Genomic DNA, 57,554 nt, shown 5'->3' on the forward strand with positions numbered 1-57,554 from the left:
GCCAGGTCCGGCTCCGTGTTCGCCTGCCACGCGAGGTCGGTGCCGTTGTCCAGGTTCGCCGTCCTGACCCTGACCTCCTGCGGCGCGGCCGGCGCCAGCGCGAGCGCGGCGAGCGACGCGGCGTTCACGCGCGCCACCTGCGCCACGTAGTCCGGATCGACGTACTCGGGCAGGTCGCCGATCTTCTTGCCGTTTTCCGTGCGCAGGTCCTGGTGCTGGTGATTGAAGTCTTCGTGCGGTTCCGTGAAGCGCACGGCCGCATAGCCGGCGTCCAGGAACGGGCTGTGGTCGCCGCCGCGCAGGTAGCGGTCGCGCCGGTAGATGATATTCACCTTGAAGCCGGGGACGTAGCGCTCGCCCGTTTCCTTGACGTGGCGCGCGAGCTGGCGCGTGATCGAGTCGTTTTCGCCGCCGGTCTGGAGCAACGTGCGCAGCGCCGGCGTCGTTTCCTTCACGGGCGGCACGCCTTCCGCGAACAGGCGCACCTCGGCGTTATCCAGCTTGCCGTGTTCGTCGTGCGAGCTGCCGATGATGTCGTTGTTCAGCATGCCGGCGATGTTCATCCCGGCCGCCCTGGCCTTGGCCGCATAGTCGCCGGAGCCGTACAGGCCCTGTTCCTCCGCCGCGACCGTCATGAACACGAGCGACGCGTCGAATGCGTGGCGCGCCATCACGCAGGCCATTTCGATGACGGCGGCCGTGCCCGACGCATCGTCGTTGGCGCCGGGCGCGTCGGCCGTGGCGTTCATCACGTCGGTCACGCGCGAATCGTAATGGCCGCTGACGACGTAGTAGCGGTCCTTCGACGCCGCCTGTGTGCCCGGCAGCGTGGCCACCACGTTGACGATCTCGGTCGGCCGCGTGATCCGCTTGTCGACTGGGTGCACGTGGCTCTGGAACTGCACGTCCAGCCGGCCGGCGCCGCAGCGTTCCAGCTCGGACTTGATCCAGCGCCGCGCCGCGCCGATGCCGCGCGTGTCGGACGCGGTCTCGGACATCGTGTGGCGCGTGCCGAACCCGACGAGTTTGTCGACGTAGGCGTGGATCCGCTGCGGGGAGATCTCGCGCACGATCGCGTCGATCTCGGCCTGGCGCGCGGGCAGGGCCGCGTCCGCGGGCGGCGCCGCCTGCGCGCCGGCGCCGGCCAGCAACAGGATGGGGAAAGTGGTCTTGAGTACGGGATGCATGGGACTCCTTGGGCTGACGAATCGGCGCCGCGGATCGCGCGGTCCGGCTGTTGTTGTGCATGCGGTGCGTGCGGGATGCGCCGCGGCCGCCGGGATGCACTGTACCGGACGGCGGCGGCGCGGGGAAGCTTTACGCCGCGCGCCGCCGCCCTGCTTGTGTCACAAGGTTCCGAGGAAGGTGCGGATCGCGGCGATGACGGCGTCGGGCTGGTCGAACATCGCGAAATGGCGGGCCGGCGCCACGATCGCGACCTGCAGCTTCGGCGTGCCGTCCATCAGCGCCCGGTAGTAGTCCGCCTTGCCGGCGGGCGTCAAGCCCTGCTGCGCGCTGTCCAGGTCCAGGTAAGGCACGATGGCCAGCACCGGCGCCTGGATGGCCTTCAGGCCGGGCCGCAGGTCCAGCGTCAGCACGTCCGCGGCCCAGGCGCCGACGGAGGCGGGATCGCTGCGCGCCGTCAGCTGCGCCAGCGCGTCTGCCCGGGACATGTCCAGCACGCCGATCGTCCGCATGTAGGCTTGCTGCTGCTGGGCGAACAGGGCCGGCGGCTGCTTGCCGATCTGGGCGCGCGTGCGCTCGGCGAACTGCGCGCGCTGTTCGGGCGGCAGGTCTTCCGTGCCGGGCATCACGGGCAGGCCGTCGATGCTGACGATGCCGCCCACGAGCGCGGGCTTGTCCTCGGCCACGGCGAGGGCCAGGATGCCGCCCAGGCTGTGGCCCACGATGACCGGTTTGTCGAGGCGGCGACGCGCGATCAGTTCCTCGACGGCGGTGCGCGCCGCCGCGAACGGCGCCGGTCCGGCCTTTGGCCTGCCGTCGAAGCCGGGCAAGGTCAGCACGTACACGGCGTGGTCGGAGGAGAAGGCGCGGATGGTGTCTTGCCACACCCAGCTGCCGCTCGCGAGGCCCGGGATCAGGATCAGCGGCCGGCCCTTGTCGCCATGGCGTTCGACGAGCACGCCGGCGACTTCGAAACGTTCGGCCGGCGCGAGGGCGGCGGCGTAGCGGTTCGGTTCCGGGGCCGCATCGGCGGCGCGGCTCGTGGGGAGGGCGCCGCCGACGAGGGCGGCGAAAATGGCGGCGAGTGCGGCTTTGTTGCGAAGGCGGGTCATGCGGTCTCCTGGTCGGGGAAGAAAATGGTTTCGATCGTTTGTCCGAACAGCCGCGCCAGCGCGAACGCCAGCGGCAGGCTCGGGTCGTAGCGGCCCGTCTCGATGGCGATGACGGTCTGGCGCGAGACGTCCAGCAGCTCGGCCAGGTGCGCCTGGCTCCAGCCGCGCGTCGCGCGCAGGTCGCGGATGGCGTTCTTCATGCTTCGACGGTGCGGCGGGCGACGAGGCTGCGCACGATGTTCACGAGGCCCCAGCTCGCGCCCATCAAGATCCACACGCTGAACATCGACAGGCGGGGGAAGCCGGCCGTCTCCAGGAAGCCGTAGCTGAACGTGACGGCGGCCGTGATGGCGAAGGCGAGGGCGACGCCTTCCAGCAGGCGCAGGCGCTGGTATTCGTCGATGCGCGCGACGTGGCGCGCGATGGCGCGGATCATCAGGCCGAAGCCGATCATGGGCAGCAGCAGGACGATGGTGCGCAGCGGCCCGTCGGCCAGCGGCCGGCCGTAGCGGATGGACCCGGCCAGCAGCACGACATACACGGCGATCGCCGTCCACAACTCGAACCGGTAAGCCCGGGCCACGCGTTTCTCGTGCATCGCACACCTCCTTTTGATAGAACATCATGTAAAGTATGCTTTACATCGTAGACGTGCTCCAGGCCGATGTCAAGCTTCCTTTACATCCTTTTTTGGCGCCCGTTCGACTACAATGCTCGCCTCCGTTTTCCTTGATGCCGCCATGTCCGAGTCCCGCACCGAAGCACGTTCCCGCCACGCCATCGTCATCGGCGGCGGCCCCGCCGGCCTGATGGCGGCCGAAGTGCTGGCCGCGGGCGGCGCGCGGGTCGACCTGTACGACGCGATGCCGTCCGTCGGCCGCAAATTCCTCCTGGCCGGCAAGGGCGGCATGAACATCACGCATGCGGAAGGCTACGATGCGTTCGTCGCCCGCTACGGTGCGCGCGCCGGCGCCGTGCAAGCCTGGCTGGACGCGTTCCCGCCCGGGCAGGTGCGGGCGTGGATCCACGGCCTCGGCATCGCCACGTTCGTCGGCACGTCCGGCCGCGTGTTCCCGGCCGACATGAAGGCGGCGCCGCTGCTGCGCGCATGGCTGCACCGGCTGCGCGAAACCGGCGTCGCGTTCCACATGCGGCACCGGTGGCTGGGCTGGCGCGATGGCGGACTCCTGTTCGCCACGCCCGAGGGCGAGTCGGTCGTTGACACGGCGGGCGCCGCGACCGTGCTGGCGCTGGGCGGCGCGAGCTGGGCGCGGCTCGGGTCCGATGGCGCCTGGGCGCCGCTGCTGACGCAACGCGGCGTCGAGGTGGCGCCGCTGGTGCCGTCCAACTGCGGCTTCGATGCCGACTGGAGCGCGCACTTCGCGGAGCGCCATGCGGGCAGTCCGCTGACCACCGTGGCGCTGGCGCTGGAGGGCGACGCGTTCCGCAAGGGACAGTTCGTCGTGACGAAGACGGGCATCGAAGGGAGCCTCGTGTACGCGCTGTCGGCACCGATCCGCGACCGCATCGCGCGCGACGGCCGCGCGACCGTCCTGCTGGACCTGTTGCCCGACCACGATCCGCGGCGCGTGCTCGACGAGGTCGCGCGCCCGCGCGGGACGCGCTCGATGGCCAGCCATCTGCAGAGCCGCCTGGGCATCAAGGGCGTGAAATCGGGCCTGCTGCACGAGTGCCTGAGCAAGGCCGACTACGCGGACCCGGCGAAGCTGGCGCGGGCGTTGAAGGCCTTGCCGCTCGTGCTGGCGCGCCCGCGTCCGATCGACGAGGCGATCAGCAGCGCGGGCGGTGTGCGCTTCGAGGCACTGGAGGGCGGGACCATGCTGCGCGGCGTGCCCGGCGTGTTCGTGGCCGGTGAGATGGTCGACTGGGAAGCGCCGACCGGGGGTTATCTGCTGACCGCGTGTTTCGGCAGCGGACGCGCGGCCGGGCGGGCGGCGCTGGCGTGGCTGGCGCAAGACGTCAATCGTCGAAACTGACCGACCCGCTCCCCTTCCGGCTGACCGAGCGTTCGTCCGGATTGCCGTACACGCGCGCTTCGCCGCTGCCGGACAATTCGACGTGCAGGCGCTTGCGGGCATACACGGCGCTGTCGCCGGAACCCTGTTGCAGCAGGTCGACCTCGTCGGCGCGCAGGTGGCGCGCGTCCAGGTCGCCCGAGCCGCGCGACTCGGCGTGCAGTTCGCGGCTCGAGCCCACGAGCGTGAGGCGGCCCGTGCCGATCACGGCGGCATCGACCGTGTCGCTCGTGCCGCCCGTCAGTTCGAGGTCGCCGCTGCCGCGCAGGGCGGCCATGATTTCGCGGTAGCGGCCGTTGAACCGCATATTGCCGGAACCGTCCAGCGCCACGTCCAGGTGGTCGCCGGCGAAGCCGCTGACGGTGTGCTCGCCGCTGCCGTTGACGCTCAGCGATTCCAGCGTCGGCAGCGTGACCGTCACCTCGATCGGCGTGCGGTGGCGCAGCAGGATGCCGCGCGGGCCGATGCGCAGCACGTCGCCGTCGATGCTCGTGTCGATGTTCGCCAGCAGCCGCTGTTCGCCGCGCACTTCGAGCGAAGGCGTCGCGCCCTGGCGCAGCGTGAGGTTGAGGGGGCCGGAGAGGTCGACCTTGGCGACGGCCTTGTCGAACGGGCGGCGTTCGGTGGCGACGAGGCGGCTGCCCGGGGGCGACGGGCCGTTCGTGCCGTGGGCGCGCAGCATGCTGTACGACACGCCGATCAGCAGGAACGCGAGGACCAGGAGGCTGAAACCGATCTTGAGCAAAGCGCGCATCGTGTCCTCAGCTGCCCTTGAGCAGGGATCGGTTCATCTGGACGTAGCGCTTCAGGCCGATGAAGGTATAGCGCGTGACGACGAGGGACAACAGGAACAGCGCGATCCCGCCCAGCACGAGGCCGCAGCCGAACAGGGTCTGCGTCGTGCGCGATTCCGCGTCCATGTCGGTGCTGATGCGCAGCGTGCTGTCCGCGAGCGCCTCGGCGCTGCGCAGGGCGCGCGAGTGCGCGCGCCCGTGGTCGGCGCCTGCATCGGCCGTGTCGTCGGGCGGCAGCGGGTCGGCGACCTGCGGGCGCTCCTCCTTGACGAGGATGCCGCGGTCGCCGATCTCGACGCGCATCTGGCGCCCGCGCCCGTCGTCGTCGATGGTGACGAAGCGGCTCGGCCAGTCCAGCACGAGTTCATTGGCGCCCGCGAGGCCGCTGGCGGTGGTGGCGATGCCAGCCAGGTAGAACGTCAGCGCGCATACGTACAGGCAAAGCAGCAGCGCCGAATAGACCAGCGCCGGCACGAGCATGAACAGGTTGAAGATGGCCAACCCGACGGCCGACACCATCAGGCGCAGCAGGTTGGCGGGGTTCTTCCTTGCGCTGAACGTGTCCAGGTGCGCGTTCGCGCGCAGGGTCATGGCGATCTTTTTCGGGTCGTCGAGCTCGCGCGCCACGTCCGGCTCGCCCTGTCCGGCGGCGACGCCGTCCACGAAGCGTTGTTCGTAATAGGCCAGCGTCCTGGCCTGCACGTCGGGCGGCAGGCCGAGCATGGCCCGCTTGAGCGCCTCGAGGTATTCCAGTTTGCCCATCAGGACTCCTTCCGGGGCGATATCAGCCGCGGCCGAACGACAGCATGGCGTTCAGCGCCGGACTGGCCGCCGCGCCGGGGTGGACCAGAATGATCGTCGCGGCCGCCACGACGGCCAGCAGGGCAAGGGTACGCAAGCCGAGATGGATGTTCATTTGCATTTCCGCCAACACTCGTTTCGATGATGCCACTGTACGGAGCGCGGACGGCGCGCGCCACCGCTGTGCGACAGGCTGCGGATTTCGCGGGGCAGGGCGCGCCCCGGCGCGACGATCGGCGCGCCGTCATCGCGGCGTCGTCCCCATCATGACGCCGGCCGCGGCGACGCCGCTGCGCACGGCCGCTTCCAGCGTGGCGGGGTAGTCGGATGCCGTGTAGTCGCCGGCCAGCGCCAGGCCTGGCAGGGCGGTCGCGTTGGCCGGACGGGCGAGGGCGGGCGAGCAGGCGAACGTGGCGCGTTTTTCCGTGATCGTGCGGCTCCACAGCGGCGCTGCGAGCGCCGGTTGCCCGAACGATGCGGCCAGCTGCGCCGCGACGGCGGCGGCCAGCGCCGCCTGGCCGATGGCGCCGGCGGGGTCCGCGCCGCTGATCACGACGGCCAGCAGGCCATCCTGGCCGGGATCGAGCTGGCCGCGGTCGAACACGAACTGGCCCCAGCGCTCGTCGAGCGGCGCATCGGCCAGCGCGCAAAAGGGCAAGGGCAGGCGCACGCCGGGCGCGTACTGCAGGTAGACGGTGGCGATGGGTTCGTAGGCCAGCGCATCCAGTTGCGCCACGACGCCGGCCGCGCCATCCAGGGGCCGCAGCAGCGCCGCCGCCTGCCACGGCGGGGCCGCGAGGACGACGCCGTCGAACGCATGGTGATCGGCGCCGGAACGCAGGCGCCATGCGCCGCCGTCCGGTTCCAGCGCGTCGATGCGGGCGCCCGTGCGCACGGCGGCGCCGCGGCCGTCGAGGTGGCGGCGGGCCGCTTCCGGGAACACGGCGTCGAGCAGCACGCGCGGGATCAGCATGTCGGACGCGGCGCGGTGCGCACCGAGGCTGTCGCGCAGCACCGCCAGGAACACTTGGGCGGATGCCCGCTCGGGCGGCGTGTTCAGCGCGGCCAGGCACAGGGGGCGCCACATCAGGCGCTCGAGGCGCGGCGTCTGGTCGAAGCGCGCCAGCAGTTCCGCCACGCTGCAGTCGGTGTACAGCTGCCAGCCCATCCAGCGGGCGCTGGTCGTGAAGCGGGCGAGGGCCAGCTTGTCGTGCCGGTCCAGGCCGCGTGCCCGCAGCAGCGCGACGAGCATGTGCAGCGGCGCCGGCAGGCGCGGGGCGACGAAGTCCATGCCGTCGTCCGCCGCGGGATAGCGCATCTGCAGCGGCAGCCGCAGCATGGCCTGGTCCGGGTCGACGCCGACGCGGCGCATCAGGCGCAGCGTGTCGGCGTAGGCGCCCAGCATGATGTGCTGGCCGTTGTCGAGCAGGCGCCCGTTCGTCTCGATGGCGCGCGCGCGGCCGCCCAGGGTGCGCGCGGCTTCGAACAGCGTGACGTCGCAGCCGGCGTCCAGCAGCGCGACGGCCGCCGCGCAGCCTGCCCAGCCGCCGCCGACGACGGCGATCCGCCGGCCGGCGGCCGGGCGACTTGCGTCCCGGCGGTTTTCAGCCGCGGACATACGTCTTCCAGGCCAGCCACAGCTTGCGCAGCGGCGTCAGGGAGATTTTCTGGTTGAGGACGTGGAAGCCGTCGCGCTCGATCTCGCCGAGCAGCGTGCGGTAGATGGCGGCCATCATGAGGCCCGGGCGCTGGGCGCGCCGGTCCGCCCTGGGCAGCAGCGCGAAGGCTTCGTCGTACAGGCCCTGGGCGCGGTCGGCCTGGAACTTCATCAGCGCCTCGAATTTTTCGCTGTGGCGCGCGTTCAGCAGGTCGGCCGCCGTCACGTTGAACTGCTGCAGTTCGCTGATCGGCAGGTAGATGCGGCCCTTGCGCGCGTCTTCGCCCACGTCGCGGATGATGTTCGTGAGCTGGAAGGCGAGGCCCAGCGTTTCCGCATATTGCAGGGTCTGCGGATTCGTCACGCCGAAGATGCTGGCCGACAGGATCCCGACGACGCCCGCCACGTGCCAGCAGTATTTCCTGAGGTTCGGATAGTCGAGGTAGCGCGACTGGTCGAGGTCCATCTCCATGCCGTCGATGATGGCTTGCAGGTGTTCCTGTTTCAGGTCGTACGGCTGCAGGTGCGGCTGCAGCGCGAGCATCACCGGGTGCGTGGGCGTGCCCGAATACGCCTGGGCGACTTCGTTGCGCCACCAGGCGAGCTTGATGCGCGCGACCGATTGGTCGGTCGTCTCGTCGACCGTGTCGTCGACTTCCCGGCAGAACGCGTACAGCGCCGTGATCGCGCGCCGGCGTTCCGGCGGCAGGAACAGGAAGCTGTAGTAGAAGCTGGAGCCGCTTTGTGCGGTCTTTTGTTGGCAGTATTCGTCGGGGGACATATAAAAAGTGTGATTGCGCGGAGCCAGTCCGCTATCTTATCCGATGCGGCGTCGGTCGCCGCATCACATGCATATCGCGCGCCAGCCGACCGCGAGCCAGTCGAGGCGTTTCAGGCGCGGGCGGCGCCGGAACACGTCGTAGTCCGCGCGCTCGATCGCTTCCAGGATGCGCAGGCCGCCCTGCACGACCATCCGCAATTCCCAGCCGATGCGCCCCGGCAGCCGCGTGGCCAGCGGCGCGCCTTCCAGCATCAGCGCGCGCGCCCGCTCCACTTCGAAGCGCATCAGCGCGCGCCACGCCGGTCCCGTGCGGCCCTGTTCGATGGCGTCGGCCGTCACGCCGAAGCGCGCCAGGTCGTCCTGCGGCAGGTAGATGCGGCCCTTGGCGACGTCGATGGCGACGTCCTGCCAGAAGTTGATGAGTTGCAGCGCCGTGCAGATCGCGTCCGACTCGCGCAGGCGCGCCGGGTCGTCGACGCGATACAGGCCCAGCATCAACCGTCCGACAGGATCGGCGGATCGTCGGCAATAATCGTGCAGTTGCGCGAAGTTTGCGTAGCGCGTCGTGACGACGTCCTGCCTGAAGGCGCTGAGCAGGTCGCGCAGCGGTTGCAGCGGCAGGCCGAATCCGTTCAGCACGTCGGCGAGGCGCTGGAACATGGGCTCGTGCTGCGGCGCGCCGGCCGCGATGGCGTCCAGCGCGGCGTCGTAGGCCTGCAGCGCGGCCAGGCGTTCGGCCGGGGCGGCGTCGCCTTCGTCGGCGAGGTCGTCGGCGCTGCGCGCGAAGGCATAGATCGCCTCCACCGCGGGCACGAGGCGGCGCGGCAGCAGGATCGAAGCGACAGGAAAATTTTCGTAATGGTCGACGGCCATGCGACTCGATAGATTGCTGACTCTAAAGTCATTTACTGGCGTTAATTGCATGATTATAATTGCTAGGTTAAATCCACGACAGTGCCTCGCCGTCCCGGCCGGGCCAGCATGAGGAAACCAATGCCTGCTTTTCTCTCGATGTCCCTGCGGCCGCGCGGCGCCGCACCGTTCGTCCTTTCCCTGACCCTCGCCGCGGCGCTGCTGGCCGGGTGTTCCCGCAACGACGCGCCGCCTGAGGACGTGCGCCCCGTGCGCGCGCTCACGCTGGCGACGGGCACGGTCGGCACGTCGGCGGAATTTTCCGGCGACGTGCGCCCGCGCTACGAGTCGCGGCTCGGCTTCCGTGTGGGCGGCAAGATCAGCGCGCGCAAGGTCGACGTGGGCACGGTCGTCAAGCGCGGCCAGGTGCTGATGCAGCTGGACCCGCAAGACCTGCGCCTCGGCCAGGCCCAGGCCCAGGCCAACCTGCGCGCGGCGCAGACGAATTACGACCTGGCGCGCGCGGACCTCAAGCGCTACCAGGACCTGCGCAGCCAGAACTTCGTCGCCCAGGCGGTGCTCGACCAGAAGCTGGCGGCCGCGCATTCGGCGCAGGCGACCGTGGAAGCGGCCCGCGCGGCGTTGCGCGAACAGGCCAACCAGACCGGTTACGCCAGCCTCGAATCGGACACGGACGGCGTCGTCACCGGCATCGACGCCGAGGTCGGCCAGGTCGTGCAGGCGGGTACGCCCGTCGTGCGCGTGGCGCGGACCGACGAAAAGGAAGTGGTGATCGGCGTGCCGGAAGACCAGGTCGACGAGCTGCGCCATGTGAGCACCGTGAAGGTCAGGCTGTGGGCCGATCCGAACCGCAGCATCGACGGCAAGATCCGTGAAGTGTCGCCGGTGGCCGATCCGGCCACGCGCACCTACACGGTGAAGGTGTCGATCCCGGCGCGCGACGACATCCGCCTCGGCATGACGGCCGTGGTCCGGCTGGCCCAGGCCGGCGGCGGCGGATCGGCGATCAAGGTGCCGTTGTCGGCGCTGTACCAGAACAAGGGCGCGACCTCCGTGTGGCTGATCGAGAACGGCGCGGTGCGCCTCGTGCCAGTGCAGGTGGGCGGCGTCGACGGCAACGACGTGCTGCTGGCCGGCGGCGTGAAGCCGGGCCAGACCATCGTCACCGCGGGCGTCAACCTGCTCAAGCCGGGCCAGAAGGTCAAGGTGCTGGCGGCCGACGTGGCCCGCCGCGGCGATGCGGAGGCCGAGGCGACGGGTGTCCGGGGGACACCCGTCGGGCAAGCCGCACCGGCCGGGCAAGCCGCCGCTGGGGCAGCGAAATGAAGGGTTTCAACCTGTCGCGCTGGGCGCTGGAACACATCCCGCTGACCCGCTACCTGATCGCCGCGCTGCTCATCGGCGGCATCATCAGCTACGGCAAGCTGGGCCAGGACGAGGACCCGCCGTTCACCTTCCGCGCGATGGTGATCACCGCGTACTGGCCCGGCGCCACGGCCGTGCAGATGGCCCAGCAGGTCGCGGATAAACTGGAGAGAAAGCTGCAGGAGACGCCGTACGTCGACAAGCTGCGCAGTTTTTCCAAGCCGGGCGAGACGACCATCATCCTCGAACTGCGCGAATCGTCGCCGCCGAAGGACGTCCCCGGCATCTGGTACCAGGTGCGCAAGAAGGTCGGCGACATCGCGGGGACGCTGCCGCCGGGCGTGGTCGGGCCGTTCTTCAACGACGAATTCGGCGACACGTACGGCTCGATCTTCGCGCTGTCCGGCGACGGCTTCACGTACGCCGAGATGCGCGACTACGCCGACTTCGTGCGCCAGCAGCTGCTCGCGGTGCCGCTGGTCGCGAAGGTGGAGCAGTTCGGCGTGCAGGAAGAGAAGGTCAACATCCTGTTCTCGCAGCAGAAATTCGCGCAGCTGGGCGTGCCGTTCGAGCAGATCGTGAACCAGATCGCGACGCAGAACGGCATCGAGTCGGCCGGTGTGCTCGTCACGCCGATGGAGAACCTGCAGGTGCGCGTGACGGGCGGCCTGAAGACCATCAAGCAGCTGGAAGACCTGAGCCTGCGCGCAGGGAACACGACGTTCCGCCTCGGTGACTTCGCCACCATCCAGCGTGCGTACGCCGACCCGCCGCACGACAAGATGCGCTTCAACGGCAAGGAAGTGATCGGCCTGGGCGTGTCGATGGAAAAGGGCGGCAATATCATCGAGCTGGGCAAGGGCCTGGAAAAGACGGTGGAGCACATCAAGAGCCAGCTCCCGGTCGGCATCGAACTGGAACGCGTATCGAACCAGCCGGCGGCCGTCAAGGCTTCCGTCGGCGAATTCATGAGCAGCCTGATCGAGGCAATCGTCATCGTGCTCGGCGTGTCGTTCGTCGCCCTCGGCCTGCACCAGAAGCCGAAACTGCGGCTGGACGTGCGGCCCGGCCTCGTCGTGGCGCTGACGATCCCGCTGGTGCTGGCGATCACGTTCCTGTTCATGCGCGTGTTCGACATCTCGCTGCACAAGATCTCGCTGGGCGCCCTGATCATCGCGCTCGGCCTGCTCGTGGACGACGCCATCATCGCCGTCGAGATGATGGTGCGGAAGATGGAGGAGGGCATGTCGCGCTTCGACGCGGCCACGTTCGCCTACACGTCGACCGCGTTCCCGATGCTGACGGGGACCCTGATCACGGCGGCGGGCTTCCTGCCGATCGGCCTGGCGAAATCGGCGGCCGGCGAGTACACGTTCGCGATGTTTTCCGTGAACGCGATCGCGCTCGTCGTGTCGTGGGTCGTCGCCGTCACGTTCACGCCGTACATCGGCTTCATCCTGCTGCGCGTGCAGCCGCACGGCCACGGCCACCACGACGTGTACGACACGCCGCTGTATGCGCGCTTCCGCCGCCTCGTCGACCGCTGCGTGGAATGGCGCATGACGACCATCGCGCTGTCGCTGGCCGTGTTCCTGCTGGGCGTGTTCGGCTTCAAGTTCATCGAAAAGCAGTTCTTCCCGGATTCCAGCCGCCCCGAGCTGATGGTGGAGATGTGGACGCCGGAAGGCACCAGCTTCGCCGTCAACGAGGCGCTGGCGAAGAAGTTCGAGCGCTTCGCGCGCGCGCAGCCGGAGACGGACAGCGTGACGTCGTACATCGGCACCGGCAGCCCGCGCTTCTACCTGCCGCTGGACCAGATCTTCCCCGCGTCGAACGTGTCGCAGTTCGTCGTGCTGCCGAAGACGGTCGCCCAGCGCGAAGCCCTGCGCCACAAGATCGAGAACCTGTTCAAGACCGATTTCCCGGAAGTGCGCGGGCGCGTGAAACTGCTGCCGAACGGCCCGCCCGTGCCGTATCCCGTCCAGTTCCAGGTGATGGGGCCCGACATCGGCGTCGTGCGCAAGGTCGCGGACCAGGTGAAGGAGATCATGATCGCCAATCCGAACACGGTGGGCGTCAACGACAACTGGAACGAATCCGTGAAAGTGCTGCGCCTCGACCTCGACCAGGACAAGCTGCGCGCGCTGGGCGTCACGTCGCAGGCGGTGCGGCGCACGGTCGCCACCGTGCTGTCTGGGACGACGGTGGGCCAGTTCCGCGAGAGTAACCGCCTGATCGACATCGTCGTGCGCCAGCCGTTGAACGAGCGCTCGAGCATGTCCGTGCTGGCGAACACGAACGTGGCGACGCCGTCCGGCAAGGCCGTGCCGCTGTCGCAGCTCGCGCGCATCGAGTTCGTGTGGGAGCCTGGCGTCGTGCAGCGCTATGGGCGCGAGTGGGCGATCATGGTCCAGTCCGACGTCGTCGAGGGCGTGCAGGGGCCGACCGTGTCCGACCAGGTCGGCGCGAAGCTGGCGGCGCTGCGCGCGAAGCTGCCGGCCGGCTACCGCATCAAGCTCGAAGGCGCGGCGGCGAACAGTTCGACGGCGGAGGACTCGATTGCCGCCAACGTGCCGCTCGTGCTGTTCATCGTGTTCACCCTCCTGATGCTGCAGCTGCACAGCTTCTCGCGCGCCGTGATGGTCTTCCTCACGGGCCCGCTGGGCATCGCCGGCGCGGCGATGGCGCTGCTGGTGTCGCACGAGCCGTTCGGCTTCGTCGCCAACCTCGGCGTGATCGCGCTGTTCGGCATGGTGGTGCGCAATTCGGTGATCCTCGTCGACCAGATCGAGAAGGACATCGCGGCCGGGCACGCACCGTGGGATGCGATCGTCGAGAGCGCCGTGCGGCGCTGCCGGCCGATCCTGCTGACGGCGGCCGCGGCGGCGCTGGCGATGATTCCGCTGTCGCGCTCGGTGTTCTGGGGGCCGATGGCGGTGGCGATCATGGGCGGGCTGCTGGTGGCGACGGCGCTCACGCTGCTGTTCCTGCCGGCGCTGTATGCGGCGTGGTTCCGCGTGAAGCGGCCGGTGCCCGCGTAGGGTGGGCACCCTGTGCCCACGCGTTACGCCGGCATGACGCAAACGCCGGCGTGACGCAATCGTTTCCGTGGGCTCGGGGAGCCCACCCTACGTAAATCCTTGATATATGGGGCGATTTAATACGAATTAAAAACTGCCCAATCGTGTCAGAAAATCCAGTAAAATATCGGGTTGAAGTTGTAGCCCCTAGACATTGGATTCAGGGCGGCCGGTTTCATTGTCGGGCGCCCTTTGTTTTTGTGGCAAGATGAGCAATCCTGAGCGAGGATGGCGAAATTGGTAGACGCACCAGGTTTAGGTCCTGACGCCAGCAATGGTGTAGGGGTTCGAGTCCCCTTCCTCGCACCACGAATAATTAATTTTTTTGGACGATTTTTACAATGGCAACTGCTGTCGAAAACCTGGGTAAACTCGAGCGTCGCTTGACGATCTCTTTTCCGCTGAGCGACGTACGTACGGAAGTTGAAAAGCGCCTCAAGAAGCAGGCCAAGACCGCTCGTGCTCCGGGCTTCCGTCCGGGCAAGGTGCCACTGAAGATGGTCGCCGCGCAGTACGGCTACCAGATCGAGTCCGACGTGCTGAACGACAAGGTCGGCCAGGCCTTCAGCGTCGCCGCCGACGAAGCCCAGCTGCGCGTTGCCGGCATGCCGAAAATCGAGCCGAAGCAGGACGCGCCGGAAGGCATGCTGTCCTTCGACGCGACGTTCGAAGTCTACCCGGAAGTCACGCTGCCGGCGCTGGCCGACGTCGAGATCGAAACCGTCAAGACCGACGTCACCGACGCTGAAATCGACAAGACCATCGACATCCTGCGCAAGCAGCGCGTGCACTTCCACACCAAGGGCGAAGCCGGCGAGCACGGCGACGGCGGCGAGCCTGTGGCCGCCAACGGCGACCGCGCGACCGTGGACTTCGTCGGCGTCATCGACAACGTCGAATTCCCGGGCGGTAAAGCCGAAGACTACGCATTCGTGCTGGGCGAAGGCCGCATGCTGCCGGAATTCGAAGCCGCGACCGTCGGCCTGAAAGTCGGCGAGAGCAAGACCTTCCCGCTGGCTTTCCCGGAAGACTACCATGGCAAGGACGTGGCCGGTAAAACCGCCGAGTTCACCATCACGCTGAAGAAGCTGGAATGGGCGCACCTGCCGGAAGTCGATGCCGAATTCGCCAAGTCGCTGGGTATCGAAGACGGCAGCATCGAAAAGATGCGCGAAGACATCAAGGTCAACCTGGAGCGTGAAGTCAACGCCCGCATCAAGGCCCGCAACAAGGAAGCCGTGATGGACGCCCTCGTCAAGCACACCGAAATGGACGTGCCGAAGGTCATGATCGAGCAGGATTCGCAGCGCCTGGCCGAGCAGACCCGCCAGGACATGGCCCAGCGCGGCATGGACGTCAAGAGCCTGCCGTTCCCGGCCGACCTGTTCGCCACCAAGGCCGAGCGCCGCGTGCGCCTGGGTCTGATCCTGTCCCAACTGGTCCAGGAAAACAGCCTGCAAGCTACCCAGGACCAGGTGAAGGCCCAGATCGAGGACTTCTCGCAGAGCTACGAAGATCCGAAGGAAGTCCTGAAGTACTACTACAGCGACCGTCGCCGCCTGGGCGAAGTGGAAGCTCTTGTATTGGAAGAAAACGTCGTTAACTATGTGCTCGGCAAGGCAAAGGTGACGACCAAGGACATCGCCTTTGACGAACTGATGGGAAGCGCCGCCCAGGCGTAATTTCCTTGATGAAGCCGTGCGACAACGTCCTTGCGGGGATGGGATAGTGCGGCTTCGTAACTTTTACAAAGGAACTGACAGGTATGAATCGTAATCCTGCATTGGATACCCAAGCCCTCGGCCTCGTGCCGATGGTGATCGAGCAGAGCGGCCGCGGCGAGCGCGCCTACGACATCTACTCGCGCCTGCTGAAGGAGCGCGTGATTTTCCTGGTCGGCCCTGTCAACGACCAGATGGCCAACCTCATCGTGGCCCAGTTGCTGTTCCTGGAAAGCGAGAATCCGGACAAGGACATCTCGCTGTACATCAACTCGCCGGGCGGTTCGGTGTCGGCCGGCCTCGCCATCTTCGACACGATGAACTTCATCAAGCCCGACGTGTCGACGCTGTGCACCGGCCTGGCCGCCTCGATGGGCGCGTTCCTGCTGGCCGCCGGCGCCAAGGGCAAGCGTTTCTCGCTGCCGAACTCGCGTGTCATGATCCACCAGCCGTCCGGTGGTTCGCAGGGCATGGCGTCGGACATCGAGATCCAGGCCAAGGAAATCCTGTACCTGCGTGAACGCCTGGCCCGCATCATGGCGGACAACACCGGCCAGACGATCGAGCAGATCCACAAGGATACCGACCGCGACCGTTTCATGTCGAGCGACGAGGCCGTCGAATATGGCCTCATCGATAAGGTCCTGACGAACCGCGGCTGAGGTTCTTCAACGGATTTCCGAGATCGCGTTTAGCACTCGACAACTGTTGCTCAAATACGCCCGGACGCGACAGCGCTTCGGGCGTTTTGTTTTCAAATCGGGTAGCATGGAGTCGTGTGCACTTGTTGCGCCCTCGTATTAGCGTTATATTCATAGCAATTCAACAGAAACCTGCCCCATGTCAGACAAAAAATCCTCTAGCGGCGAAAAACTCCTGTACTGCTCGTTCTGCGGCAAGAGCCAGCACGAGGTCAAGAAGCTCATCGCAGGGCCTTCGGTCTTCATTTGCGACGAGTGCATCGACTTGTGCAATGACATCATCCGCGATGAGACCTCGAACGTGGAATCGGTGGCGGGCGCCAAGTCCGACCTGCCGACGCCGCACGAGATCGCCGAGCTGCTCGATCAATACGTCATCGGCCAGCAGACTGCGAAGCGCATCCTGTCGGTGGCGGTGTACAACCATTACAAGCGCCTGAAGCACCTGGGCAAGAAGGACGATGTCGAACTGGCGAAGAGCAATATCCTGCTCGTCGGTCCCACCGGTTCCGGCAAGACCCTGCTGGCCCAGACCCTGGCACGCATGCTGAACGTCCCGTTCGTGATCGCCGACGCGACCACGCTGACGGAAGCCGGCTATGTCGGCGAGGACGTCGAGAACATCATCCAGAAGCTGCTGCAGAGCTGCAACTACGAAGTCGAGAAGGCCCAGCGCGGCATCGTCTACATCGATGAGATCGACAAGATCTCGCGCAAGTCGGACAACCCGTCCATCACCCGCGACGTGTCGGGCGAGGGCGTCCAGCAGGCGCTGCTGAAGCTGATCGAAGGCACGATGGCCTCGGTGCCCCCGCAAGGCGGCCGCAAGCACCCGAACCAGGATTTCGTGCAGATCGACACGACGAACATCATGTTCATCTGCGGCGGCGCATTCGACGGCCTGGACAAGATCATCCAGAACCGTTCGGAAAAGAGCGGCATCGGCTTCGCGGCCAGCGTCAAGAGCCAGACCCAGCGTTCCGTCAGCGATATCCTGCTGGAAGCGGAACCGGAAGACCTGATCAAGTTCGGCCTCATCCCGGAACTTGTCGGCCGTCTGCCGGTCGTAGCTACGCTGAGCGAACTGACGGAAGAAGCTTTGATCCAGATCCTGGTCGAGCCGAAAAACGCCCTTATCAAGCAGTATTCGAAACTGCTGGATATGGAAGGCGCCGAACTGGAAATCCGCCCGGCGGCCCTGCACGCGATTGCGAAAAAGGCATTGGCGCGCAAGACCGGTGCGCGCGGCCTGCGCTCCATCCTGGAACACGCCCTGCTCGACGTGATGTATGAATTGCCGAGCCAGCAAAATGTCGTGAAAGTCGTAATCGATGAAAATACGATCACGAATGGCGCGAAACCTTTGCTGATTTACAGTGAATCGCCGAAGGCTGCCGGCGAGAACTGAAAAATTTCCGGGCGCAAACACAACAAAGGTATTGAATCGTTGAGTTGAGGCGGTACAATCAATCTCAACAAAAGACGGCTTCAATCGAAAAGCCACTCGCGGCAGACGCTGTGAAGTGGCTTTTTTATTTGAATCCTCCGCTTTTGTAGAAACGGCTATTATTCGTATCAAGTTAAAGTTTTTTACTTGTAGAAAATATTTATTGGGCCGGTCTTGTGATTCGACGGTGCGCTCCCCACATCGTCAACACGCTTTCTATAAGGTATGCCATGACAACTTCCAAATTGACCGAGCAAATGACGCTGCCCCTCCTGCCGCTGCGCGACGTGGTCGTGTTTCCGCATATGGTGATACCGCTGTTCGTCGGCCGCCCGAAATCCATCAAGGCGCTCGAAGCTGCCATGGAACAGGGCAAGAGCATCATGCTCGCAGCCCAAAAGGCCGCTGCCAAGGACGAGCCTTCGGCCGCAGACATCTACGAGATCGGCTGCGTGGCCAATATTCTGCAAATGCTGAAGCTGCCCGACGGCACCGTGAAGGTGCTGGTCGAAGGCGCGCAGCGCGCAAAAATCACGAACATCAACGACGGTCCGAGCCATTTCATCGCCGACCTGACCCCGATCAATTCGGAAATCGGCGACGACTCCGAAGTCGAGGCGATGCGCCGCGCGATCGTCCAGCAGTTCGACCAGTACGTCAAACTGAACAAGAAGATCCCGCCCGAGATCCTGGCGTCGCTGGCCGGTATCGACGATGCCGGCCGCCTGGCCGATACCGTCGCCGCCCACCTGCCGCTGAAACTCGAGCAGAAACAGGTCATCCTCGAAATCTTCAACGTCGCCAAGCGCCTGGAGCATCTGCTCGGCCAGCTGGAAGGCGAGCTGGATATCCTGCAGGTCGAAAAGCGCATCCGCGGCCGCGTCAAGCGCCAGATGGAGAAATCGCAGCGCGAGTATTACCTGAACGAACAGGTCAAGGCCATCCAGAAGGAATTGGGCGAAGGCGAAGAGGGTGCCGACATCGAGGAACTCGAGAAGAAGGTCATCGCCGCCAAGATGCCGAAGGAAGCCCTGGAAAAGGCCCAGGCCGAGATCAAGAAGCTCAAGCTGATGTCGCCGATGTCGGCCGAAGCCACCGTCGTGCGCAATTACATCGACACGCTGGTCTCGCTGCCGTGGAAAAAGAAATCCAAGGTCACGATCGACCTGGAAAAGGCCCAGGAAGTCCTGGAAGCCGATCACTACGGCCTCGACAAGATCAAGGAACGCATCCTTGAATATCTCGCGGTGCAACAGCGCGTCGACAAGCTGAAGGCCCCGATCCTGTGCTTCGTCGGTCCTCCGGGCGTCGGCAAGACGTCGCTGGGCGAGTCGATCGCCCGCGCGACGAACCGCAAGTACGTCCGCATGGCGCTGGGCGGCGTGCGCGACGAAGCCGAGATCCGCGGCCACCGCCGTACCTACATCGGTTCGATGCCGGGCAAGGTGCTGCAGTCGCTGGCGAAGGTCGGCGTGCGCAACCCGCTGTTCCTGCTGGACGAGATCGACAAGATGGGCGCGGACTTCCGCGGCGATCCGTCGTCGGCCCTGCTCGAAGTGCTGGACCCGGCCCAGAACCACACGTTCTCGGACCACTACGTCGAGGTCGACTTCGACCTGTCGGACGTGATGTTCGTGGCGACGTCGAATTCGTTCAACATCCCGCCGGCACTGCTGGACCGGATGGAAGTGATCCGCCTGTCGGGTTACACCGAGGACGAAAAGACCAGCATCGCGCAGCGCTACCTGCTGCCGAAGCAGATCAAGGCGAACGGCCTGAAGGACGAGGAGATCAAGGTCGACGAGGCCGCGATCCGCGACATCATCCGCTACTACACCCGGGAAGCCGGCGTGCGTTCGGTCGAGCGCGAAATCTCGAAGATCTGCCGCAAGGTCGTCAAGATGCTGCTGCTCAAGAAGGACAACAAGCGCGTGATCGTGTCGTCGAAGAACCTGGATAAATTCCTGGGCGTGCGCCGCTACGATTTCGGCGTGGCCGAGAAAGAGAACCAGATCGGCCAGGTGTCGGGTCTCGCATGGACCGAAGTGGGCGGCGACCTGTTGACCATCGAAGCCGTGCAGGTGCCGGGCAAGGGCGCCGTGATCCGCACCGGTACGCTGGGCGACGTGATGAAGGAATCGATCGAAGCCGCTCGCACCGTCGTGCGCAGCCGTGCGGCGCGCCTGGGCATCAAGGCCGAGGTGTTCGAGAAGACCGACATCCACGTCCACTTGCCGGAAGGCGCGACGCCGAAGGACGGTCCGTCCGCCGGTATCGGCCTGACGACGGCGCTGGTGTCGGTGTTCACCGGCATCCCGGTGCGCGCCGACGTGGCGATGACGGGCGAGATCACGCTGCGCGGTGAAGTCCTGCCGATCGGCGGCCTCAAGGAAAAACTGCTGGCGGCGCAGCGCGGTGGCATCAAGACCGTCCTGATCCCGGAGCAGAACGTGAAGGACCTGGCCGACATTCCGGACAACGTCAAGAACAAGCTCGAGATCGTGCCGGTGCGCTGGATCGAAAAGGTGCTGGAAGTGGCCCTGGAGCGCCTGCCGCAGCCGATCGTCGAGGTGCCGGCCGTGGCCTCGTCCTCGGTGGCGACCACCTCGACCGACGCGCAGGGCGGCGTCGTCAAGCACTAAGCCTGTTTTTGCAAGCGAAGACGGCACCTCCGGGTGCCGTTTTTTTATGTCGATTGATGTCCACGCTGTCGGTCGTGCGTGACTTGACACAAGGCATTGTCGGCTTGTTTAATACGCCCTTGCGGTTTTTTGCCGAGGGTCAATCCGGCCCGGTGGCGCCTGCCGTGTCCAGAACGCACAACGAGGGAAGAAAGTGAACAAAACTGAACTGATCGAAGAAATCGCGAAGTCCGCGGACCTGACCAAAGCTTCTGCGGCGCGCGCCCTCGATGCCATGATCACTGCTGTGACCAATACCCTGAAGAACAACGACAGCGTGACGCTGGTCGGCTTCGGCACCTTCACCGTGGGCGAACGTGCCGCACGTACGGGCCGCGATCCGCGCACGAAGGAAGCCATCAAGATCAAGGCGGCCAAGGTCCCGAAATTTAAGGCTGGTAAAGCACTGAAAGATGCAGTAAACTAATGCCTCCGCTGCGCTGACACGCAGCAGGAACATCCGGTTACCGGGCCTCGCGGCCCTCGGCCAGGTGTGCAGTACCCAGTATTTCGTGGAGCGGTAGTTCAGTTGGTTAGAATACCGGCCTGTCACGCCGGGGGTCGCGGGTTCGAGTCCCGTCCGCTCCGCCACGAAACATCGGCCTTGTCGGCTGTAGCGGAGTGATTGCGAAATACACGAATTTGGAGCGGTAGTTCAGTTGGTTAGAATACCGGCCTGTCACGCCGGGGGTCGCGGGTTCGAGCCCCGTCCGCTCCGCCAGATTATCAGGAGTAAAGAGTGTCGCCCCTGCGGGCGGCACGGGCTGGGGCTCGAAGGGAGCCGCATGCAAGCGGCTCCGCGGCCTGCGGAACGTAGGCGAGCCCCGTCCGCTCCGCCAGATACTGAAAGAGAGGCGAACCTAGGTTCGCCTTTTTTTTTAAGTTTTTTCGATAACGCATTTTCAACCTTGATTGGCTGACCATGTTTGAATTTATCCGTAATCACCAGCGGCTGATGCAGCTCCTCCTGTTGCTGCTGATCCTGCCGTCGTTCGTGCTGGTCGGCGTGACCAGCTACAACAATCGCGGCGGCAGCAGCGATGGCGTGGCGACCGTGGACGGGAAAACGATCACCCAGCAGGAGTGGGAAGGCGCGCAGCGCCGTCAGCTCGACCAGGCGCGCCAGATGATGGGTGCCCAGTTCGACCAGAAACTGTTCGACACGCCCGAAGCGAAGCAGGCCGTGCTGGACCAGCTCGTGGCCGAGCGCGCCATCAACGCCGAGATCGTCCACAAGAACCTGACCGTGGGCGACGCCGCGCTGCAGAAGGCCATCCTCGACATCCAGGCGTTCCGCAAGGATGACGGCACGTTCGACATGGACCGCTACAAGGCCGCGCTGGCCGCCCAGGGCATGACGCCGGAAATGTTCGACCAGCGCATGCGCCACGACCTGGCCGTGCAGCAGCTCGTCGGCTCCGTGCAGCAGACCGCGTTCGCGCCGCGCACCGTCGCCAACCGCCTGTCGGACATCAACGACGAGGAACGCGAAGTGCAGGAACTGCTGTTCCCGGCCGCGAACTACGCGTCGCAGGTCAAGGTCACGGACGACATGGTGAAGGCTTATTACGACAAGCACGCCACCCAGTTCCAGGTGCCGGAATCCGTCAAGGCCGAATACGTCGTGTTCGACGCATCGGTCGTCGAGAAGCAGGTCACCGTCTCGGATGCCGAGGTCGCCGACGCGTACAACAAGAACAAGGCGCGCTTCTCGACGCCGGAAAAGCGCACCGCCAGCCACATCCTGATCAACGTCAAAAAGGGTGCCTCGGCAGCCGAGGATGCCGCCGCGAAGGCCAAGGCGCAAGCCATCCTCGATGAAGTGCGCAAGAACCCGAACGACTTCGCCAGGATCGCCAAGGCACAGTCGCAGGACCCGGGCTCGGCCGAGCTGGGCGGCGACCTGGGCGTCGTGCAGAAGGGCGTGTTCGTCAAGCCCGTCGAAGACGCGATCTACGGCCTGAAGGAAGGCGAAGTCAGCGGTCTCGTGCGTTCGGAATTCGGCTACCACATCATCAAGATCACGAAGATCGCGCCGGAAGCCCAGAAGTCGCTGGAAGACGCCAAGCCGGAGATCGTCGCCGAACTGAAGAAGGCCAAGATGTCGGCCAAGTATTCCGAGCTGGCCGAGACCTTCTCGAACACGGTGTACGAGCAATCGGACAGCTTGAAGCCGGTGGCGGACAAGCTAGGGCTGACCATCCAGACCGTCGACGGCCTGACCCGTACGCCGAACCCGGCCTTGGGCAACTCGCCCGTCAACAACGAGAAATTCCTGAAGGCGATCTTCTCGAGCGACGCGCTGACCAACAAGCGCAACACCGAAGCCGTCGAAGTGGCGCCGAGCACGCTGGTGGTGGGACGCGTCGTCGAGTTCAAGCCGGCGACGAAGCGTCCGCTGGCCGACGTCGAAGCCCAGATCCGCCAGCGCGTCACGCTGGAAGAAGCAGAACGCCTGGCACGCCAGGCCGGCGAAGCGAAGCTGGCTGCCGCCAAGGCGTCGGGCGACGCGGCCGGCTTCGGCGAGGCCAAGACCGTCACCCGCACGAAGCAGCCGCCGATCAACGAGACGGCCGCGGTCGCCGTGCTCAAGGCCGACGCGAGCAAGCTGCCGGCCTATGTGGGCGTCGACATCCCGGGCCAGGGCTACGGCGTGTACCGCATCGTCAAGGTGAGCCAGCCCGCGCAGCCGGACGTGGCGCGCCGCAAGCAGGAAGCCGAGCAGATCGGCCGCGCCGTCGGCAATGCCGAGACGTACGGCTTCATCGAAGCGCTGAAGCACAAGGCGAAGGCGAAGATCAACGTCAAGGCGGCGGACCTGGGCACCAAGTCCGAGTAATCCCGCACGCGTCACACGAAAGCCCGGCCGCGCGAGCGGACCGGGCTTTTTCGTTTCGAGGCGCCGGCCGTTACAATCGTGGTTCGATCAACAACGTAACGGGAACGACATGACCCTGGCCTGGACCGATTCACTCGACGCCGTCGACTGGACCGAACTTTCCGACCTGTACCGCAAGGCCCCGCTGGGCGAGAAATCGCCGGCGCGCCTGAAGACGGTGTTTTCGAACAGTATGTTCCGCCGCTTCGCCTACGACGACGGCGTGCTGGTGGCCGCGGGGCGCGCGCTGGCCGATGGCCTCGATTGCTCCTACATCTGCGACGTCGCGATCCTGCCCAGCCACCAGGGGCGCGGCCTGGGCAACGAGCTGATCGCGCAACTGCTCGAGCTGTCGCGCGGGCATGCGAAGATCATCCTGTACGCGGTGCCCGGCAAGGAAGGCTTTTATGCGCGCCACGGCTTCCGGCGCATGACGACGGCGATGGCGATCTTCGAGGAGCCGGAGAAGGCGGTGGCGCGAGGCTATCTCACGCCGTGAAATGAAAAAGGGCGTTGCCGGTGTGAACCGGGCAACGTCCTGTCTGGCCGACGGGTCTTGTCGACCGTCGCGGCTTACATCTTCCAGCGGAGCGCGGCCGAGACCGAACGTCCGATCTGGAGCGTACCGAAGTTGCTCACCTGCGCGTTACCCGCATCGCCGAAGTGATAGTACGCCTGCTGCACTTCGTTGGTCAGGTTGACACCACTGATATCGAACGACATGTTGTCGTTGATTTTATAGGTGATCTGCATGTCCACGCTCTTTTCCGGATGACGCCAGATACCGATCGGATTGGCGAACAATGCCGCTTCGTTGGTGGCCAGGAAGCCGGAGCGCCACACTTGGGACAGGCGCGCGCTGATCGGGCCCTTTTCGTAAGCCAGGGTGGCGTTGTAGGAGCGGTTGGACACGCCGAAGAACGGGGTCTCGAGCTGCGAGATGATGTCGCCGGCACTATTGGTCTCGGGCACGTTCTGCGACGAGGTGAGATGCGTATAGCTGCCCTGGATGCCCAGGCCATCCAGCAGGCTCGGCAACCCCTTCGGGAAGTAGATGAAGCCGAGCTCGGCGCCGCTGATCTTGCCGTTGGAGGCGTTGGTCGGCGAGTTGATGACGTAGTCATAGCCGTTCGTATGATCGCCACCCGAGGTCGAGTTGCGGAACGGGTCATCCGCCGGATCGACGTGAATCTTGCGCGCCAGGTTCACGACCAGGCCGTCGATCTTGCGCTTGAACAGGGTACCGTAGACTGCACTGTCCTTCTGGAAATACCACTCGGCTGTCAGGTCGAGGTTCTTGGATTGCGTCGGCTTCAGGTCCGGATTGCCGCCGCTGCCCGAGCCGTAACCCACCTTCGACACGTCGTCACCGAGTTGATAGACCGGATTCAGATCACCGAAGTTCGGGCGGCGCAGGGTTTCGCCATAGTTCAAGCGCAGCACGACGTCCTTGGACGGGTCGTAAATCAGGGTCATGCTCGGCAGGAGCTTGCTGGTCGACTTGCTGGCACTGGTCGCGGTGACCGCCTTGGTGGTGGCATCGACCTTATAGAAGGTCATGTCGGTCTTGACCTTGACGTAGCGCACGCCGAAATTGCCGCGCAGGTGATGGCCGAACAGGTCGTTCTGGGTATTCCCCATCAGGAACAGGTTGGTCGTCTTTTCATCGACGTCGAACGTCTTCTGCAGGCTCAGTTTATCCGTCGTCAGGAAATTCGGATCGACCGAGTTAAAGAGCGTACGCCAGTCGTCGATATGGTCGCGGATGTAGTAGGCATTGGGCTCCACCCACGTGCGCGGAACGTCCGAAATGCCCGTGCCGAAGTTCGCGTTGGTGGAGGCATACGCCGAACCCAGCGAGGCGAGGTTGCGGTTCAACGCACTCGATTGCGTCCGGTTCGCTTCCGACGCCTTGCGGTCGTCGAAACGCCCGCCGAACTGGATCGTCTGCAGCGCACCCCAGTCGGCATCGAAGACGCCCGCCAGACTGGCCGTCGCGGCGCTGCCCTTGTTGCGGTTGGCGTTATCGAAGAACTGCGCCACATTCCACTTGGACGGGTCGGCCAGGTCGGCATCGTTGTTGAAATGGAACGCCGTGTTGTTGCTGCCGTCATTGAAGTTGACGTTGATGGACGGTGCGACGCGATCGATCCGGGTGGCCGTGAATTCCGAGTGATACGTGCTGGTCTGGTACGACAGGTCACCGTCCAGCCGCAGGCGGTCGCCAAGGTCCCACTTGCCGTTCAGGGCGTACACGTAGGAATCGGTTGCCGACGTCGTGAGGTCGCCGCTGTTGAAGCCGTAGACGCTACCGACCGTACGGCTCTTGATGATGTTCGTTCCCGGGAACGTCGTGATCGACCCCGCAGGGTTGCTGCCGAGATCCCCCCACCAGTCGACGAAGCTGAACAGCAACTTGTTGAAGGTCTTGTTACGATAACCGTTGTACATCGATTCGAAGGTGTAGACCGAATCGCTGTTCGGTTTCCACTGCAAGGCGATATTGGCGGAAGGACGTTCCCGCTCTCCCTGAAGGTCGCTCTGGAAAACGGCGTCACGCGACAGGTAATACGGATAAGCCTTGCCATTGAAATTCAGCGTCGAACCCGCTGCGGTCGGCAGGCCGGTACGGGTGCCGGGCGTCCAGATACTGGTGTCGGTAATGCGCTGCAGGGGCGTGTAACCGGCGGGATCTTCGGCGGCATTCGGGCTGGCAAACGGCACCATCGCACCCGGCGTCACACTTTCGTTGCGGTATTTCGTCTTGGTATCCGACAGATTGACCAGGGCACCGAATTCGCCGTAGCCGGTTTGCCAGCGGTTGCTCAACATGCCGCTGAGCTGCGGGTTCGCCTTTTTCGCGGGATCGAGATAGGTTTCTCGCGCCGACAGCGACACTTTCGAACCCTTGAAATCGAATGGCCGCAGCGACTTGACGTCAATCTGGCCTGCGATCCCGGTTTCCAGCTGGCTGGCGTCGCGCGTCTTGTAGACGTCGATCTGGCGAACCAGGGTCGACGGAATGTCCTGGAGCGCAACCTGCGTGCCGGAGGCGGTGAAAATGGTGCGGCCGTTCCAGGTCGTTTGAACGTCGGGCATGCCGCGAATGGACAGGGTGCCGACTTCGCCGCCGGCGCGGTCGGTGACCTGGATGCCCGTCACGCGTTGCAGCGCTTCGACGACATTGTTATCGGGCAGCTTGCCGATGTCGTCGGCAACGACCGATTCCACGACCTGGTCGCTGGTGCGCTTGATCGCCAGGCTCTTGATCAGCGATGCCTTGACGCCCGTGACGACCACGGTGGCGGTGTCATTCGGCTCCGTTTTTTCGGCGGCCGCTTGCGCCCATACCGAGGCGCTGCTGACCAGGCCGGCGCCCATCAGCGCGATCACGGTCAGCTTCAAGGCCAAAGGGCGTGCAGATACATGCGATTTCATACGTCTCCTGTGTTTCTAGTTATGGGAAATTGCTTCTCAACCTGGCATTGCTCCAAAACCATCTTAGAGATCCGGCAATGATCGATCCAATGATTTTTTCCAGGTTTCCCATATCGCTTTCGATATCACAGTAGTCTTCTGGGTAACAAATCGGAAGTCGTTCGCCTGCCAAAAACCGTGCAAAAGCCGGTTTCGTCTGGAATATGAAATGTCGGATTGTCTATGTCCGGCACCGTGTTCTCGCACCCGGTCGGATTGTGTCGGGCTGGTGAACCGAAGAATACGAGGCAGTTCAGGAACCGCTTGCGATTATTCCCGGGGGAGCGTCCGGCGGAACGGAAAAACAACAGTCGGGGCGTGGCCGATACGAGGCGGCATTAAAGTCGGCCACGGCCGACAGACGGATTCGCAAACGCAAGGAAAGTGGTGGGCGAACCCGTCGCGGTCAGGCCGACCGACATCGACGGGCTCGTCCACGCCACCTTCTGCAACGGGCAGATGTGCGAAATCGACCTGCGAATCACCGGTGTCCCTGTGCCATACGGGGCCGCGCACCTATGCATTCAGGTGCTGCGCCGCCGCGGTGAAATCGTCTTTCGAAATGCCGGCCAGCGTCAGGACTTCCGCCCCGGGATACTGCGCGAAATTCCGGTCGATCGAGCGCAGATAGGCCGGATCGTAATGCTCGACGAGCAGCTGGTCCACGAGCTCCGGCATGCGGCCCGTGTTGGCCAGGTCGTGCCAGGCGTCGATGCGCGCGCGGCCGTGCAGTTGCACGAGGTGGTCCAGCTGCGCATTCAGCGCGGCCGGGTCGGCGCAGAAGTGGTGATAGTCTTCCATCAGCAGCTGCACGCGCAGCGGGCGATCGAGCTGCAGGGCGATGCAGGGCGCGGCGCGCATGCGGTCCATGACGGCGTCGGGCACGCGCAGATTGCCCACCTTCTTGCTCTCCGATTCGACGAACACCGGCCTGGCCGGATCGAAGCGGCGCAGCTTGTCCCAGATGCGCGTCTCGAACATCTTCTGGCTCGGCTGCGGCTCGCCCGGCAGGTGGCCGAGGACGGAGCCCCGGTGCGCGGCCATCTGTTCCAGGTCGAGCACCTGCGCGCCGATGGCGTCGAGCGTCTCCAGCAGGCGGCTCTTGCCGCTGCCGGTCGTGCCGCACACGACGCGGAAGTCCAGCGCCGGCGGGTTCTCCAGCGCCGCTGCGACGTAGGCGCGAAAGGCCTTGTAGCCGCCGTCGAGCTGCACGACGGGCCAGCCGATCTTGGCGAAGATCAGCGCCATCGAGCCGCTGCGGTTGCCGCCGCGCCAGCAGTAGACGAGCGGCTTCCAGTCCTTGGGCTTGTCGGCGAACAGCGTCTCGACGTAGCGGGCGATGTTCTGCGCGACGAGCGGGGCGCCGATCTTCTTGGCTTCGAACGCGCCCACCTGCTTGTACGTGGTGCCGACAAGGATGCGCTGTGCGTCGTCCAGGGTGGGACAGTTGATGGCGCCGGGGATGCGGTCGAGCGCGAACTCGGACTCGCTGCGTGCGTCGATGATGGTGTCGAACTGGTCGAGCATGGGCAGGACGTCGTCGACGCCGAGGACAGCAGGGTATTTCATTATCGTTTCACGAGAGGCGCGAATTGCGGCCAGATGTTGTTGAGGATGGTCGGATGGGCCGTCGCCAGCGGGTGCATGCGGTCGGCCTGGAAGTTGGCCGGGTCCTGCGCGACGCCGTCCAGCATGAACGGCACCAGCGGCACTTTATACGTGCCGGCGAGGTCCTTGTACATGCCGGCGAAGCGTTCCGTGTAGGCGCGGCCGTAGTTGGGCGGCATGCGCATGCCGACGAGCAGGACCTTCGCCCGGTTCTCCTGCGCCAGCCGGATCATCGTGCGCAGGTTGTCTTCGGCCGCCGCCACGGGGAGGCCGCGCAGGCCGTCGTTGGCGCCCAGTTCCAGCACGACGACGTCCGGCCTGTGCTGGCGCAGCAGGGCGGGGAGGCGCGTGCGGCCGCCGCTCGTCGTCTCGCCGCTGATGCTGGCGTTGACGACGTGGGCGTCGATCTTCTGTGCCTGGAGGCGCTGCTCGAGCAGGGCGACCCAGCCCGTGCCGCGCGCGAGGCCGTATTCGGCCGACAGGCTGTCGCCCACCACGAGCACGGTTTTTGGGGCAGAATAGGCGCTCCCCGACGCGGTCATTCCAAGAACCGCGACGGCAGCTATCGTCCATTTCCTGAGTAAAGCAAGCATGCGTGATATTCCCGAGGCGTCAAAAGGCGGTGCAGGACAGGCTGGAGGCGGCACGCCCGCGATCGAAGTCCGCGGGCTGTCCAAGCGCGTGCTCGATGCCAGCGGCCCGCTCACCATCCTGCACGAGGTGGATTTTACCGTGCAACCGGCCGAGACGCTTGCCCTCGTCGGCGCCTCCGGTTCCGGCAAGTCCACGTTGCTCGGCCTGTTGGCCGGCCTGGACACGCCGTCGTCGGGCCAGGTCATGCTCGACGGGACCGACATCTTCGCCCTCGACGAGGACGGCCGCGCCGCGTTCCGCAAGGCCCGGCTGGGGTTCGTGTTCCAGTCGTTCCAGCTGCTCGCGCACCTGAACGCGCTGGAAAACGTGATGCTGCCGCTGGAATTGCGGGGCGACGCCGACGCGCGTGCGAAGGCCGAGGCGATGCTCGGCCGCGTGGGCCTGGCGAGCCGCCTGCGCCACTACCCCAAGTATCTGTCGGGCGGCGAGCAGCAGCGCGTGGCCCTCGCCCGCGCCTTCGTCACCGAACCGCCGCTGCTGTTCGCGGACGAGCCCACGGGCAGCCTCGACGCCGCCACCGGGGAAGCCGTCATCCGGCTGATGTTCGAGCTGAATCGCGAACGGGGCTCGACGCTCGTCCTCGTCACCCACGATCCCGCCATGGCCGCGCGCTGCGGCCGCACGCTCACCATCGCGGCCGGCCGGCTCGCGGTCTGACCCCGTTCACGCGCGGTCCGCATCGGCCACGAGCGCATTGAGCTCGGCACGGATCGCCCGCGGCAGTTCGCCCGCCGTCAGGCCGATGGGACCCTTGCCCGCGGCGACCAGACGGTCCGCCGCGGCGCCGTGCAGCCAGACGCCGGCCAGCGCGGCTTCCCACGCCGGCCAGCCCTGGCTCAGCAGGGTGCCGATCAGGCCCGCCAGCACGTCCCCGGTGCCGCCCGTGGCCAGGCCCGGGTTGCCCGTCGCATTGATGACCACCTCGCCGTCCGGCCGCGCGATGACGCTGCCGGCGCCCTTGAGCACGACGACCGCGTCCAGCCGCTGTGCCAGTTCGCGCGCATTCTCCAGCCGGTCGGCCTGGATGACGGGCGCTGTCACGCCCAGCAGGCGCGCGGCTTCCAGCGGGTGCGGCGTGACGACCGTCGCGCCGTCGTGCGCGGCGAGGCGCGCGGCCAGGTCGGGGCTGGCCGCGCACAGGTTCAGCGCGTCGGCGTCGACCAGCAGCGGCCCCGTGCCGTCGATCACCTTCGACAGCAGGTGCGTGGCGCCGGCCGAATCGCCCATGCCGGGGCCCGCGACGACCGTGCGGCCGTCGAACGCGAAGCCGGCGGCGTCGCGGAACATGATCTCCGGCTGCACCGGGTCCAGGCCGGGGCCCGGATCGACGGCGGCGACGAACACGCGGCCCGCGCCCGCATACAGCGCGGCGCGCGCGGCCAGGATGCCGGCGCCGGCCATCCCGCGCGCGCCGCCCAGCACGGCCACGTCGCCGTACGTGCCTTTATGGGAATTGCGCCGGCGCGGCGCGAGCAGGGCGGCGAACAGCGCGGGCGCGTTCAGCCGCGCGTGCGCCGTCTCCGCGTGCAGGCCGGCGGTGCCGAGGCGGTTCACGTGCACGCGGCCCGCGTGGTCGCAGCCGTCGCCCGTGTGCAGGCCCGGTTTGTCGCCGAGGAAGGTGATCGTGTACGTGGCGCGCACGGCCGCGCCGTCCGGGCCGACGATGCTGCCCGTGTCGGCATCGAGGCCGCTCGGGACGTCCAGCGCCAGCACGGGACACGCCATCCCGTGCGTCGCCTCGACGAGTTCGCGCGCGCGTCCCGCGAGCGCGCGCGCGAGGCCGATCCCGAACAGGCCGTCGATCACGAGGCAGCAGCCGCGGCTATCATCGATCGCGTCGATGAAGCGCGCGCAACCGGCACGGGCGCGCTCGAGGGCATGCTGTGTTTCCGGCGACGGTGCCGCGCCGGCGAGGTGGACGACGTCGACACTGGCGCCGAGATTGGCGAGGTTCGCGGCGACCTCCAGCGCGTCGCCGCCGTTGTTGCCGGGGCCGGCCAGCACGAGGATGCGCCCGGTCGGCAGGCCGCCCAGCACCTCGAGCGCGTAGGTCGACGCGGCTTCGCCCGCGCGCTGCATCAGTGTGCCGGGCGCCAGTTGCGATTGGGCTGCCTGTTCGATGGCGCGGATCTGCGCGACGCTGTAGAGCGGATTGTCCATGCTGGTTCCGAAAGAAAACGCACGACGGTGCGGAGCATGCATTTTCGCTAAAATCGGCGCGGGGCGCGACTACAATAGCCGCTGGCTTGACTTTGACGATGGGGACAACGATGGACTGGCAGTTCTGGATCGACCGCGGCGGCACCTTCACGGACATCGTGGCGCGCCGTCCTGACGGCTGCCTCGTCACGCACAAGCTGCTGTCGGAGAACCCGGAACGCTACCGCGACGCGGCCGTCGCCGGCATCCGCCATCTGCTCGGCCTGGCGCCAGGCGCGCCGATCCCCGCGGGACAGGTGGAGGCCGTCAAGATGGGCACGACCGTCGCCACCAATGCGCTGCTGGAGCGCAAGGGCGAGCCCACGGCGCTCGCGATCACCCGGGGTTTCGGCGACGCCCTGCGCATCGCCTACCAGAACCGTCCGCGCCTGTTCGACCGCCACATCGTGCTGCCCGAGCTGCTGTACGGACGCGTCGTCGAGATCGCCGAGCGCATCGGCGCGCACGGCGACGTCGTGACTTCGCTCGACGCGGCGGCGGCGCGGCGCGACCTGCAGGCCGCGTACGACAGCGGCATCCGCGCACTGGCCATCGTGTTCATGCACGGCTATCGCTACCACGCGCACGAGGATGCCGTGGCGCGCATCGCCCGCGACATCGGCTTCACCCAGGTGTCCGTCTCGCATGAGGTCAGTCCGCTGATGAAGCTCGTGGCGCGCGGCGACACGACGGTCGTCGACGCCTACCTGTCGCCGATCCTGCGCCGCTACGTCGACCAGGTGGCGGCCGAGCTGCCGGGCGTGAACCTGCAGTTCATGCAGTCCAGCGGCGGCCTGGCGGATGCGCGCGCGTTCCAGGGCAAGGACAGCATCCTGTCCGGGCCTGCCGGCGGCATCGTCGGCATGGTGCGCGCGAGCCGCCTCGCCGGGTTCGAGCGCGTCATCGGCTTCGACATGGGCGGGACGTCGACCGACGTGTCGCATCACGCGGGCGAATTCGAGCGCGTGTTCGAGACGCAGGTCGCGGGCGTGCGCATGCGCGCGCCCATGATGGGCATCCATACCGTCGCGGCGGGCGGCGGCTCGATCCTGCATTTCGACGGCAGCCGCTACCGCGTCGGGCCGGACAGCGCCGGCGCTTACCCGGGACCGGCCAGCTACCGGCGCGGCGGGCCGCTTGCCGTCACCGACTGCAACGTCATGCTGGGCAAGATCCAGCCGCGGCACTTCCCGCACCTGTTCGGCCCGGACGCCGACCAGCCGCTCGACGCGGACGCCGTGCGCGCCGGCTTCGGCGCCATGGCCGACGACATCGAACGCGCGACTGGCACGCGGCCCGCGCCGGAAGCCGTCGCCGAAGGTTTCATCCGCATCGCCGTCGGCAACATGGCGAATGCGATCAAGCAGATCTCGGTGCAGCGGGGCCACGACGTGACGGATTATGCGCTCACGAGCTTCGGCGGCGCGGGCGGCCAGCACGCCTGCCTCGTGGCGGACGCGCTGGGCATGAAGACGGTGTTCATCCACTCGCTGGCCGGCGTGCTGTCCGCGTACGGCATGGGGCTCGCGGACCAGGGCGCGATGCGCGAACGGGCCGTCGAGCGCCGGCTGGACGACTTGAGCGCCGGGGCGCTGGCGGCCGAACTGGATGCGCTGGCCGCCGCGGCCCGCGCCGACCTGCTGGCGCAGGGCGTGGCCGGGGAGCGCATCGCCGTGCTGCGCCGCGTGCACCTGCGCTACGAAGGCACCGATTCCGCCATCGTCGTGACGGATGGGGACCGCGCGGCGCTGCAGGCCCAGTTCGAACAGGCGTACCGCCGCCGCTTTTCCTTCCTCATGCCGGGCAGGGCGCTCGTCGTGGAAGCGGTGTCGGTGGAAGCGCTGGGCCGATCCGACGCGCCGCCCGAGCAGCCGGTGCGGGGCACGCCGCGCGCCGGCGCGCCGGCGGCATTCGAAACGGTCGGGATGTACGCCGACGGCGCGTGGCGCGACACGAACGTGTACCGCCGCGAGGACATCGTGCCGGGCGACGCCATCGACGGCCCGGCCATCGTCGCGGAAGCGAATGCGACGACGGTCGTGGAGGCGGGCTGGCGCGCCGAGGTCACGCCGTACGGCCACCTCGTGCTGCGCCGCGTGCAGGCGCTGCCGCGGCGGCATGCGATCGGGACGACGGTCGACCCGGTGCTGCTGGAGATCTTCAACAACCTGTTCATGTCGATCGCCGAGCAGATGGGCCTGCGCCTGCAGAACACGGCGTACTCCGTCAACATCAAGGAGCGCCTCGACTTCAGCTGCGCCATCTTCGATGCGGACGGCAACCTCGTCGCCAATGCGCCGCACATGCCGGTGCACCTGGGGTCGATGGGCGAGAGCATCAAGGCCGTGATGCGCAGGAATGCCGGCACGATGAAGGCGGGCGACGTGTACGTGCTCAACGACCCCTACAACGGCGGCACGCACCTGCCCGACGTGACGGTGATCTCGCCCGTGTTCGACGACGCGGGGGAGCACATCCTGTTCTACGTGGGTTCGCGCGGCCACCATGCGGACATCGGCGGCACCACGCCCGGCTCGATGCCGCCGGATTCGACGCACATCGAGGAAGAGGGTGTCCTGATCGATAATTTCAAGCTGGTCGACGGCGCCGACGGCGTGCTGCGCGATGCCGAAATGCGCGCGGTGCTGGCCGGCGCGCGCTGGCCCGCACGCAATCCGGACCAGAACATGGCGGACCTGCGCGCCCAGGTAGCGGCGAACCAGAAGGGCGTGGACGAGCTGGGCAAGATGGTCGCGCATTTCGGGCTGGACGTTGTGCGTGCCTACATGGGGCACGTGCAGGACAATGCCGAGGAAGCCGTGCGGCGCGTCATCACCGCGCTCTCGGACGGGCATTTCGTGAACGAGCTCGATAACGGCGCGCGCATCGAGGTGGCGATCCGCGTCGACCGGGAAGCGCGCAGCGCGGAGATCGATTTTACGGGGACCTCCCCCCAGCTGCCGAACAACTTCAACGCACCGTCGGCCGTGTGCATGGCGGCCGTCCTGTACGTGTTCCGCACGCTCGTCGACGACGCGATCCCGCTGAACGCGGGCTGCCTCAAGCCGCTGAAGGTGATCATCCCGCCAGGTTCCATGCTCAATCCGCATTATCCGGCGTCCGTCGTCTCCGGCAACGTGGAGACGTCGACGTGCATCACGAACGCGCTGTACGGCGCGCTGCGGGTGATGGCGGCCGCGCAGGGCACGATGAACAACTTCACGTTCGGGAACGCGCGCCACCAGTATTACGAGACCATTTCCGGCGGCTCCGGCGCGGGGCCGGGGTTCGACGGCACCGACGTCGTGCAGACGAACATGACGAACTCGCGCCTGACCGACCCGGAAATCCTGGAGTTCCGCTTTCCCGTGCGGCTCGAGAGTTATGCGATCCGGCCCGGGTCGGGCGGCGCGGGGCGCTGGCACGGCGGCAACGGCGGCGTGCGCCGGATCCGCTTCCTGGAACCGATGACGGCGGCGATCCTGTCCAACAACCGCGTGCACGCGCCGTTCGGCATGGCCGGCGGAGCGCCCGGCGCGCGCGGCCGCAACGTCGTCGAGTGGGCGGACGGACGCGTCGAGGAACTGGGCCACATCGGCAAGGCCGAGATGGCGGCGGGCGACCAGTTCATCGTCGAGACGCCGGGCGGGGGCGGGTATGGCGAATTGTAAAACGAGGTAAAGAGCCCGCGGTCGGCGCTGCACGCGGCGCCGGCCTGCCTATAATCGTCCGGACTCCCGCTGTTTCACGCCACCCCGCGAGGCCGCATGAAAGTCGAGCACGTCCCCAGGATCGATGGCTTGTACTGGCTTCTCCTCGTCCTTTCCGGCGTGTTCGGCACCAATGCCGCAGACTTTTTCTCCGATGTCCTTGGCCTCGGCCATGCCGGCGCGCTGGCCGTGCTGCTGTTGTGCTGCGCGTGCGTGCGCGTCGCGGCGCGCGGCGGCGGCGGACGCCATCCGGCCGGATTCTGGCTGCCCGTCGCCCTCGTGCGCGCCGCGGGCGCGAGTGCCGCGGACGTGCTGCACGACCTGCGCTGGAGCGTCCTGCTGGCCGCGCTGATGTGCGTGACCGTGTTCGCCTGGAGCCCGCGCCAGGGCCGTCCCGGCGCGCCGCACGGCGCGGGCGACGGATTGTGGTGGTGGACGATGTTCGTGGCCAGCGCGGCGGCCAGTGCGCTCGCGGACGCCGTCGCGGCCGGCCTGGACCTCGGCTTTTTCCATGCGGGCCTGGTGCTGGCCGCACTCGCGGCGCTGCTGCTTTTGTTGGTGCGCGGACGGCGGCCGCTGCGGCCCGGGGTGTTCTGGTTGACGATTCTCGCGCTCCAGGCAGCGGCCGGCGCCGCCGGCGACGCCTGCGCGCAGCGCGTGCTCGGGCTGGAACTCAGCACGTTCGCGTTCGGCGTCGGTTTCGGCCTCGTGCTGACGGCGCTGCGCATCCTGGCGGACGGCGACCTGCCGCCCAGCCGTCCGCGGGCCTAGGTGCCCGCCGCCGCGATACCGTACTTGCGCTTGGCGGCGGCCAGCTCCGCGTCGAGCGCGGCCAGGCGCGGGTGGTCCGGGTCGATCGCGCGGATGTGTTCCAGCTGCTCTTCCGACAGCGCGGCGAGCGGGTGGTCCCAGCCCATCTCCATGATCTGGCGGAGCACGCCGCCGACGACGGCGACCATCACCTGCAGGTTGTTCGGCGCCATGTGCAGCGCTTCCAGCAGGGTTTGCACGGCGCCGCGCACGTCGCCCATGTTGCGCTTTTCGTCCGCCACGCCGAGCAGGATCTGGGCCTGCGCGCGCAGCTGCTTGCCGATGCCGTCCGCGAGGTCGGGCCGGCCGGCCCTGACGAACACGTTCAGCGCCTGCTGCGGCGACAGCGCGTCGTCGCCGCCGTTCAGCGCGCCCAGCATGACTTCCGACGCCTCGTCGTCCATGCGGTGCGTGAGGCACGATTGCGCCAGCCCCACGCGCATGTTCGGCGACAGCGCGCCGCCCGTGCGCACGGCGTCGACGGCCAGCTTGAGTTCCTTGACGGCGGCCGCGCCGTTGCCCGCCGCGTCGTGCAGCAGCGCCACCGAGATCGCCTTGCAGGCTTCCGCGGCCGGCGTGCCGCGCAGCGAGCGTTCGAGGTCGCGGATGACGGTCGACGCGCCGGCCGGATCGCCCTTGCCGACGAGCGCGCGCACGAGGTTGACGTGGTCTTCGGGATTGCGGAACTCCGAGTAGCGCGAGCGCGTGACGACCTGGCGGAACGATTTCTCGGCACCGTCCGTGTCGCCCGTTTCGAGCGCCACCTCGCCCAGGCGGCGCAGGCGGCGCACGACGTAGGGCGAGATCGCGACGGCGTCTTCCAGCGTCTTCTTGGCCTGCGCCGCGTCGCCGCGCTCCTGCTGGCAGCGCGCGAGCAGGTCGTATGCGGCCATCAGGCGCGGATTGTCGGCCACGATGTGTTCGAGCAGCGGAATCGCCTCGTCCGTGCGGCCCTGGGCGGCGACGGCGCGCGCGAGCCCGAGCCGCGCCCAGCCCACCGGTTTGGCCGCCAGCACGTCGCGGTAGACGGTTTCGGCCAGGTCGTGCTCCTTGAGCGAGGCGTGCAGCTCGGCGCGCAGCCGGGCGAAGTCGAGCGCATGCGCGGGTCGCGTGCGGGCCGATTCGATGGCCGCTTCGATCGCCTCGCGCGGCTTCGCCTGGGCGATCAGCTGGTAGACGGGAAGCAGGGCGGCGCGGCGCGCGACGGCTTTCTGGATGCGTTCGTGCAGCACCTGGACCGTGAACGGCTTCAGGATGTAGTCGGTCGGCGTCAGCTCGGCCGCGCTGACCACCTTGCCGTACGTGCCCTCCGCCGTCAGCATGATGAAGATGGACCAGGGCGGGATGATGCGGTGGTGGCGCAGGTCTTCCAGCAGCTGCTGGCCGTCCTGGCCTTCGCCGCCGCCGTCCGCCCCCCTGGTGCCGCTGCCCAGGTCGTATTCGCACAGTACGATGTCGAAGGACTTGCGGCCGAGCGCCTTGATCGCGGTGCCCGCGTTCACGGCCGACTCGATGCGCGTCACGCCCGCCTGGTTGAGCATGTTCTGCAGGTTCGCGCGGATGCCGGCGTTGGGGTCGACGATCAGCACGCTCAACTGAGCGTTCAGTTGGGTGCCCGGCTGATTGGCCGCCGGCGTGCCGGGCTGGCTGGATGAGCTTTTTTCTGGCATGCGTTTCGGTATCCGTCGGTCCGCGCGAGGTATTTTTCAGCACTACGATACCGCTAAGCTGCAAGGTCGGCAACTTTTCGCTGCGCGTGCGCCCCGGGCGGCCGACCGGGACGGGGCCGACGCTGTATAATAGCGGGCTTCTTTCACCCGCAGCCACGCTGCATCAACCGACTTTCAAGCCATGTTGATTCTGCCGGGTTCCAACGCCCTCTCTGCCTTCCGTAGCCAACGCCTCCTCACGCAACTGCAAGCCGTCGCCCCGACGATTGCCGACGTGTCGGCGCGCTACTACCACTTCATCGATGCAAGCGCGCCCCTCACCACGGAGGACACGGAACGCTTGAGCGCAATGCTCACCTATGGCGAGCCTGTGCCGGAAACGCAGTACGAGGGCGTGACCGAGGAATTCTTCGTGATCCCGCGCCTGGGCACGATCTCGCCGTGGGCCTCGAAGGCCACCGACATCGCCCACAACTGCGGCATGGCCCACATCCATCGCGTCGAGCGCGGCGTGGCGTTCAAGGTCGTACTGAAGAGCGGCATCCTCGGCACCGGCTTCGGTGCGCCGAAGAAGCTGGCGGACGACGAGATCGCGGCCGTCGCCGCGCTCCTGCACGACCGCATGACGGAAACGGTGCTGCGTGCTGCCTCCCAGGCGCACGCGCTGTTCACGGACCTGGAAAGCCGTCCGCTCGAGGCGATCGACGTGCTGGGCCGCGGCCGCGCGGCGCTCGCCGAGGCGAATGCCGGCATGGGCCTGGCGCTGGCCGAGGACGAGATCGACTACCTGTTCGACGCCTTCACGCGCGTGCAGCGCAACCCGACCGACGTCGAGCTGATGATGTTCGCGCAGGCGAACTCCGAGCACTGCCGCCACAAGATCTTCAACGCCGAGTGGACCATCGACGGCGCGAAACAGGACAAGAGCCTGTTCCAGATGATCAAGAACACGCACCAGCTGCAGCCGAAGGGCACGATCGTCGCGTACAGCGACAACTCGGCCATCATGGAAGGCGCGCAGGCGCTGCGCTTCTTCCCCCAGGCCGGCAGCCAGGAATACGCACCGGTCACCGACCTGACGCACACGCTGATGAAGGTCGAGACCCACAACCACCCGACGGCGATCTCCCCGTTCCCGGGCGCCTCGACGGGCGCCGGCGGCGAGATCCGCGACGAGGGCGCGACCGGCCGCGGCGCCAAGCCGAAGGCGGGCCTGACGGGCTTCACCGTGTCGAACCTGTACCTGCCGGACGCGGTGCGACCGTGGGAAAACGCGGCCAACGTCAACGGCGCGGACAAGGCCGGCGCCGACCAGGTCTACGGCAAGCCGGAACGCATCGCGTCGCCGCTGCAGATCATGGTCGACGGCCCGCTGGGCGGCGCCGCGTTCAACAACGAATTCGGCCGGCCGAACCTGGGCGGCTACTTCCGCGTCTACGAACAGAACGTGGGTCCGACGGCACTCAGTTCCACGGCCGGCGGCAACACCGTGTTCGGCTACCACAAGCCGATCATGATCGCCGGCGGCATCGGCAACATCGCGGGCGGCCACACGCACAAGGACGAGATCCCGGTCGGCAGCCTGCTGCTGCAACTGGGCGGCCCGGGCATGCGCATCGGCATGGCCGGCGCGGCCGCGTCGTCGATGGCGACCGGCACCAACACGGCCGACCTGGACTTCGACTCGGTCCAGCGCGGCAACCCGGAGATGGAGCGGCGCGCGCAGGAAGTCATCAACAGTTGCTGGCAGCTGGGCGACGCGAACCCGATCATCTCGATCCACGACGTGGGCGCGGGCGGCATCTCGAACGCCTTCCCCGAGATCACCAACGACGCCGGGCGCGGCGCCACCTTCGACCTGCGCAAGGTGCCGCTGGAAGAAAGCGGCATGTCGCCGAAGGAAATCTGGAGCAACGAATCGCAGGAGCGCTACGTGCTGGCGATCGCGCCCGACGACCTGGCGCGCTTCGCCGCCATCTGCGAACGCGAGCGCTGCCCGTTCGCGGCGGTGGGCGTCGCCACGGAAGAGCGCCAGCTGCGCCTCATCGACCCGATCACGGAAAAGGACGGAGGCGCGTCCCCGGTCGACATGCCGATGGACGTCCTGCTCGGCAAGCCGCCGAAGATGCACCGCAACGTCGAGCACGTGGCGAATGAATTCAAACCCGTCGACGTCACGGGACTGGACCTGGAAGAAGTCGCGCGCCGCGTGCTGCTGCTGCCGACCGTGGCCGATAAATCGTTCCTGATCACGATCGGCGACCGCACCGTCGGCGGCATGAGCGTGCGCGACCAGATGGTCGGCCCGTGGCAGGTGCCCGTCGCCGACTGCGCCGTCACCACCTTGAGCTTCGAAGGCTACAAGGGCGAAGCGATGGCGATGGGCGAGCGCACGCCGCTGGCCGTCATCGACGCCGCCGCGTCGGGCCGCATGGCCGTCGGCGAGGCCATCACGAACATCGCCGCCGCGCCGATCGCCGACATCTCGGCCATCAAGCTGTCCGCCAACTGGATGGCCGCGTGCGGCCAGCCGGGCCAGGACGCCGCGCTGTTCGACACGGTCAAGGCCGTCGGCATGGAGCTGTGCCCGGCGCTGGGCGTGTCGATCCCGGTCGGCAAGGATTCGCTGTCGATGCGCACGACGTGGACCGAGGACGGCGAGAACAAGGCCGTCGTATCGCCAGTCTCGCTGATCGTGTCGAGCTTCGCGCCCGTCACCGACGTGCGCAAGACCCTGACGCCGCAACTGCGCACGGACCTGGGCGACACGTCGCTGATCCTGATCGACCTGGGCCGCGGCAGGAACCGCCTGGGCGCCTCCGCGCTGGCGCAAGTCACGCAGCAGCTGGGCAACGACACGCCGGACGTCGACAACCCGGCCGACCTGAAAGCCTTCTTCGCCGCGATCCAGCAACTGAACGTCGACGGCAAGCTGCTGGCCTACCACGACCGCTCGGACGGCGGCCTGTATGCCACGCTGTGCGAGATGGCGTTCGCGGGCCGCGCCGGCGTCTCCGTCAACCTCGACATCCTGACGATGGAAGGCGAGCATGCCTCCGACCACGGCGACGCCAAGAACTGGGCGGCGCAGGTGGGCGAGCGCCGCAACGAGATGACGCTGCGCGCGCTGTTCAACGAGGAGCTGGGCGCCGTCGTGCAGGTACGTACGGACGAGAAGTCGGCCGTCATGAACGTGCTGCGCACGTTCGACCTGGGCGCGTGCAGCCACATCATCGGCAAGGTCAACGACCGCGGCGTGGTGGAGTTCACGCGCGACACGAAGGTCATCTACAGCAAGCGCCGCAGCGAACTGCACCGCCTGTGGAGCGAGACGAGCTGGCGCATCGCGCGCCTGCGCGACAACCCGGCGTGCGTCGACCAGGAATACGACCGCCTGCTGGACGAGCAGGACCCGGGCCTGACGCCGAAGCTCGTGCACGATACAGCCGTCAACATCGCCGCGCCGTTCATCGCGACGGGCGCCCGCCCGACCGTGGCGATCCTGCGCGAGCAGGGCGTCAACTCGCACATCGAGACGGCATGGGCGATGCACCAGGCGGGCTTTTCGGCCGTCGACGTGCACATGAGCGACCTGATCTCCGGCCGCGCCAAGCTGGACGACTTCAAGGGCCTGATCGCCGTGGGCGGCTTCTCGTACGGCGACGTGCTGGGCGCCGGCGAAGGCTGGGCCAAGACGATCCTGTTCAACGCCGAACTGAAGGCCGCGTTCGCGCAGTTCTTCGGCCGCGCCGACACGTTCGGCCTGGGCGTGTGCAACGGCTGCCAGATGATGAGCAACCTGAAGACGATCATCCCGGGCGCCGAAGCGTGGCCGAAGTTCACCCGCAACAAGTCGGAACAGTTCGAAGCGCGCTTCGGCATGGTCGAGGTGATGGATTCGCCGTCGATCTTCTTCCAGGACCTGGCGGGCACGCACGCGCCGCTGGCGATCGCGCATGGCGAAGGCTACGCGGACTTCTCGCAGACCGGCGACATCGCCAAGGTCGTGAAGGCGCTGCGCTACATCGACAACCGCGGCGTGGCGACCGAGGCGTATCCGTTCAATCCGAACGGCTCGCCGGAGGGCCTCACGGCCGTCACGACGCCGGACGGACGCTTTACGGTCATGATGCCGCACGCGGAGCGCGTGGCGCGCACCGTCACGATGTCGTGGCATCCGGATGGCTGGGGCGAGGATTCGCCGTGGGCGCGCATGTTCCAGAATGCGAGGAAGTGGGTGGGTTGATTCGACACCCCGCATGAAAAAGCGCTCCCTCGGGAGCGCTTTTATTTTGTCGATCACAAACCGCTGCCGGTAACCGGGCCGGTTTTTGTTATATATTATTAAACGAAAAATGTTGCAAACGGGGACGAACGAGCCCCATTGCCGGCGCACGAACGCATCCAAAAAAGGGAGAATCATGACAACGTCGCGTTATCAATGCACGGACTGCTTCAAGACCTATATCGGTCCCACGCTGCCGAATCCAATGATGTGCAATTGCAGCCCGCCAAAGGCGATCGCCGCCGATCCGGCGCCGGCGAAAAAGGCAAAGCTGAGCGCCACCGCGGCCGTCTTCGAACCATCGTCCACGCCGGTTGCCGCGATTGCGACGGGCGAGGTGTATGACGGGACCGATCCGGGGGCATTGAACCAGGAATTCTTCTTTGTCGAGGCGCCGACGCCGCAGTACCGAACCACCTTGCCGCATGGGCACATCACATGCAATATGGACGGCTCGGTCGCGAACATCTCCTACACGTCGCGCACGGGTCAGAAGACATCCTTTGTCAGTACGGCCACGGACTGGAACGCCATATTGGCGGACTCGGCCGCTGTGTATAACGCCATGTGTGCAACGATGAAGTGCTGGTACCCTTCCTGGAGCAATTCCTGAACGATCAGGCGAGCAGCAAGGCGGTGAGCGCGAGCCCCGCCGGCACCGTTTGCACGAACAGGATGCGCCGCGACACGGTCGCGGCGCCCCACACGCCCGCGATGGCCACGCACACGAGCCCGAACACGGCGAAGGCGCGGCCGACGGTCGGATCGGGGTGCAGCAGCCCAACCGCCAGCATCGCCACCAGGAAGCCGTTGTAGCAGCCCTGGTTCGACATCAGCGGCGCCAGCGCGTCCACCTGGCCCTCCTTGAGCCCGAAGACCTTCCTGCCGCGGCTGCGGAACAGGACGGTCTCGATGAGGACGATGTAGACGTGGATGGCGATGACGACGGCGGTGAGGACGGTGGCGATCAGCAGCATGAATGTTCCAGTCGAGAAAGATGTACGTACTGTACCGTATTCGCGCGCGTTCGCGGCTTTCCTCTTCCTGAATGCATGCCCTGTGCCAGCGTCCGCCGCGGGACCGGCGCCGCGAGTCCGATGCACGCGCGGCGCTCATCCCGCACCACGCGATCAGCGCATCAGCTTGTCGAGCGTCGGCTGCATCTCGCGCTGCCAGATCTTGTAGCCGTCGCCGTTCGGGTGCAGCAGGTCGGGGAAGATGGTCTTCGACAGCGTGCCGTCCGGCGCCAGGAATGCCTTGCCGAAGTTGAGGAAGAACACGTGCTTGCCGTCGGCCAGCCCGGGCAGCAGCGCGTTGACTTTCTCGTTGTTCAGGCGCAGGTCGTCGTCGGGCTTTTCGCCGCGCGGGAAGATCGCCAGCAGCAGGATCTTCGTGCGCGGCAGGTGCTTGCGGATTTCCTGGATGTCGCGCTTGATGCCGGCGTAGATCAGTTCCGGCGCCTCGTGGCGATGGCCCGTGTTGTTCGTGCCGATCATCATGACGGCGACCTTCGGCGGGATGCCGTCGATCTCGCCGTGCTCCAGGCGCCACAGGACGTTTTCCGTGCGGTCGCCGCCATAGCCCAGGTTCAACGCGTGATACTTGCCCCAGAACTCGTCCCACAGCGGCTTGTCGTTCTTTTCCCAGTTGTGCGTGATGGAGTCGCCGATGAAGACGAGGTCCGTCGGTTCGCCCGCGGCCTTGCGGCGTGCGATCTCGGCCAGTTTTTCCTTGTGCCGCGGCATCCACCAGTCGAGCGACCACGATTCGTTCAGCGGCGACGGCGTCACGCTCGCGGTGCGGTAGTCGGGGCAGGCCTCGTTGGCCTTGCCGGCCGCGTCGATGCGGATGTTGGCGATCTCGACGTCGCCGTCGCCGGTGCCGTCCAGCGCGAACGGCGTCGTCACGGCGCTGAAATCGTCGCCCTTGCGGTAGAAGCACGACAGCGCATAGCTCAGGTGGCGCCAGCCCTTGCCCTGGGCCGCGCGGGCATCGATCACGTCCACGACCTTGCGCTCGCAGTCATGGCCGCAATCGACACGGTAGGTCAGGCCACCCTTCGCCAGCTCGTTCACTTTCAGGTCGAACGACACCGTGCCCCTGGCCAGGTAGGGGCGCAGGTCGAGCGGGGCGCTCTCCACGCGCACGGTCGAGAACCAGGCTTTCTTCCAGGTCAGGCCGAGTGCGTCGGCGGTCGTGTCCTTGGCCGTGCGGCGCGCTTCGACGACGGCGCCCGGCAGTTTCGGATCGTTGTCCATGCGGCCGGCGGCGGCCGTCAGCGGTTGCTGGACGTCGAAGTCGCCGAACATCACGTGGGCGCCGGCGAGAGGCTGGGCGACGTACAGGGGCAGGGCGGGCGCGGCCGGCGCGGCCGCGGCGGCCGTCGCGGCCATTGCGGCCGTGGCGGCCAGGATGAGGGCAGAGGAATGGCGGAAATTCATGGCGTCTCGTGCTTGATCGTTTGGTTGTTTGGTTGTTTTGTCGAACAAATAGGTCAAAAAAAAGCGCCCCGGACGGGACGCTTTCTCTTGCCGAACCAGCTTACTGGATCTTGGCTTTCTTCATCAGCTCTTCGCGGTATGCAGCCAGCTTGCGCTGCTGCAGCGATTCCGCGACCTGCTGCTTCACTTCTTCCAGCGGCGGGACCTTGGCCGGACGTACGTCTTCCAGCTTGATCACGTGCCAGCCGAACTGGGTGTGCACCGGGGTCTCGGTGACTTGACCTTTTTGCAGCGAGGTCATGGCCTTCGAGAACTCAGGCACGAACGAGGCCGGGTTTGCCCAGTCCAGGTCGCCGCCGTTCGGTGCCGAACCCGGGTCCTTCGACTGCTTGGCCAGGTCTTCGAACTTGGCGCCGCCTTTCAGCTTCGCGATGATCTGCTTGGCTTCGTCTTCCGTGCCGACGAGGATGTGGCGGGCGTGGTATTCCTTGTCGCCCACCTGCGCCTTGTACTTGTCGTACTCGGCCTTGATGTCCGCATCCTTGACCGGATTCTTCTTGATGTAATCGGCCAGCATCGCATTGATGATGATGCTCTGGCGCGCGTTGTCGATTGCGTTCTTGACGTCCGGACGGGTGCCGACGCCTTGCTTGTCGGCTTCCTGGATCAGGACTTCGCGGCCGATCAGGTCCTTCTTGATTGCCTCGCGCAGTTGCGGGGAATCGGTTGCCTTGCCTTGGGCGACGACCTGTTTGACCACCTGGTCAACCTTGGCCGCAGGAATGGGCTTGCCATTGACGGTCGCAACGTTCTGCGCGAACGACGGCAGGGCTACCATCGCGGTCATGGCTAACAACAGGCGGGCTGGCTTCACAATCATTTATTCGATCCTATCTAAAACCGGTGGTGGTGTCCGGTAGTCAACACGAAAAGTCGCCAGGGCGACGAAAACCGGCAGCCTGGGCCGCCGGCGCTGCAATGTTACTGCACCTTTGCTTTTTTGACCATTTCTTCCTGGTACGCGGCCAGCTTTTGCTGGGTCAGCGCTTCGGAGATCTGCGGCTTGACTTCGGCCAGCGCCGGCAGCTTGGCCGGGCGCACGTCGTCCAGCTTGATCACGTGGTAGCCCACCTGGGTCTTGACCGGGGTGTCGGTGATCGCGCCTTTCTGAAGATTGGTGAAGCCGGCAGCAAATTCCGGCGGGAACGAGGACGGGCTCGCCCAATCCAGGTCGCCGCCGTTGTTGGCGGTGCCGGTGTCCTTCGACTGCTTGGCCAGGTCTTCGAACTTGGCGCCGCCTTTCAGCTTGGCGATGGCCGCCTTCGCTTCGTCTTCCGTCGCGAACAGGATATGGCGCACGTGGTATTCCTTGTCGCCCGTCTGCTTGGCGAAGCGGTCGTACTCGGCCTTGACTTCGGCGTCCGTCACAGGGTGCTTCGTGATGTAGTCGCGCGCGAGGGCGTTGATCACGATGGTCTGGCGCGCGTTCTCCAGCGCCGCCTTGACTTCCGGATTCTTTTCGTAGCCCTGCTTGATCGCTTCCTGCATCATCACCTCGCGCGAGATCAGGTCCTTCTTGATCGCCTCACGCAGCTGCGGGCTGTCGGTGCCCTGGCCTTGCGCCACGACCTGCTTGACGATGGCGTCGGCGCGCGAAGAGGGGATCGCCTTGCCATTCACCACGGCGAGGTTCTGTGCGAACGAAGGCGAGTATGCGAAGGATGCGGCGATAGCGATCAGGGCTAACAGTAGCCGCGCTGGCTTAAAAGTCATTTTGTTTCCTGTGAGGGGGTTGCTTGGACGAAGATTTGATTAATAATTATTGTGATGCGTAGCGGATTCTGAATCAGCTTACTTACAACTCACTTAAAACTCCCTGAAACCGCGCCGTCACGACTGTTCGGACGGTGCGAGGGCGGTGATCGCCAGGGCATGTATGTCGGAGTGCATCATACCTTGCACGGCATCATATACCAGTCGATGACGCATGACCAGCCTCACTCCCTCGAAGCGTTCCGAAACGATTTTCACTCGGTAATGCCCACCGCCGGAGGCCGCGCCGGCATGGCCTGCATGCAGGTGCGAATCGTCGCCGACTTCCAGTACGGACGGGCTCAACGCGGCGTCCAGCAACTGGCGGATGCGTTCCACGCGCTCGCTCATCATGCGTCTCCCTTGCCCTGGCCTTGCGGCTGTTCGTGCTCTTCGATGTACTTCGACAGCATCAGCGTCTGGACGACGATGAACGCGAAAAAGATGCCCGTGATGCCGAACAGTTTGAAGTTCACCCACGCGCCCGTATTGCCCTTGAAGACGATGAAGGCCATGACGAGGTTCAGCACGCCGATCGCGGCGAAGAAGGTCATCCACGCATAGCCCACCCTGGCCCAGACGGCGTCCGGCAGCCTGATCTGCGCTTCCATCACCTTGCGCATCAGGTTGTTGCGGAAGCCGACCTGGGCGACGAACAGCGCCAGCGCGAAGGCCCAGTACAAGATCGTCGGCTTCCACTTGATGAAGCTTTCGTCGTGGAAGTAGATCGTGGCGCCGCCCGTCACGACGATGACGCCGAGCGAGAGCCACAGCATGCCGTCGACCTTGCGGCCGCGCGCCAGCAGGTACAGGATCTGCAGGATCGTCGCGACGATGCCCACGAGGGACGCCAGCATGATCGGCGCCTGCTCGGGCGTGACGTTGCCGCCCGAAATCAGGCCCCCCATGTACTGGACGGCAAGCGCATGCGCCGCGTCCTGGTGGCCGTCCGCGAATTTATAGACGAGGAAGAACAGGATGACCGGGAACAGGTCGAACAGGAATTTCATAAGCTGACTCTATCCTCGTTCAGACCGGCTCGAAACGGAGCGCGGCCGAGTTGATGCAATAGCGCAGGCCGGTCGGCGGCGGGCCGTCCGGGAACACATGGCCCAGGTGGGCGTCGCAGACGGCGCAGACGATTTCCGTGCGCACCATGCCGTGGGTGCGGTCGGTCTTTTCGATCACATTGTCCGGATCGAGTGCGCGGAAATAGCTGGGCCAGCCGCAGCCGGACTCGAACTTGGCGTCCGATTCGAACAGCGGCGTGCCGCAGCACACGCAGTGGTAGATGCCGTGCTCGTGGTGGTCCCAGTACTTGCCCGTGAAGGCGCGTTCGGTGGCCGCGTGGCGCGTCACCTGATATTCCATCGGGTCCAGCTCGGCGCGCCATTCGGCGTCCGCCTTGATCACTTTTGTCATTTTGTCGGTCATGATTTTTCTGTCGTCATGGAATCAGGATGAGCAGCTCACTTCGAGGTGGGAGGCCCAGTCCGGCGGCAATGCCGCATAGCTGTCGTGCTCGGGCTGGTCGTCGAACGGGCGCTCGAGCACGGCCAGCAGCCTGCGCACTTCGTCGAAGTCGCCATTCTGCGCCTTTTCGATCGCCACCTGGGCGAGGTAGTTGCGCAGCACATACTTGGGGTTGACGGCGTGCATCGCAACCCGGCGCGCCGCGTCCACGCTGCCTTCCAGGCGCAGCCGGTCGCGATATTGCGCGGCCCAGGCATCGAAGGCGGCGCGGTCGAGGAACAGGTCGCGCAGCGGCGCATCCGCCTCGTCGCGCTGCGCGTGGGGCACGTCGACCTCCAGTTCGCCCAGGCGGCGGAAGAACAGTGTGAAGTCGACGTGGTTCGCCTGCATGAGCTTGAACATATCGTCGGCCAGCGCGCGGTCGTTCTCTTGCGTCGATTTGAGGCCGAGCTTGGCATGGAGAAGTTCGTCGAACTTTTCGCCGTAGGCGTCGATATACACGTCCAGCGCGGCCTGCGCCGCTTCCTGGTCCCCGATCAGCGGCAACAGGGCGTTGGCCAGCGCATAACAGTTCCAGTGGCCGACGGGGACCTGGTTCGCATACGAATAGCGGCCGCCCTGGTCCGTGTGGTTGCAGATGTGGTCGACGTCGAACGCTTCCATGAAGCCGAACGGCCCGTAGTCCAGCGTGATGCCCAGGATCGACATATTGTCAGTGTTCATCACGCCATGCATGAAGCCGACGGCCTGCCAGTGCGCGATCATCCGTGCCGTGCGGCGCGTGACTTCCTCGAGCAGGGCGACGTAGGGATTCGGCGCGTCGGCCAGTGCCGGGTAAAAGGTCTCGATGACGTAGTCGGCCAGCGTGCGCAGTTCTTCCGGCTTGTTGTTGTAGCGCCAGTGCTCAAAGGAACCGAAGCGCACGAAGCTGGGCGCCATGCGGGTGACGACGGCGGCCGTTTCCATCGTTTCGCGGATCACGCCCTGGTTCGAGCCCGTCACCATCAGGGCGCGGGTCGTCGGGATGCCGAGGGCGGCCATCGCTTCCGAGCACAGGAATTCGCGGATCGACGAGCGCAGCACGGCGCGGCCGTCGCCCATGCGCGAATACGGCGTCATGCCGGCGCCCTTGAGCTGGAGTTCCATGCGCCCGTCCGGCCCGGCGATGTCGCCCAGCAGGATCGCGCGGCCATCCCCCAGCTGGCCCGCCCAATGGCCGAACTGGTGGCCGGAATACACGGCCGCCAGCGGCTGCGCGCGCTGCGGCACGTCGTTGCCCGTGAAGACGGCGACGAAGTCCTCGTGCGCGAGGTCGGCCGGGTCGAGTCCGACGAGCCGCGCCGCCGGCGCGCTGGCCGCGACGAAGTACGGCGCGGGCAGGGGCGTCGGCATCAGGCGCGTGTAGAACGCGGGCGGCAAACCGGCAAAGGAGTTGTCGAACGGCAGGTCGTCGGCGGTGCGGGTGCTGATATCGCTTCCTTGTCTGAATGAGGGCTGGTGTGCGGATTTTACCCCACACGCGCGGATTCTATGGGGCTCACCGGTGCGCAAACCATGCAGGTTACATTCCGTAACCGTTTTGTAATGTTGCGCCGGCGGCAATGCTGCGGTGCCGCATCGATTTCCATTGACGGTGTCCGCACGATCGTTCGAAACTGGATATTCCGACAACATCCTCGAGAGACCGATGACGAACCTGCAGCCGCCGCTCATGGGCGCGATGATGGACCAGCCACTCCTGATTTCGAGCATCATCCGGTTCGCCGCGCGGCATTACGGCGGCAGCGAGATCGTGTCGCGCCGCGTCGAGGGCGACATGCACCGCTACACGGTGCGCGACTGCGAAGCGCGGGCGCGCCGGCTCGCGAACGTGCTGCGGGCGCAGCAAGTCGCGCCGGGCGAGCGCGTCGGCACGCTGGCCTGGAACGGCTACCGGCACATGGAACTGTATTACGCGGTGTCCGGCTCGGGCGCCGTGCTGCACACGATCAATCCGCGTCTGCATCCCGACCAGATCGCCTACATCGTCAACCATGCGGAAGACCAGCTGCTGTTCTTCGACCTGACCTTCCTGCCGCTGGTCGAGGCGATCGCGCCGCGCTGCCCGACGGTGAAGGCGTTCGTGCTGATGAGCGACCGGGCGCACATGCCGGCCGCAAGCAACAGCGCCAACCTGCTGTGCTACGAAGACCTGATCGACGCCGCGTCCACCGACTACGCCTGGCCCGAATTCGACGAGCACGCGGCCGCATCGCTGTGCTACACGTCCGGCACGACGGGCAATCCGAAAGGCGCCCTGTATTCGCACCGCTCGACCGTGCTGCACGCATACGCGTCGGCCATGCCGAATGCGCTGAACGTGGGGGCGGCCGACGTCGTGCTGCCCGTCGTGCCGATGTTCCATGTGAACGCGTGGGGCTTGCCGTATTCCGTGCTGCTGGCGGGCGCCAAGCTCGTGCTGCCGGGGGCGGCGCTCGACGGCAAGTCGCTGTACGAGTTGTTCGAGGCGGAGGGCGTGACGTTTTCCGCCGGTGTGCCGACCGTCTGGCTCGGGCTGGTCAATTACGTGCTGCAGAACGGGCTCGCGTTCTCGACGTTCCGGCGCACCGTGATCGGGGGCGCCGCGTGCCCGCCGGCGCTGATGGACACGCTGATCGACCGCCTCGGCGTCAAGGTCATCCACGCCTGGGGCATGACGGAAATGTCGCCGCTCGGCACGACGGGTGGCCTGCTGGCGAAGCACCGCGACCTGCCCGTGGAGAGCCAGCGCGCCATCCTGCGGAAACAGGGCCATGCGATCTTCGGCGTCGACATGAAGATCGTCGACGACGGCGGCTGCGAACTGCCGTGGGACGGCCGCACGTTCGGGCACCTGCTCGTGCGCGGCCCGTGGATCGTTTCCCGCTATTTCGGCGGCAACAGCGGCGACGAGGGCGGCGACGTGCTGCAGGACGGCTGGTTCCCGACCGGCGACGTGGCGACGATCGACGCCGACGGCTTCATGCAGATCACGGACCGCAGCAAGGACGTCATCAAGTCGGGCGGCGAGTGGATCGGGTCGATCGACATCGAGAACATCGCGATGGCGCATCCGGCCGTGCTGCAGGCGGCGTGCATCGGCGTGCATCATCCGAAGTGGGACGAGCGGCCCGTGCTCGTGGTCGTGCGGCGGCCCGGGGCGAGCCTCACGCGCGAGGAGATGCTGCGCTTCTTCGACGGCCGGATCGCGAAATTCTGGATGCCGGACGATGTCGTGTTCGTGGACGCGCTGCCGACCGGGGCGACCGGCAAGATCCAGAAGAACCGGTTGCGCGAACAGTTCCGCGATTATCGGTTGCCCGGTTGAGCGGCGCGCGCCAGAAATAACACGACCGTTCTTTTACGGGTTATATTGTCGCCACCGTCAATCACACAAACGCAAGGAGACCCATGAGCGCCGACTACCAGGTCATCGACGACGTCGCCGTCATCACGCTGAACAACCCGCCCGTCAATGGCCTCGGCCTGGCGACGCGCACCGCCGCCGTGGACGGGCTGCGGCGCGCAGCCGCGGACCCGGCCGTCAAGGCCATCGTCATCACGGGCGCCGGCAAGGCATTCTCGGGCGGCGCCGACATCCGCGAATTCAATTCGCCCAGGGCGCTCACGGAACCCACGCTGCACACCCTGATCCGCACGGTCGAGGATTCGGTCAAGCCGACCGTCGCCGCGATCCACACCGTGTGCATGGGCGGCGGCCTGGAGCTGGCGTTGGGCGCCAATTACCGCGTCGCGCTGCCGGGCGCCCAGATCGCGCTGCCGGAAGTCAAACTCGGCCTGCTGCCCGGCGCGGGCGGCACGCAGCGGCTGCCGCGCGTGCTGGGCCTGGAGACCGCGCTGAACATGATCGTGACCGGCACGCCGGTCGCGTCCGAAAAGCTGGCCGGCACGCTGCTGTTCGACGAACTGCTGCCGGCCGGATCGGACCTCGTGGCCGGCGCCGTCGCCTTTGCGCGCCGCGTGGCGGACGTGCGTCCGCTGCCGAAGGTGCGCGAGCGCCAGGTCGAGCATCCCGATGCCGCGGCCTTCCTCGCGGCCGCGCGGGCGCGCGTGAAGATCGAGGCGGGGCCGTTCCCGGCGCCCGTCGAATGCGTGGAAACGGTCGCCGCGTCCGTCGAAATGCCGTTCGAGGACGGCCTGAAGTTCGAGCGCGAGCGCTTCATCCGGCTCACCCAGACGACGGAATCGAAGGCGCTGCGCCACGCCTTCTTCGCCGAGCGCGCCGCCGGCAAGGTGCCGGACGTCCCGCCTGACACGCCAGTGCGCGAGATCCGCAGCGCGGCCGTCGTCGGCGCCGGCACGATGGGTGGCGGCATCGCGATGAATTTCGCGAACGCAGGCATCCCCGTCACGATCCTGGAGACCAGGCAGGAGGCGCTGGACAAGGGCCTGGCCACGATCCGCAAGAATTACGAGAACACGGTCAGGAAGGGCAAGCTGGCGCCCGAGAAGGCCGCGCAGCGCGTGGGCCTCATCCGCGGCACGCTCGACCATGCCGACATCGCCCAGGCCGACATCGTCATCGAAGCCGTGTTCGAGGACATGGGCGTGAAGGAGACCGTGTTCCGCCAGCTGGACGCGGTGATGAAGCCGGGCGCGATCCTCGCGTCGAACACGTCGACGCTGGACCTGAACCGCATCGCGTCGTTCACGGCGCGCCCGCAGGACGTCATCGGCCTGCATTTCTTCAGCCCCGCCAACGTGATGAAGCTGCTGGAAATCGTGCGCGGCGCGGCGACGGGCAAGGACGTGCTGGCGACGGCGCTGGCGCTGTCGAAGAAGATCAGGAAGACGGGCGTGGTGTCCGGCGTGTGCGACGGCTTCATCGGCAACCGCATGGTCGAGCAGTACATCCGCCAGGCCGGCTTCCTGCTGGACGAGGGCGCGCTGCCGCAGCAGGTCGACGCGGCCGTCGAGAAGTTCGGCTTCGCCATGGGCCCGTTCCGCATGGGCGACCTGGCCGGCAACGACATCGGCTGGTACATCCGCAAGCGCCGCGCCGTCGAGATGCCGGACGTGAAGTACTCGCAGACGGCGGACCTGCTGTGCGAACAGGGCCGCTTCGGCCAGAAGACGGGCGCCGGCTGGTACGACTACCAGCCGGGCGACCGCACGCCGCAGCCGTCGAAGTGGGTCGACGACATGATCGTGAAGCACTCGCAGGCGCTGGGCGTCGCACGCCGCGCGATTTCCGACGAGGAGATCGTCGGACGCCTCGTCTACGCGCTGGTCAACGAGGGCGCGAAGATCCTGGAAGAGGGCATCGCGCTGCGCGCGTCGGACATCGACATGGTGTACCTGTCCGGCTACGGCTTCCCGCTGTTCCGCGGCGGCCCGATGTTCTACGCCGACACCGTGGGCCTGCCCGCGGTGCTGGCCGCGGTCGAGAACTATGCGCGCGGCTACCATGGCGAAGCGTGGACGCCGGCGCCGCTGCTCGTGCGCCTGGCGCGGGAAGGCAAGACCTTCAACGGCTGAAGAAAGGCCCTGCTGCAAGGAGGGTGCGACGCGTGCTAGGCTAGCCATCAACGCGACGACCGAGCCGACATGAAGAACGCCCTCCTGATCGCGACCGCCTGCCTGCTCGGACTCCTGTCCACGACGGGCGCGTCGCTCCCTTACCCCATCCTCCCGCCGCTGTTCGTGAACGGCGCGCCGGACAGCCTGACGCACTTCCTCGGCCTGCCGCCGAAACTGCTGTTCGCGCTGGCGCTGATGGTCAACCCCGTCGGCCTGCTGCTGGGCACCGCGGTGCTCGGGTCGCTGTCCGACCGCTACGGACGCCGGCCGCTGCTGCTCGTGACGGCCGCCGGCGCCGCCGTCGGCCACGTGCTCACGGCATGGGCGCTGGCGAGCCGCTCGTATCCGCTGTTCCTCGCCGCCCGTTTCGGCACCGGCCTGCTGGAAGGCCACAGCGCGATCGTGCGCGCGATGCTCGCCGACCGCCTGCAAGGCCCGCTGCGCAACCATGCGTTGTCGTGGCTGAACGGCGCGCTGCACCTGGGCTGGTTGTTCGGGCCGTTGCTGGCCGGGTTCACGATCGCGTGGGGCATCACGGTGCCGTTCTACATCGCGGCCGGCGCGCTGGCGCTGGGCGCGCTCCTCGTCGGCGTGGCGCTGGAGCGCAAGCCGCGCGCGGCCGGGCCGTCGTGGTGGCGCGTCGCGCGCGAACGCCATGCGTTCAACCTGCTGCGCCACGACGGCCTGCGCGCGCTGTTCGGCGTGCAGCTCGCGTACACGTGCGGCGTCACCGCGTTCTACGAATTCTATCCGCTGTGGCTCGTCGAGATCGGCCATTACGACACCCGCGCGATCGCCCTCGTCAACGTGGGGATGTGCGGCCTGATGACGTGTTCCGCGCTGTTCGCGGGCCGCGCCAGCCGCACGGAGCCGATGCGCCGCGCCGCCTGGCTCGCGGCGTGCGTCGCGCTGGCCATCGGGTCGCTGGGCGTCGGGCACTTGTGGGTGGGGCTCGTCGGCATCATGGCCTTCGGACTGCCGCATGCGTTCTACAACGCCGTCGTGCAGGCGTGGGCCGCGGACCGTTTCGGCGGCGGCCACGGACAGGGCGCCGTCATGGGGCTGCTGTCGACGACGTTCTGCCTCGCGAACATCCTGATGGCGGCGGCGGGCGCGGTGCTGACGCTCATCGACACGCGGCTCGTGCTGCTGGCCGGGGCGATCCTCACCGCGTGGGCGGCGAACCGGATGCGGACGTGGGGAACCGGCGCCGTGGCGCGGGCGGCCCAACGCGTCGAGTAGTCCCGCCGGCCCCGTCTCGCGCGGGGTCAGCGGGCCGGGGGCACGAGCGCGTCCAGGATCGGCCGCACGAAATCGTCGCGCTTGAAGTCGTACAGCACGAAGTCGCTGGAGAACTGCCAGTACGCCCACGCGAAACCGTATTTTTCCGCGGTGCGCGCGACGGTCGACGTCCACAGCACGCGGTCGTCCATGGCGCCCTTGTCGTAGGCGCCGAATTCGCCGAGGAAGACGGGGCGGCCGCTCGCGTCGCTCCATGCCTTCACGGCCGCGAAGTCCTGGTCGATGCGCGCGATCTCCGCCGGCTTGCCGAAGCGGATGCCCGTGGTCGACCGGATCGGTTCAGCGGCCCACGACGCGCCCTGGTGCGTGAACGGGAACGGATCGTAGTAGTGGAAGGTCGCGATGAGGTGCTTGTCGGCGGCCGGCAGCCGCATGTCCTTCAGCGTGTCGCGGCTGTTCCAGCGGACGCCGCCGATGATGACGTTGCGCGTGGGGTTCGTCCTGCGCATCACGGCCAGCACCTGCGGGAAGCTGGCGTTCCACGTGGCCGCGTCGAACTGGCCGTGCGGTTCGTTCAGCAGCTCGAAGACGACGGTGTTCGGCTCGTTGCGGTAGCGTTCCGCCAGCTGGCTCCAGACGGCTTTCAGCCTGGGCAGGCAGGCGGCGGCGTCCTTCGAACAGTCCTCGAAGTCGTGCTCGTCGATGATCACGTTGAGGCCGTGCTTCGTCGCCGTGGCGACCACCCAGTCGAGGCGGTTCAGCCATTTCGGATCGAGCCGGTCCTGCGCATCGAGGGCGCGGAACGCGAACAGCACGACGCGTACCGTCGAGAAGCCGGCCGCCCTGATCTTCGCGAAGTGCTCGTCCTTGTAGTTGCCCTGGGCGCCGTCGCGCCAGAACGGGTCGTAGCCGATGACGTTCACGCCGCGGGCCATCAGGCGTACCTGCTCGTGCGCGTCGATGTCCTTGAACTGCGACGTCGCGGGCGGCGGGTTGGGCGGCGGATCGGCGGCCAGGACCGCCTGTGCGGCGAGGACGAGCGTGACGGCGGCGCGGCGCGGCAGCGTGGGCATGAGAGTCTCCATCGTGATTGTCGAGATCGACCGGCTGTTCCGCCGCCTCGCCATACCGGCGCTGGCGGCGGCCGGCCAGGCTCAGTCGGCGGCGTAGATATCGTTGTCCTTCGTCTCGCGCACGAACAGCATGCCGATGACGACGGTCGCGACGGCGATCACGCAGGGATACCAGAGGCCGTAATAGATGTTGCCGTTGGCCGCGACGAGCGCGAACGCGGTCGTCGGCAGCAGCCCGCCGAACCAGCCGTTGCCGACATGGTAGGGCAGCGACATCGACGTGTAGCGGATGCGGGTCGGGAACATCTCGACGAGCATCGCGGCGATGGGGCCGTACACCATCGTCACGTACAGCACGAGCACGAACAGCAGCAGCACGAGCATGGGCTTGTTCAACCGGGAGGCATCGGCCCTGGCCGGATAGCCGGCGGCCTTGAGGGCGGCGCCCAGGCTCTTTTTGAGCACCGTCTCGCGGTCCTTGCTGGCCCGGTCGAAGTTCAGGCCGTCCGCGGTCATGGTCGCGTCGAAGGACGGGTAGACCCGGTCGCCGACCTTGACGCTGGCGACCGTGCCGGCCGGCGCGTCCTGGCGCGTGTAGCTGACCGAGGCCCCCGTCAGCTGGGCAGTGGCGATGTCGCACGACGACGGGAATTTCTTCGTGCCCGTGGCGTTGAACTGGAAGTGGCACGAGTGCGGGTCGGCCACGACGACGACGGGCGAGTTGTTCAGCGCCGCCTCCAGCGCCGGGTTGCCGTAGTGCGTGAGGCCCTTGAAGATGGGGAAGTAGGTCAGCGCGGCGACCAGGCAGCCCGCCATGATGATGGTCTTGCGGCCGATGCGGTCCGACAGGGAGCCGAAGACGATGAAGAACGGCGTCGCCAGCGCGAGCGCGACGGCGATCAGTACGTTGGCAGTCGCGTCGTCGATCTTCAGGGTCTTGGTCAGGAAGAACAGGGCGTAGAACTGGCCCGTGTACCACACGACGGCCTGGCCCATCACGACGCCCAGCAGCGCGATGAGCGCGATGCGGCCGTTCTTCCAGGTCAGGAAGGCTTCGCTGAGCGGCGCTTTCGACGTCCGGCCCTGGGCCTTCATGCGGGCGAAGGCGGGCGATTCGCTCATCGACATGCGGATCCAGACGGAGACCGCGAGCAGCAGCACGGAGACGAGGAACGGTATGCGCCAGCCCCAGGCGTCGAACGCGGCCGCGTCCATGCCGGCGCGCACGCCCGTGATCACGAGCAGCGACAGGAACAGTCCGAGCGTGGCCGTGGTCTGGATCCACGACGTGAAGTAGCCGCGGCGGCCCTGGGGCGCGTGTTCGGCGACATACGTGGCCGCGCCGCCGTATTCGCCGCCGAGCGCGAGGCCCTGCAGGATGCGCAGGGAGACGAGGACGATCGGCGCGACGATGCCGATCGCCGCGTAGCCCGGCAGCAGGCCGACGATGAACGTCGAGACGCCCATGATCAGGATCGTGATGAGGAAGGTGTGCTTGCGGCCGATCATGTCGCCCAGGCGTCCGAACACGAGCGCGCCGAACGGCCGCACGATGAACCCGGCCGCGAAGGCGAGCAGCGCGAAGATGAACGACGTGGTCGGATCGCCGATGAAGAACTGCTTGGCGATCACGGTCGCGAGGGAGCCGTACAGGTAAAAATCGTACCATTCGAAGACGGTGCCGAGCGAGGACGCGACGATGATCTTGCGCTCTTCCTTCGTCAGCCCGACGCCCGATGGCATGGGTTTGCCGCCCGCGGCCATGCCGGGTGTGATTGCCATTGTGGTCTCCTGTCGTGATTATTGTGATGCGCGGTCCGATGGCGCGGGCCGCCGGTCGACTGTGCGCCGGGAAGCTTACGGGACGCTTGCTGCAAACTTACGTGGCGCTTACGGCGGGGGCGCGTGGGCATCGTCCGGGTCGTCCGCCGGGGCGTCGTCCGCCGAACCGTCGTTCGGCGCCTCGTGCAGGTGCGCGTAGCGATACGCTTCGGTCGAGCGCTCCAGCGCCAGGCCCAGCGCCGTCGTCAGTTCGCTGCGCGGCACGCCCTGTTCCAGCTGCTGGACGGCGAAGCTGTTGCGCAGCGTGCGCCCGCCCGCGCGCGCGACGGCGATGCCGGCCCGTTCGAAGGTCGCACGCGTCTGCCGGTACACGGTCGCCTTGTGCAGCGGCTCGCCTTCGAGGTTCGCGGGGAACACGAGGTCGCCGGGGATCGCGAGTTCGGCCCGCTCCTTCAGCCAGGCCGTCAGCTCGGCGACGCCGGCGCGGGGCAAGGTCGTCGTGTGCTCGTAGCTCGTGCGGTGCTTGGCTTCGGGCGTGATGTTCAATTCGAGGCCGCCGTCGATGTCGGGCTGGCGGCCGACTTCGTCCACGAGCAGGCCGATGGCTTCCGCCACGCGCAGCCCGGCGAGCGCCATCACGATCTGCA

At 66.6% G+C, this 57,554-nt stretch carries 44 protein-coding genes and 3 tRNA genes (2 of these 47 running past the window's edge); 21 read left to right on the forward strand and 26 right to left on the reverse strand.

Going from position 1 to position 57,554, the window contains the following annotated elements:
- The 4 genes from ASC93_RS19950 to ASC93_RS19965 all read right to left on the reverse strand — a co-directional run.
- A protein-coding gene (locus ASC93_RS19950; RefSeq protein ID WP_056446409.1) for a M28 family peptidase crosses the window boundary here: on the reverse strand, window positions 1–1,187 show its 5' portion. Its footprint begins 178 nt before the window's first position; 1,187 of the gene's 1,365 nt are visible here — the first part of the coding sequence; the start codon lies at window positions 1,185–1,187; its stop codon lies off the left edge, out of view.
- Window positions 1,188–1,346: 159 nt separating this feature from the next.
- On the reverse strand, window positions 1,347–2,297 hold the full coding sequence (locus ASC93_RS19955; RefSeq protein WP_056446412.1) for an alpha/beta fold hydrolase: 951 nt from the start codon (window positions 2,295–2,297) through the stop codon (window positions 1,347–1,349).
- Complete coding sequence (locus tag ASC93_RS19960; protein ID WP_056446414.1) at window positions 2,294–2,497, reverse strand: helix-turn-helix transcriptional regulator; 204 nt, start codon at window positions 2,495–2,497, stop codon at window positions 2,294–2,296. The genes ASC93_RS19955 and ASC93_RS19960 overlap by 4 nt, the downstream gene beginning before the upstream one ends.
- Window positions 2,494–2,895, reverse strand: a complete 402-nt coding sequence (locus ASC93_RS19965) for a hypothetical protein (RefSeq protein WP_056446417.1) — start codon at window positions 2,893–2,895, stop codon at window positions 2,494–2,496. Before ASC93_RS19965 ends, ASC93_RS19960 begins: the two co-directional genes overlap by 4 nt.
- A gap of 142 nt (window positions 2,896–3,037) precedes the next feature.
- On the opposite strand from ASC93_RS19965, the gene ASC93_RS19970 reads away from it, so the two are divergent.
- A complete protein-coding gene (locus ASC93_RS19970) occupies window positions 3,038–4,294 on the forward strand; it encodes a TIGR03862 family flavoprotein (protein ID WP_056446420.1) in 1,257 nt (418 codons plus the stop codon).
- Here ASC93_RS19970 and ASC93_RS19975 read toward each other — a convergent pair.
- The 6 genes from ASC93_RS19975 to hpnC form a co-directional block, all read right to left on the reverse strand.
- Window positions 4,278–5,087 (reverse strand): head GIN domain-containing protein, encoded by an 810-nt coding sequence (locus tag ASC93_RS19975; RefSeq protein ID WP_056446423.1) that lies wholly within the window; start codon window positions 5,085–5,087, stop codon window positions 4,278–4,280. The genes ASC93_RS19970 and ASC93_RS19975 overlap by 17 nt on opposite strands.
- Window positions 5,088–5,094: 7 nt before the next feature.
- Window positions 5,095–5,889: a DUF1700 domain-containing protein gene (locus ASC93_RS19980; RefSeq protein WP_056446426.1), complete on the reverse strand. Its 795-nt coding sequence runs from the start codon at window positions 5,887–5,889 to the stop codon at window positions 5,095–5,097.
- Window positions 5,890–5,911: 22 nt separating this feature from the next.
- Window positions 5,912–6,043 (reverse strand): hypothetical protein, encoded by a 132-nt coding sequence (locus ASC93_RS32550; RefSeq protein WP_267874963.1) that lies wholly within the window; start codon window positions 6,041–6,043, stop codon window positions 5,912–5,914.
- Between the two features lie 129 nt (window positions 6,044–6,172).
- Entirely contained in the window at window positions 6,173–7,546 is a 1,374-nt protein-coding gene (gene hpnE, locus ASC93_RS19985; protein WP_056446429.1) for a hydroxysqualene dehydroxylase HpnE, read from the reverse strand.
- A complete protein-coding gene (gene hpnD / locus ASC93_RS19990; RefSeq protein ID WP_056446432.1) occupies window positions 7,533–8,366 on the reverse strand; it encodes a presqualene diphosphate synthase HpnD in 834 nt (277 codons plus the stop codon). The genes hpnE and hpnD overlap by 14 nt, the downstream gene beginning before the upstream one ends.
- A gap of 63 nt (window positions 8,367–8,429) precedes the next feature.
- The gene (gene hpnC, locus ASC93_RS19995; protein ID WP_056446435.1) at window positions 8,430–9,239 is read right to left on the reverse strand and encodes a squalene synthase HpnC; all 810 of its coding nucleotides are present in this window, start codon (window positions 9,237–9,239) and stop codon (window positions 8,430–8,432) included.
- A 120-nt stretch (window positions 9,240–9,359) separates the two neighbouring features.
- Here hpnC and ASC93_RS20000 point away from each other — a divergent pair, with 120 nt between their 5' ends.
- The 12 genes from ASC93_RS20000 to ASC93_RS20055 all read left to right on the forward strand — a co-directional run bounded on the left by ASC93_RS20000 (window position 9,360) and on the right by ASC93_RS20055 (window position 23,611).
- Window positions 9,360–10,565, forward strand: a complete 1,206-nt coding sequence (locus tag ASC93_RS20000) for an efflux RND transporter periplasmic adaptor subunit (RefSeq protein ID WP_082548188.1) — start codon at window positions 9,360–9,362, stop codon at window positions 10,563–10,565.
- On the forward strand, window positions 10,562–13,645 hold the full coding sequence (locus tag ASC93_RS20005; protein WP_056446438.1) for an efflux RND transporter permease subunit: 3,084 nt from the start codon (window positions 10,562–10,564) through the stop codon (window positions 13,643–13,645). The genes ASC93_RS20000 and ASC93_RS20005 overlap by 4 nt, the downstream gene beginning before the upstream one ends.
- Window positions 13,646–13,906: 261 nt before the next feature.
- Window positions 13,907–13,993: transfer RNA gene (locus ASC93_RS20010), tRNA-Leu, on the forward strand.
- Window positions 13,994–14,025: 32 nt separating this feature from the next.
- On the forward strand, window positions 14,026–15,366 hold the full coding sequence (gene tig / locus ASC93_RS20015; RefSeq protein WP_056446441.1) for a trigger factor: 1,341 nt from the start codon (window positions 14,026–14,028) through the stop codon (window positions 15,364–15,366).
- 83 nt (window positions 15,367–15,449) lie between these two features.
- Complete coding sequence (clpP, locus tag ASC93_RS20020; protein WP_082548189.1) at window positions 15,450–16,067, forward strand: ATP-dependent Clp endopeptidase proteolytic subunit ClpP; 618 nt, start codon at window positions 15,450–15,452, stop codon at window positions 16,065–16,067.
- Window positions 16,068–16,245: 178 nt separating this feature from the next.
- Window positions 16,246–17,514 (forward strand): ATP-dependent Clp protease ATP-binding subunit ClpX, encoded by a 1,269-nt coding sequence (gene clpX / locus ASC93_RS20025; RefSeq protein ID WP_056129433.1) that lies wholly within the window; start codon window positions 16,246–16,248, stop codon window positions 17,512–17,514.
- 269 nt (window positions 17,515–17,783) lie between these two features.
- Complete coding sequence (gene lon, locus ASC93_RS20030; protein WP_056446447.1) at window positions 17,784–20,195, forward strand: endopeptidase La; 2,412 nt, start codon at window positions 17,784–17,786, stop codon at window positions 20,193–20,195.
- Window positions 20,196–20,337: 142 nt separating this feature from the next.
- A complete protein-coding gene (locus ASC93_RS20035; RefSeq protein WP_162251935.1) occupies window positions 20,338–20,661 on the forward strand; it encodes an HU family DNA-binding protein in 324 nt (107 codons plus the stop codon).
- Between the two features lie 87 nt (window positions 20,662–20,748).
- A tRNA-Asp gene (locus ASC93_RS20040) sits at window positions 20,749–20,825 on the forward strand.
- 53 nt (window positions 20,826–20,878) lie between these two features.
- Window positions 20,879–20,955, forward strand: a tRNA-Asp gene (locus ASC93_RS20045).
- A gap of 201 nt (window positions 20,956–21,156) precedes the next feature.
- Window positions 21,157–23,073 carry a SurA N-terminal domain-containing protein gene (locus tag ASC93_RS20050; RefSeq protein WP_082548190.1) on the forward strand — a complete coding sequence of 639 codons (1,917 nt, stop codon included), beginning with the start codon at window positions 21,157–21,159 and terminating at the stop codon, window positions 23,071–23,073.
- Between the two features lie 109 nt (window positions 23,074–23,182).
- Complete coding sequence (locus ASC93_RS20055; protein WP_056446462.1) at window positions 23,183–23,611, forward strand: GNAT family N-acetyltransferase; 429 nt, start codon at window positions 23,183–23,185, stop codon at window positions 23,609–23,611.
- Window positions 23,612–23,685: 74 nt separating this feature from the next.
- Here the strand turns inward: ASC93_RS20055 and ASC93_RS20060 are convergent, their stop codons facing one another.
- The 3 genes from ASC93_RS20060 to ASC93_RS20070 all read right to left on the reverse strand — a co-directional run bounded on the left by ASC93_RS20060 (window position 23,686) and on the right by ASC93_RS20070 (window position 28,739).
- Window positions 23,686–26,550: a TonB-dependent receptor gene (locus tag ASC93_RS20060; protein WP_056446464.1), complete on the reverse strand. Its 2,865-nt coding sequence runs from the start codon at window positions 26,548–26,550 to the stop codon at window positions 23,686–23,688.
- A 555-nt stretch (window positions 26,551–27,105) separates the two neighbouring features.
- Window positions 27,106–28,158: a tRNA 2-selenouridine(34) synthase MnmH gene (gene mnmH / locus ASC93_RS20065; protein WP_056446467.1), complete on the reverse strand. Its 1,053-nt coding sequence runs from the start codon at window positions 28,156–28,158 to the stop codon at window positions 27,106–27,108.
- Window positions 28,158–28,739: an arylesterase gene (locus ASC93_RS20070; protein WP_229412807.1), complete on the reverse strand. Its 582-nt coding sequence runs from the start codon at window positions 28,737–28,739 to the stop codon at window positions 28,158–28,160. Before ASC93_RS20070 ends, mnmH begins: the two co-directional genes overlap by 1 nt.
- Before the next feature lie 49 nt (window positions 28,740–28,788).
- Between ASC93_RS20070 and ASC93_RS20075 the strand changes: the two genes are divergently transcribed.
- On the forward strand, window positions 28,789–29,508 hold the full coding sequence (locus tag ASC93_RS20075) for an ABC transporter ATP-binding protein (RefSeq protein ID WP_056446473.1): 720 nt from the start codon (window positions 28,789–28,791) through the stop codon (window positions 29,506–29,508).
- Between the two features lie 6 nt (window positions 29,509–29,514).
- Here ASC93_RS20075 and ASC93_RS20080 read toward each other — a convergent pair whose 3' ends face one another.
- Window positions 29,515–31,011 carry a bifunctional ADP-dependent NAD(P)H-hydrate dehydratase/NAD(P)H-hydrate epimerase gene (locus ASC93_RS20080; protein WP_056446476.1) on the reverse strand — a complete coding sequence of 499 codons (1,497 nt, stop codon included), beginning with the start codon at window positions 31,009–31,011 and terminating at the stop codon, window positions 29,515–29,517.
- Between the two features lie 110 nt (window positions 31,012–31,121).
- Here ASC93_RS20080 and ASC93_RS20085 point away from each other — a divergent pair, with 110 nt between their 5' ends.
- Both ASC93_RS20085 and ASC93_RS20090 read left to right on the forward strand, forming a co-directional pair.
- Window positions 31,122–34,721 carry a hydantoinase B/oxoprolinase family protein gene (locus ASC93_RS20085; RefSeq protein WP_056446479.1) on the forward strand — a complete coding sequence of 1,200 codons (3,600 nt, stop codon included), beginning with the start codon at window positions 31,122–31,124 and terminating at the stop codon, window positions 34,719–34,721.
- 96 nt (window positions 34,722–34,817) lie between these two features.
- On the forward strand, window positions 34,818–35,531 hold the full coding sequence (locus ASC93_RS20090; protein WP_157202032.1) for a hypothetical protein: 714 nt from the start codon (window positions 34,818–34,820) through the stop codon (window positions 35,529–35,531).
- Here ASC93_RS20090 and ASC93_RS20095 read toward each other — a convergent pair.
- Complete coding sequence (locus ASC93_RS20095; protein WP_082548191.1) at window positions 35,528–37,240, reverse strand: tetratricopeptide repeat-containing response regulator; 1,713 nt, start codon at window positions 37,238–37,240, stop codon at window positions 35,528–35,530. The two genes, ASC93_RS20090 and ASC93_RS20095, sit on opposite strands and share 4 nt — an antisense overlap.
- Window positions 37,241–37,421: 181 nt before the next feature.
- Between ASC93_RS20095 and purL the strand changes: the two genes are divergently transcribed.
- Both purL and ASC93_RS30985 read left to right on the forward strand, forming a co-directional pair.
- On the forward strand, window positions 37,422–41,486 hold the full coding sequence (gene purL / locus ASC93_RS20100; protein WP_056446485.1) for a phosphoribosylformylglycinamidine synthase: 4,065 nt from the start codon (window positions 37,422–37,424) through the stop codon (window positions 41,484–41,486).
- 175 nt (window positions 41,487–41,661) lie between these two features.
- Window positions 41,662–42,138, forward strand: coding sequence for a hypothetical protein (locus ASC93_RS30985; RefSeq protein ID WP_157202033.1), 477 nt, complete (start codon window positions 41,662–41,664; stop codon window positions 42,136–42,138).
- A 4-nt stretch (window positions 42,139–42,142) separates the two neighbouring features.
- On the opposite strand, the gene ASC93_RS20110 is transcribed toward ASC93_RS30985, so the two are convergent.
- From ASC93_RS20110 to ASC93_RS20145, 8 genes are all read right to left on the reverse strand, one after another.
- The gene (locus tag ASC93_RS20110; protein WP_056446492.1) at window positions 42,143–42,502 is read right to left on the reverse strand and encodes a DUF1304 domain-containing protein; all 360 of its coding nucleotides are present in this window, start codon (window positions 42,500–42,502) and stop codon (window positions 42,143–42,145) included.
- Window positions 42,503–42,655: 153 nt separating this feature from the next.
- Entirely contained in the window at window positions 42,656–43,966 is a 1,311-nt protein-coding gene (locus ASC93_RS20115) for a GDSL-type esterase/lipase family protein (protein ID WP_056446495.1), read from the reverse strand.
- Between the two features lie 100 nt (window positions 43,967–44,066).
- Window positions 44,067–44,846 carry a peptidyl-prolyl cis-trans isomerase gene (locus tag ASC93_RS20120; RefSeq protein WP_056446498.1) on the reverse strand — a complete coding sequence of 260 codons (780 nt, stop codon included), beginning with the start codon at window positions 44,844–44,846 and terminating at the stop codon, window positions 44,067–44,069.
- A 101-nt stretch (window positions 44,847–44,947) separates the two neighbouring features.
- Window positions 44,948–45,739, reverse strand: coding sequence for a peptidyl-prolyl cis-trans isomerase (locus ASC93_RS20125; protein ID WP_056446502.1), 792 nt, complete (start codon window positions 45,737–45,739; stop codon window positions 44,948–44,950).
- 117 nt (window positions 45,740–45,856) lie between these two features.
- Window positions 45,857–46,132 carry a BolA family transcriptional regulator gene (locus ASC93_RS20130; RefSeq protein WP_056446504.1) on the reverse strand — a complete coding sequence of 92 codons (276 nt, stop codon included), beginning with the start codon at window positions 46,130–46,132 and terminating at the stop codon, window positions 45,857–45,859.
- The gene (locus tag ASC93_RS20135) at window positions 46,129–46,788 is read right to left on the reverse strand and encodes a septation protein A (RefSeq protein ID WP_056446507.1); all 660 of its coding nucleotides are present in this window, start codon (window positions 46,786–46,788) and stop codon (window positions 46,129–46,131) included. The genes ASC93_RS20130 and ASC93_RS20135 overlap by 4 nt, the downstream gene beginning before the upstream one ends.
- 19 nt (window positions 46,789–46,807) lie before the next feature.
- Window positions 46,808–47,200 (reverse strand): peptide-methionine (R)-S-oxide reductase MsrB, encoded by a 393-nt coding sequence (gene msrB / locus ASC93_RS20140; protein ID WP_200958379.1) that lies wholly within the window; start codon window positions 47,198–47,200, stop codon window positions 46,808–46,810.
- Between the two features lie 33 nt (window positions 47,201–47,233).
- Window positions 47,234–48,697, reverse strand: a complete 1,464-nt coding sequence (locus tag ASC93_RS20145) for a YdiU family protein (protein ID WP_082548218.1) — start codon at window positions 48,695–48,697, stop codon at window positions 47,234–47,236.
- 241 nt (window positions 48,698–48,938) lie between these two features.
- On the opposite strand from ASC93_RS20145, the gene ASC93_RS20150 reads away from it, so the two are divergent.
- The 3 genes from ASC93_RS20150 (at window position 48,939) to ASC93_RS20160 (ending at window position 54,052) form a co-directional block, all read left to right on the forward strand.
- A complete protein-coding gene (locus ASC93_RS20150) occupies window positions 48,939–50,597 on the forward strand; it encodes a 3-(methylthio)propionyl-CoA ligase (protein WP_056446513.1) in 1,659 nt (552 codons plus the stop codon).
- Window positions 50,598–50,680: 83 nt separating this feature from the next.
- Complete coding sequence (locus ASC93_RS20155; protein WP_056446516.1) at window positions 50,681–52,768, forward strand: 3-hydroxyacyl-CoA dehydrogenase NAD-binding domain-containing protein; 2,088 nt, start codon at window positions 50,681–50,683, stop codon at window positions 52,766–52,768.
- A gap of 69 nt (window positions 52,769–52,837) precedes the next feature.
- Window positions 52,838–54,052 (forward strand): MFS transporter, encoded by a 1,215-nt coding sequence (locus tag ASC93_RS20160; protein WP_056446519.1) that lies wholly within the window; start codon window positions 52,838–52,840, stop codon window positions 54,050–54,052.
- Between the two features lie 26 nt (window positions 54,053–54,078).
- Here ASC93_RS20160 and ASC93_RS20165 read toward each other — a convergent pair whose 3' ends face one another.
- The 3 genes from ASC93_RS20165 to ASC93_RS20175 form a co-directional block, all read right to left on the reverse strand.
- Complete coding sequence (locus ASC93_RS20165; RefSeq protein ID WP_082548192.1) at window positions 54,079–55,125, reverse strand: glycoside hydrolase family 5 protein; 1,047 nt, start codon at window positions 55,123–55,125, stop codon at window positions 54,079–54,081.
- 81 nt (window positions 55,126–55,206) lie between these two features.
- The gene (locus ASC93_RS20170) at window positions 55,207–56,907 is read right to left on the reverse strand and encodes an MFS transporter (protein ID WP_056446521.1); all 1,701 of its coding nucleotides are present in this window, start codon (window positions 56,905–56,907) and stop codon (window positions 55,207–55,209) included.
- A 108-nt stretch (window positions 56,908–57,015) separates the two neighbouring features.
- On the reverse strand, window positions 57,016–57,554 hold the 3' portion of the coding sequence (locus ASC93_RS20175; protein ID WP_162251931.1) for a tyrosine-type recombinase/integrase. Its footprint extends 511 nt past the window's final position; only the last 539 of its 1,050 coding nucleotides appear in the window; its start codon lies beyond the right edge, outside the window; its stop codon occupies window positions 57,016–57,018.

This window comes from Massilia sp. Root335, from assembly GCF_001425685.1.
GTDB classification, from domain to species: Bacteria; Pseudomonadota; Gammaproteobacteria; order Burkholderiales; family Burkholderiaceae_D; genus Telluria; species Telluria luteola.

What these genes read in the sequence shown, in the direction of transcription:
- ASC93_RS20000 (WP_082548188.1), top strand. Translation starts at nt 9,360, where the DNA reads ATGCCTGCTTTTCTCTCGATGTCCCTGCGGCCGCGCGGCGCCGCACCG.
- ASC93_RS20085 (WP_056446479.1), top strand. Translation starts at nt 31,122, where the DNA reads ATGGACTGGCAGTTCTGGATCGACCGCGGCGGCACCTTCACGGACATC.
- ASC93_RS20095 (WP_082548191.1), bottom strand. Translation starts at nt 37,240, where the DNA reads ATGCCAGAAAAAAGCTCATCCAGCCAGCCCGGCACGCCGGCGGCCAAT.
- ASC93_RS20090 (WP_157202032.1), top strand. Translation starts at nt 34,818, where the DNA reads ATGAAAGTCGAGCACGTCCCCAGGATCGATGGCTTGTACTGGCTTCTC.
- ASC93_RS19965 (WP_056446417.1), bottom strand. Translation starts at nt 2,895, where the DNA reads ATGCACGAGAAACGCGTGGCCCGGGCTTACCGGTTCGAGTTGTGGACG.
- clpX (WP_056129433.1), top strand. Translation starts at nt 16,246, where the DNA reads ATGTCAGACAAAAAATCCTCTAGCGGCGAAAAACTCCTGTACTGCTCG.
- ASC93_RS20070 (WP_229412807.1), bottom strand. Translation starts at nt 28,739, where the DNA reads ATGACCGCGTCGGGGAGCGCCTATTCTGCCCCAAAAACCGTGCTCGTG.
- ASC93_RS20075 (WP_056446473.1), top strand. Translation starts at nt 28,789, where the DNA reads ATGCGTGATATTCCCGAGGCGTCAAAAGGCGGTGCAGGACAGGCTGGA.
- hpnD (WP_056446432.1), bottom strand. Translation starts at nt 8,366, where the DNA reads ATGTCCCCCGACGAATACTGCCAACAAAAGACCGCACAAAGCGGCTCC.
- ASC93_RS20160 (WP_056446519.1), top strand. Translation starts at nt 52,838, where the DNA reads ATGAAGAACGCCCTCCTGATCGCGACCGCCTGCCTGCTCGGACTCCTG.
- ASC93_RS20115 (WP_056446495.1), bottom strand. Translation starts at nt 43,966, where the DNA reads ATGAATTTCCGCCATTCCTCTGCCCTCATCCTGGCCGCCACGGCCGCA.
- purL (WP_056446485.1), top strand. Translation starts at nt 37,422, where the DNA reads ATGTTGATTCTGCCGGGTTCCAACGCCCTCTCTGCCTTCCGTAGCCAA.
- ASC93_RS20055 (WP_056446462.1), top strand. Translation starts at nt 23,183, where the DNA reads ATGACCCTGGCCTGGACCGATTCACTCGACGCCGTCGACTGGACCGAA.
- ASC93_RS20130 (WP_056446504.1), bottom strand. Translation starts at nt 46,132, where the DNA reads ATGATGAGCGAGCGCGTGGAACGCATCCGCCAGTTGCTGGACGCCGCG.
- ASC93_RS20165 (WP_082548192.1), bottom strand. Translation starts at nt 55,125, where the DNA reads ATGCCCACGCTGCCGCGCCGCGCCGCCGTCACGCTCGTCCTCGCCGCA.
- clpP (WP_082548189.1), top strand. Translation starts at nt 15,450, where the DNA reads ATGAATCGTAATCCTGCATTGGATACCCAAGCCCTCGGCCTCGTGCCG.
- tig (WP_056446441.1), top strand. Translation starts at nt 14,026, where the DNA reads ATGGCAACTGCTGTCGAAAACCTGGGTAAACTCGAGCGTCGCTTGACG.
- ASC93_RS19980 (WP_056446426.1), bottom strand. Translation starts at nt 5,889, where the DNA reads ATGGGCAAACTGGAATACCTCGAGGCGCTCAAGCGGGCCATGCTCGGC.
- ASC93_RS20170 (WP_056446521.1), bottom strand. Translation starts at nt 56,907, where the DNA reads ATGGCAATCACACCCGGCATGGCCGCGGGCGGCAAACCCATGCCATCG.
- hpnE (WP_056446429.1), bottom strand. Translation starts at nt 7,546, where the DNA reads ATGTCCGCGGCTGAAAACCGCCGGGACGCAAGTCGCCCGGCCGCCGGC.
- ASC93_RS19970 (WP_056446420.1), top strand. Translation starts at nt 3,038, where the DNA reads ATGTCCGAGTCCCGCACCGAAGCACGTTCCCGCCACGCCATCGTCATC.
- ASC93_RS32550 (WP_267874963.1), bottom strand. Translation starts at nt 6,043, where the DNA reads ATGAACATCCATCTCGGCTTGCGTACCCTTGCCCTGCTGGCCGTCGTG.
- ASC93_RS20080 (WP_056446476.1), bottom strand. Translation starts at nt 31,011, where the DNA reads ATGGACAATCCGCTCTACAGCGTCGCGCAGATCCGCGCCATCGAACAG.
- hpnC (WP_056446435.1), bottom strand. Translation starts at nt 9,239, where the DNA reads ATGGCCGTCGACCATTACGAAAATTTTCCTGTCGCTTCGATCCTGCTG.
- ASC93_RS19960 (WP_056446414.1), bottom strand. Translation starts at nt 2,497, where the DNA reads ATGAAGAACGCCATCCGCGACCTGCGCGCGACGCGCGGCTGGAGCCAG.
- ASC93_RS20110 (WP_056446492.1), bottom strand. Translation starts at nt 42,502, where the DNA reads ATGCTGCTGATCGCCACCGTCCTCACCGCCGTCGTCATCGCCATCCAC.
- msrB (WP_200958379.1), bottom strand. Translation starts at nt 47,200, where the DNA reads ATGACAAAAGTGATCAAGGCGGACGCCGAATGGCGCGCCGAGCTGGAC.
- ASC93_RS19955 (WP_056446412.1), bottom strand. Translation starts at nt 2,297, where the DNA reads ATGACCCGCCTTCGCAACAAAGCCGCACTCGCCGCCATTTTCGCCGCC.
- ASC93_RS20155 (WP_056446516.1), top strand. Translation starts at nt 50,681, where the DNA reads ATGAGCGCCGACTACCAGGTCATCGACGACGTCGCCGTCATCACGCTG.
- mnmH (WP_056446467.1), bottom strand. Translation starts at nt 28,158, where the DNA reads ATGAAATACCCTGCTGTCCTCGGCGTCGACGACGTCCTGCCCATGCTC.
- ASC93_RS19975 (WP_056446423.1), bottom strand. Translation starts at nt 5,087, where the DNA reads ATGCGCGCTTTGCTCAAGATCGGTTTCAGCCTCCTGGTCCTCGCGTTC.
- ASC93_RS20120 (WP_056446498.1), bottom strand. Translation starts at nt 44,846, where the DNA reads ATGATTGTGAAGCCAGCCCGCCTGTTGTTAGCCATGACCGCGATGGTA.
- ASC93_RS20005 (WP_056446438.1), top strand. Translation starts at nt 10,562, where the DNA reads ATGAAGGGTTTCAACCTGTCGCGCTGGGCGCTGGAACACATCCCGCTG.
- ASC93_RS20060 (WP_056446464.1), bottom strand. Translation starts at nt 26,550, where the DNA reads ATGAAATCGCATGTATCTGCACGCCCTTTGGCCTTGAAGCTGACCGTG.
- ASC93_RS20150 (WP_056446513.1), top strand. Translation starts at nt 48,939, where the DNA reads ATGACGAACCTGCAGCCGCCGCTCATGGGCGCGATGATGGACCAGCCA.
- ASC93_RS20125 (WP_056446502.1), bottom strand. Translation starts at nt 45,739, where the DNA reads ATGACTTTTAAGCCAGCGCGGCTACTGTTAGCCCTGATCGCTATCGCC.
- lon (WP_056446447.1), top strand. Translation starts at nt 17,784, where the DNA reads ATGACAACTTCCAAATTGACCGAGCAAATGACGCTGCCCCTCCTGCCG.
- ASC93_RS30985 (WP_157202033.1), top strand. Translation starts at nt 41,662, where the DNA reads ATGACAACGTCGCGTTATCAATGCACGGACTGCTTCAAGACCTATATC.
- ASC93_RS20135 (WP_056446507.1), bottom strand. Translation starts at nt 46,788, where the DNA reads ATGAAATTCCTGTTCGACCTGTTCCCGGTCATCCTGTTCTTCCTCGTC.
- ASC93_RS20050 (WP_082548190.1), top strand. Translation starts at nt 21,157, where the DNA reads ATGTTTGAATTTATCCGTAATCACCAGCGGCTGATGCAGCTCCTCCTG.